This window comes from Pseudomonas sp. YuFO20, assembly GCF_035064975.1.
In the GTDB taxonomy this organism is placed as follows: domain Bacteria; phylum Pseudomonadota; class Gammaproteobacteria; order Pseudomonadales; family Pseudomonadaceae; genus Aquipseudomonas; species Aquipseudomonas putida_AE.
Map to the genome: position 1 here is coordinate 56,977 of NZ_JAXDEO010000024.1, position 45,888 is coordinate 102,864.

A 45,888-nucleotide genomic window follows, 5' to 3' on the forward strand; every position below is an offset into this window, starting at 1 on the left:
CCGTATCGCAGCATGGACGGTGCCTTGCGGGCGATTCGCTTTGCCCGTGAACAGCGGCGACCTTTCCTCGGCACCTGCGGCGGGTTTCAACATGCGGTGCTGGAATATGCGCGCAACGTGCTCGGCTGGGCGGATGCCGAACATGGCGAGACGGCTCCCGATGCATCGCGGGCATTGCTCACGCCGCTGGCGTGTTCACTGGTTGAGGCTGTCGACATTATTCATTTGCGGGAAGGCTCGCTGATCGCCAGGGCATATGAAACCTGTGAAATTCGTGAGGGCTATCGCTGCCGCTACGGAGTGAATCCCGAGTTCGAACGGGAACTGCTCAAGCACGCGCTTCATGCCGTCGGCCATGATGCCGAACACGGTTTGCGCGCGGTCGAGCTCAGCGGTCATCCGTTCTATGTCGCCACGCTGTTCCAGCCGGAACGCGCTGCCCTCGAGGGTACCCTGCCACCGCTGGTGCGGGCCTTGATCGCAGCGTGCGTGGAGCGGCGGTCATGATTGCTGCGCCCTATTACGCAGTGATCTTCACTTCGCTACGAACCGAGGGTGACCAGGGGTACGCCGAAGCGGCCGAACGGATGGTGGCGCTGGCGCGTGAGCAGCCGGGGTTCCTCGGTGTAGAGTCGGCGCGGGGCGATGATGGGCTGGGGATTACGGTGTCGTATTGGACCAGTGAGGCGGCGATCCTGGCGTGGAAGCAGCATCCCGAGCACCGGGCAATTAGTGAGCGCGGGCGATCGACCTGGTATGCGCAGTGTCATACCCGGGTTTGCCTTGTTGAGCGGGCTTATGAGTTCACCCCACCCCCTGCAGGAGCGGGCTTGCCAGCGATGACGGCCTGACAGCCAACTGGAATTTCGCGGCTGTACGCGATACCTGTGGGAGCGAGCTTGCTCGCGATGGAGGTCAACGATGACGCGGGGAGCCTGACACCCCACGGTGCTCTCAGGTTTTTCGCGAGCAAGCTCGCTCCTACAGGGGCCCGCCGCGCTGGACAGAACCGGAACGAAACCTCTCGATGGGACAAGAAAATCAAGATCAAAAGCCAAAGCAACAGCAACAGCGAGAAAGCCCACTAACCCCGCACCAGACTCCTCACCGCCGAAATCTCCGGCACTTCCCGCCTGTCCATGTACACCCGCAACGGCTCGGTGATGTTGATTCGCTCATCAATATTTTGATCCAGCAACAACTGGATCAACTCGCGCTTGAGCGTCATGGTCTGCTCCGGGCCAGGCACCCAGACGAATTCGCTGGTGGGGATGATGCCGTCGTCAGCCACGTCCATGCCGAACGAGTCTTCGCTGAAACGCACGATGTAGTGGCCAGTCTTGCGATTGAGGCCGACGAAGCCCTGGAGCTGGTCGGCGGCCTGGCAGATGAGCTGGGAAGTGATGCGCATGGAAACCTCACAGGAAGTGATCGATGGTTTACACGCATGGCCAGCGAATGGTTTTCCCTCTGCCGGGGAAGTTGCCGGGACGAAGAATAATGCAGACAAGAACACAAAAACGCTGACCGACATCAGCTTTCAACACGTTTATGTCGGTCTCGCGATAGCGCTGGCAACGCTCAGTTGTTAAAAGAGACCTCTTTGAAACCTGTCACGAAAGGATCTCGACCATGCCGGCCACCTTCACCCACAGCGCCCTGCTCCTGAGTTTGCTGCTTGGCCTCGGCCAGGCCCAGGCCGCCAGCGAGCCCGGCCCCGCCGCGCTGGCCACCCGAATGGGCATTCCGCACCCGGCGGTGATCGCCCACCGTGGCGCATCTTTCGATGCACCGGAATCCACCGCCGCCGCCTACAAACTGGCCCGCGACCTCGGCGCCGATTACCTGGAGCTGGACCTGCAGCGCAGCAAGGATGGCGTGCTGTTCGCCCTGCACGACAATAACCTGCAACGCACCACCGACGTCGCCAGCAAGTTCCCCGAGCGCAAGGACAGCCCGGCCAATGCCTTCACCATGGCCGAGCTGAAAACCCTGGATGCCGGCAGCTGGTTCAACGCGGCCTACCCGGATCGCGCGCGTCCTGCGTTTGCCGGCCTGAAAATCCTCTCCCTCGATGAAATCATCGACATCGCCCAGGGCAATCCGCTGCACAAGCCCGGCCTGTACATCGAGACCAAGGAGCCCAAGCAGTTTCCCGGAATCGAACGCGACCTCAAGGAAAAACTCCAGGATCGCGGCTGGCTGAGCCCCGCGGGGTCGAAACTGGCTAAAAGCGAGCTGTCCGTCGGCCAGGGTAAAGGCAAGGTGGTGCTGCAAACGTTCGAGAAGAGCAGCCTCGAATTGCTGCAAAAGGAAATGCCACAGGTGCCGAAGATCCTGTTGTTGTGGGTCGGTGAAGGCAGCATCGAGCCAAAATCGACAGTGACCTTTGCTCAATCCGGCGACAAGGACAAAGCCGCTTACTACGCAAAACAGCAACCCAAGGACAAAGCCGAGTACCAGCGCTGGGTCGACTACGCCAAGGCCCAGGGCGCGATCGGTACCGGCCCGTCCGCCGCGCTGACCCAGGGTGGCGATCAGAGCTACGCCGACCTGGTGCAACCGTGGATGAACCAGTACACCCACGATCAGGGCCTGCTGGTCCACGTCTACACCATCGATGAGGCGGTGGATTACCAGAAGGTCATGGCGGCTGGCGTCGACGGTATCTTCACCAACCGCGCCAGCGAGCTTCTGAAGTTCTATAAGCGCCCGGCGGCGGCGAGTGTGGCGCAGGTGATACGCAATAACGGCTATTGATTATTCGATTCAAGGGAATTTAAGTCTGAATTAAGTTGCCACAGTTATTCTGATCCCACTTAAACAGCTCATCCAAGGAAAGAAGCTTATGAAAACCCTGACTGCCCTGTTCGCCGCTGCAACCCTGACCCTCACCGCTGGCCTGGCCCAGGCTGATGTTCCCGTCGACCAGATCCCTCAGTTGGTCAAGGACGGCAAGATCAAGCCACTGGACGAACTGAACCAGATCGTGCTGAAGCTGCACCCGGGTGCCACGATTACCGACAGTGACCTGGACAACCACTTCAATAGCTACGAGTACGAAGTGGAACTGCGCGACGCCAGCAACGTTGAATGGGACGTGGACCTGAACGCCGCCACCGGCGAAGTCCTGAAGAACAAGAAAGACGACTGATGCACCCGAAAAAAAGCCGCACGATGCTCCCCATCGTGCGGCTTTTTTGCGTTTGGGTGACCGATCAGGCCGAGGTCACAAATCCGTCATCCAGCCTTGCGATGATGCGGCTCACGTGAACCTGTAAAACACGCGACAGGCGCCCCCCATGCGAGCCCTCATGAACCACAGCATCGATCACAGCCATCGCGATCCGGATCTGTTCGGCCTGCTTTACGGTTTCAGTTTTCGCCCCGGTGAGCGCGGCCAGGAAATCGATTCGGCCAGGGCCTTGCAGTACCTGCAACACCCGCAGGACGCCGAGCAATTTCTCTGGCTGCACCTGAACCTCGCCCATGCCGCGTGCGAGCGCTGGATGAAGAGCCACCTGGAACTGCCCGACGAGTTTTTCGAGGCCCTGCATGAAGGCTCACGGTCGACGCGCATCGAACATGTCGATTCGGCGTTGCTGGCGGTGGTCAACGACGTGGTGTTCAACCTCAGCAGCATGACCTCCTCCGATGTCTCGACCCTGTGGGTCTGTGCCCGCAGTCGACTGATCATCAGCGCGCGCCTGCAACCGCTGCATTCGGTGGACAAGCTGCGCTCATCGGTCAAGGCCGGTGAATGCTTCCGCTCGCCGCTGGAGTTGCTGGTGCATCTGCTGCGCGACCAGGGCGAAGTGCTGACCCAGATCGTGCGCAAGACCAGCCTGAGCGTGGATCAGATCGAAGATGAACTGCTGTCCTCGCGTCTGTCGACCAACCGCGCGGAACTGGGGGCCAATCGCCGGGTGCTGGTGCGCCTGCAACGCCTGCTGGCGCTGGAGCCAGGGTCGTTGCTGCGCCTGCTCAATCGCCCGCCACCCTGGCTGCAGAAGGAGGACGTCAAGGAACTGCGCAAGTCCACCGAGGAGTTTGCCTTGATCATCAACGACCTCACGGCGCTGGGGGAACGGATCAAGCTGTTGCAGGAGGAAATCGCCGCCAACCTCAACGAACAGAGCAACCGCACCCTGTTCACCCTGACGGTGGTGACGGTGCTGGCCCTGCCGATCAACATCATTGCCGGTTTCTTCGGCATGAACGTGGGTGGGGTGCCGCTGTCCCAGGACCCTGAAGGGTTCTGGATCCTGGTGGCGCTGGTGGCGACCTTTACCTTGATTGCGGGACGTTGGGCGTTTCGCAAGCGCCAGGATTATTAAGATCAAAAGATCGCAGCCCCTGTAGGAGCTGCCGCAGGCTGCGATCTTTCAAGAATCATACAAATCCAAACACTGACACAGGGCAGTCTCTCTGTAACATTTTGCAACGATCATCAACGACACTCCTTCCCTCCTCAGGAATGTCCGGCATGGCTACCCCCTCCTTTACCGCCGCCCCGGCGCCCGCCAGCAGCGCCAAACCGCAATTCGATAAAAAACCCGGTGTGCTCACCCTCGTGGTGTTTTTTGCAGTGCTGGGCATCGGGCTGCTGTTCACCGCCTACAGCCTGATGCACGACATGAAAGCACTCGGCACGGAGGTGACCACCTGGACGCCATTCATCCTGCTGGGCGTGGCCTTGCTGATTGCCTTGGGCTTCGAGTTCGTCAACGGTTTCCACGACACCGCCAACGCTGTCGCCACCGTGATCTACACACACTCGCTGCCACCGAATTTCGCGGTGGTCTGGTCCGGGTTCTTCAACTTCCTCGGGGTGCTGCTGTCCAGTGGCGCGGTGGCGTTCGGCATCATCGCGCTGCTGCCGGTGGAGTTGATCCTGCAAGTCGGTTCATCCGCCGGTTTCGCGATGATCTTCGCCCTGCTGATCGCCGCGATCCTGTGGAACCTCGGCACCTGGTGGCTGGGCCTGCCGGCCTCGTCGTCGCACACCCTGATCGGCTCGATCATCGGTGTCGGCGTGGCCAATGCGCTGATGCACGGGCGTGACGGCACCAGCGGCGTGGACTGGGCGCAGGCGACCAAGGTGGGATACGCCCTATTGCTCTCGCCGCTGGTCGGCTTCGGCTGCGCCGCGCTGTTGCTGTTGGCCCTGCGGGCCTTCGTCAAGAACCGCGCGCTGTACAAGGAGCCCAAGGGCAACACCCCGCCGCCATGGTGAATTCGCGGCATGTTGATCCTGACCTGCACCGGCGTGTCCTTCGCCCACGGTTCCAATGACGGTCAGAAAGGCATGGGGCTGATCATGCTGATCCTGGTCGGGACCTTGCCGATGGCCTATGCACTGAACCGCACCATGCCTGCAGACCAGGCGTTGCAGTTCGCCGCCGTGGCCGAAGTGACCCAACAGGCGCTGGTCAAGAGTGCGCCGTTGCCGGCACCGGCCGATCCGCGACCGATCCTCTCCGATTACGTGCGCAGCAAGGAAGTCACGCCGCAACTGATCCCCGCCCTCGCGGCACTGGCCGGCAACATCGGTAATGAAGTGAAGGGCTATGGTTCGCTGTCCAAAGTCCCGGCCGAAGCCATGGGCAACGTGCGCAACGACATGTACCTGACCAGCGAAACCATTCGCCTGATGGACAAGAACAAGGTGGGTAACTTCGACGCCGACACCAACGGCAAACTGCAGCTGTTCAAGCAGCAGATCGACAACGCCACGCGCTTCATTCCGTTGTGGGTGAAGATCGCCGTAGCAATTGCGCTGGGCCTGGGCACCATGGTCGGCTGGAAGCGCATCGTGGTAACCGTGGGCGAGAAAATCGGCAAGACCCACCTGACCTACGCCCAAGGCGCCTCGGCGGAAACCGTGGCCATGCTGACCATTGGCGCCGCCGACATGTTCGGCTTGCCGGTCTCGACCACCCACGTGTTGTCGTCAGGGGTGGCCGGGACCATGGTCGCCAATGGCGGCGGCTTGCAGATGAAGACCATCCGCAACCTGCTGATGGCCTGGGTGCTGACCTTGCCGGCGGCGATAGTGTTGTCGGGCAGTTTGTACTGGTTGTTCACCCAGATTTTCTGAATAAAGCAGCCCTTGCAGGAGCCCGGCTTGCCGGCGAAGGCGTCCGAAAGACCAACGCCATGTTGGAGGACGCCTTCGCCGGCAAGCCGGGCGCCTACAGGTTACGCGTTACAGGTAGAGCGAATGACCAACCGCTCCCGCACCACGTCATACACCCAGTGGTAAACGTAGGTGTACGGCAGGAAAAACAGCAGCACGCCGATATCCAGCAGGAACGCTTGCCACAGACTGACTTTCAGCCACCACGCAATCAACGGTACGCCTAGGGCGACCAGCCCGCCCTCGAACAACAGCGCGTGCACCACGCGGACCCAGGCGTTGTGCGCAATGGCGAAACGCTTGAGCACGCGGTCGAACAGACCGTTGAAGACCACGTTCCACGCCAGGGCCAACACGGCAATGACCACTGTGACAGCGCCCATTTCCAGCATCGGTTTGTCCATGATCCAGGCCAGCAACGGCGTACAGATCAGGATGGCCAGCAGCTCGAAACCGATGGCCTGGAAAATACGTTCGGTAATGGATTTATTGGCGCTCATGGCCGGACTCCTTGAGTGACGATGTTTGCCATCATCCATCTTCTTACCGATACTTCATAACCAATAACCATCGATCAAGGCGATAGTTCATGGCATCCCAGGAAGTGCTGCAGGCGTTCGTCCAGGCCGCGACCCAAGGCTCGTTTTCTGCGGCGGCACGCAAATTGGGCCGTAGCCAGTCGACCATCAGCGCCGCCGTGGCCAGCCTGGAAATCGATCTGAACCTGACCCTGTTTGACCGCAGCAGCCGCAAGCCCAGCCTGACCCCCGCCGGGCACGTCGTACTGCAACGGGCCGAAGAGATCCTGGCCGCCACCAGCCGGCTGGAGATGACCGCCAGCCAATTGTCCCAGGGCGTCGAGGCGAAGCTGACCGTGGCGCTTTCCGACACCTACCAGTCCGATCGTTTCGAAGTGGCACTCAGTGCCTTCGAGTCGCGTTATCCAGACCTGGAACTCGAATGCCTGATTGCCGAATGCGAGGACCTGGTGGCACTGGTGCAAAGCGGTCGGGCCCACGTCGCCTTCGCCGAAATGCAGGACAGCTACCCGCCTGACCTGGTCAGCTCGACCGTGGACGAACGCACGGAATTCGCCCTGTTCGTGTCGCGTAAACATCCACTGGCCAAGCAGAAAAATATTGACCAGGACACGCTGCAACAGCATCGCGAGCTGCGCCTGGCGACCATCGTCAATCCCTATGAAAGCCGCGCCAAGGGCCGGGTCTGGTCGGCACCGAGTTACCTGATGCTGCTGGAAATGGCCCAGGGCGGATTCGGCTGGGCGCCACTGCCACGCTGGTTGGTAGGGCGTTTTGGCGCGGGGACGTTGCAGGAGTTGGAAGTGCGCGGTTGGCCGAAAACGGTGTCGGTGGATGCCTTGTGGTCGCGCTTGCATCCGCCGGGGCCGGCGGGCAGCTGGTTGTTGGGCAAGATGCTGGAATAGGGGTGCGGCTACTGACCTCTTCGCGAGCAAGCCCGCTCCCACAGTGATCACTGCTGTACACAAAAATTGTGGTCGACTCATTACCCTGTGGGAGCGGGCTTGCTCGCGAAGGGGCCAGCAAACATCACATCACTCCAACGCCCGCAACCGAGCCTCGATAAACCGCCGCTCCGGCACCTGCTGCGTCAACTCCAGCGCCCGCTCATAGGCCGCCCGCGCCTGCTCCACCCTGCCCAACTGCCGACAGAACTCCGCCCGCGCCGAATGCGCCAGGTGGTAATCGAGCAGATCCCCCCGCGCCAGAATCGCCTCGACCAATGTCAGCCCTGCCAACGGGCCATCGCGTCTGGAGATCGCCGCCGCCCGGTTCAATTCGATCACCGGCGACGGCCACGCCCGCAGTAACACGTCATACAGCCCGACGATCTGCACCCAGTCGGTTTCCTCGATCGACGGCGCTTCGGCATGCACCGCGGCAATCGCCGCTTGCAGACAATACGGGCCGAATCGCCGAGTACCCAATGCCCGCTCCACCAGCGCACAGCCTTCGGCGATCATCTGCGCGTCCCACAACGAGCGGTCCTGGTCATCCAGCAAAATCAGGTCACCGTCCGCGCAGGTCCTGGCCAGGCGCCGGGACTCATGCAACAACATCAAAGCGAGCAAGCCCATGACCTCCGGCTCCGGCAGCAACTCCAGCAACAAACGCCCCAGGCGAATCGCTTCGCGGGTCAGGTCTTCGCGGGTCACTTGCGCGCCGCCGGACGCCGAATAGCCTTCGTTGAACACCAGGTAAATCACCCGCAGCACGCTGTCGAGGCGCTCGGGCAGTTCCGCCAGGGATGGCACCTGATAGGGGATTTTCGCATCACGGATTTTCGCCTTGGCGCGCACGATGCGCTGGGCGATGGTGGCGGGTGCCGAGAGAAAGGCCCGGGCGATTTCTTCCGTGGTCAGGTCGCAGACTTCGCGCAGGGTCAACGGCACCTGGGCGTCTGCCGCCAGTGCCGGGTGACAACAGGTGAAGATCAGGCGCAGGCGATCGTCTTCCACGTCTTCGTCACTCCAGTCGGCCTGCTCCAGCGCCTCCAGCTGCGCCTGTAACAATGGCCGCGAAGCATTGAACCGCGCGCGCCGGCGCAGCACATCAATGGCCTTGAAACGCCCGGTGGACACCAGCCAGGTACGCGGATTGTCCGGCACGCCGTCCTGCTGCCAACGTTCCACGGCAACGAAAAACGCTTCGTGCAAGGCCTCCTCGGCCAGGTCGAAATCGCCGAGCAGGCGAATCAGGGTCGCCAGGATCCGTCGCGACTCCTGGCGATAAACCTGCTCGACCCTGGCCTGTACCGGCAGCCCCGGCATCTTAAGGATTCAACTGCCGGACGGGGCGCACTTCGACACTGCCGACCCGTGCCGCCGGGATGTTCCCGGCGACCTGCAGGGCTTCGTTGAGGTCCTTGGCATCGATCAGGTAGAAGCCGGCCAACTGCTCCTTGGTTTCGGCGAACGGGCCATCGGTGATCGACAACTTGCCGTTGCGCATGCGCACCGTGGTGGCGGTCTGCACCGACTCCAGCGCCTCGGCGGCAACCATCCGGCCGCTGCCCTGGATTGCCTCGGCGTAGGCCATGCACTCCTCGTCCTTGGGACTTTCCGGCAGCGAATGCAGCAGGCGCTCATCGCTGTAGACCAGGCATAAATACTTCATCGCGCTCTCCCGATTGAACGGATCAACTATGGTCGCAGATGGGCCGTTTCGCACGGCTTGCCGACGATCAGGGTTCCAGGTTGAACAAGGTCGTGCCGCTCATCATGTCGAACGGGGCCGACCAGTGTTCGTGGACGATGCGCCATTGCCCGGCCTCGCACCGGTAGCAGGCGGTCACGCGCATCCAGCAGGCCTGGGTTTCGCCCTTCTCGTTGGTGCCGCCGCAATGGGCCAGCCAATGGGCGAAGGCGATGTGCTCGTCGGCCACGATGTTCATGTGGTCGAAATCAAACTTGTGCTGGCCCTGGCACATTTCCATGCATTCCAGCCAATGCGCGCGATAGGCCGCCTTGCCGCGAAATTGCAGGGCCTTGACGGCGTCGTAGGAGACGATGTCGTCGGCGTACAGGGCCATGATTTTATCGACGTCCTTCGAGATGACCGCCTCACGGTAATTGGCGATCAGGGTCTGGATTTCATTGGTATCACTCATGGTGGTTCTCCGTGGTTTTTCTTGGAAGACACCCTTAGTCGTCCGGCGATCCGCCAGATCGACAGTCGAAATAAAAATAATCCACGAGCGCAAACTCGCTAGAATCCGAGGCTCATTTCTATTGGAAAAAGGACACTCCAGTGACAGCCCGACTCGTGCCTTACGAAAGCCTGAATGCGCTGCAGCGCCAGCAGGTGGAGGCCATCGAAGTGCATCCGGAACAGATCAGGTTTTCCGGCGACATTCACGGTGCATTGCACACCCTGCTATCGAAGCCAGGCCCCGGCGTCAAAGGCTTTGCCTTGCTGGCTGATGCGGTGCCGGTTGCCTTTCTGCTGCTCAAACGCCCACCGGTGTTGCCAGCCTGGGCCGACGAACACAGCGCCACACTGCATGCGTTGCAGGTCGACCAGCGCGCCCAGGGCAAAGGTTATGGCAAGGCTTGCCTGCAAGCGCTACCCGAAGCGGCGCGCCTGGCGTGGCCGGAAATCCGCGGGCTGGAATTGTCGGTGGATGCCGATAACGATGCCGCCATTGCGCTGTATGCCAGGTATGGTTTCGTCGACAGTGGCGAGGCGTACAAGGGGCGGATCGGGTATGAGCGGCGGATGGGCCTCGTGTTCTGACTGACACACATGTCCCCTGTAGGAGCGAGCTTGCTCGCGAAGGTCGTCAACGATAACGCGTGCATTCTGGATAAACGCGGTGTGCCTGGGTTCTTCGCGAGCAAGCTCGCTCCTACACGGGGTCTGCGTCGGGTTCAGAGATTGAGCACCATCTCGTGCCACGCCATGCCGCCATGGTCGGACGCCGAGGGCTTGACGTAGGCAAAGCCAAAGCCTGCATACAACGGAATATGCCGCTCCTTGCACATCAGGTCGATGCTGGTCTTGCCCATCGCGCGCATGCGCTCGATGAACTCGCCCATCAAGTGCTTCGCCAGGCCCTGGCCCTGATAGTCCGGGTGCACCACCACCGACATGATCACCACGAGCGGTCCGGCCGGGTCGTGGCCGATCAGTTCCTTGAACGCCTCGTCGGACATTTCCACCTGGAACGCCGCGCCGGAATTGATGAAACCGGCGACCACGCCGTCCACTTCAGCAACGATGAAACCCTCGGGCCAAGTGGCGATGCGGGTGGCGATTTTCTCCCGGGTCGCGGCTTCGTCGCCTTCGTAGGCAAGGGTTTCGATGGCGTAGCAGCGGTCCAGGTCAGCAGGCGTGACGTGGCGGATGACAGTGTTCATGGCAGCTCGGAATCGGCGAGGGAAAGACCGGGGATGATAAATCAGCAACGGCGCAACATCGAGAGACGAACCGGCTGATCCGCCTCCCGAAGCACTTGTCACGCCTTGAGCGGTAGCCAGAGTTCCAGCGTGCCGGTATTGAGCCTGGGGTTGAAGTCTTCGCTGTAGCGTTCGAATTCCGGGGCGTTCAACAGCTCGCGCCCGGACTGCGGCAGCCAGGTGCCATGGATGTACTGGAAGGTCTGCGGCAAGGTGTCCAGCGAGCCTTTGTGTTCGAACACCACATACTGCTGAGGCTGAACTTCTACCCAGCGGTACTGTTCAGGCAAATCATCGAGCTTGCTGATCTCGACGCCAGCGATGTAATCAAAGCCGCCCTTGCCGTCGAAATTGCAGCAGACGCCGTAGGTCACTTCGCCTTTTTGCCCCGGAACATTGCCAACGTGGGGGATGAATTTTTCCCAGAGATCAGGAATGCCTTTTACGGTTTGCTGGGTAAATTGTCCGCCAAGCCCCGCAATCAGCAGGAAGTGACCGTGTTCGAAGCGTGGTTCCGTCACTTCGACGCGTGTTTGCTCATCCATGACTCGACTCCTGGAAGTAAAAGTGGATTCGGCTGGGAGTATAGAAGCCAAACCCGATTCGCCCAGTTACAGGGCGTGCAACTGCTCGACGGCGGCTGCACCGACAAACTCGTTGTAACCCGATAGGATCACGTACACCGCGAAATAGCAGAAGATCGCCGCCGATGCCATATAGGAATAGCGAAGCAACTTGTCACCGAGCAACTTGCCCCCGTGACTCGCCGCGAAGCACAGGCCAGCGGACCACAACAGCCCGGCGCAGAGGAATCCACCGAGGAACAAGGCCGAGCTGAGCGCACCGCCGCCACCGGAGCGGGCGATCAACGTGCCACCAACCGCGGCGAACCAGAGAATGGCGCTGGGCGACGACATGGCGAGAAAAATCCCACGGAAAAACTCCTTGCGATGGGAGTTGTGGCCGACCTCGGCGGTTTCGGCCAGCAGCGCCTCATGGTGGATCGCCGAGTAAATCATCTTCGCCGCGAAATACACCAACAGCGCCGAACCACCGATCCATAGCACCCAGCGCACCGTTTCGTATTGCAGTAACACGGTCATGCCGGCCAGCGCCAGCACGGCGTAGATCAGGTCGCCGACGCAGGTGCCCAGCCCCAGGGCGAAGCCTTGAAAGTATCCGCGTTGCATCGCCAGGGTGATCATCGCGATATTGGCCACGCCGATGTCCAGGCACAGCGACAGGCTCAACAAGAAGCCACTGGTAAACTCCATCTAACCCTTTCCTTCGCAAAATTTTGTTTACTTTGAGGCTGGACAGTCTGCCACAGCTGCCATTACATTCCGCCACAGGTCACCGCAGTGACCAGCGTCGCTCGGACGGTTCCGGGCGCTTACGTTATCCGAGGCAACAATGGCCGAACAAGGTTCGCCGCGCCGCTTTGCGCGCATAGATCGACTCCCCCCCTACGTTTTCAACATCACCGCCGAGCTGAAGATGGCCGCCCGTCGTCGTGGCGAAGACATCATCGACTTGAGCATGGGCAACCCCGACGGCGCCACGCCGCCGCACATCGTCGAAAAACTGGTGACCGTCGCCCAGCGCGAAGACACCCATGGCTACTCCACGTCCAAGGGCATTCCGCGCCTGCGCCGGGCCATTTCCAATTGGTACAAGCAACGCTACGAGGTCGACATCGACCCGGAAAGCGAAGCCATCGTCACCATCGGTTCCAAGGAAGGCCTGGCACACCTGATGCTGGCCACCCTCGACCAGGGCGACACCGTGCTGGTGCCCAACCCGAGCTACCCGATCCACATCTATGGTGCCGTGATTGCCGGCGCCCAGGTGCGTTCGGTGCCGCTGGTGCCGGGCGTGGACTTCTTCGCCGAACTGGAACGGGCCATTCGCGGTTCGATCCCGAAGCCAAAGATGATGATCCTCGGCTTCCCGTCCAACCCCACCGCCCAGTGCGTGGAACTGGACTTCTTCGAACGGGTGATCGCCCTCGCCAAGCAATACGACGTACTGGTGGTGCACGACCTGGCCTACGCCGACATCGTCTACGACGGCTGGAAAGCCCCGTCGATCATGCAGGTGCCCGGCGCCAAGGACATTGCGGTGGAGTTCTTCACCCTGTCCAAGAGCTACAACATGGCGGGCTGGCGTATTGGCTTCATGGTCGGCAACCCGGAACTGGTCAACGCCCTGGCGCGGATCAAGAGCTACCACGACTACGGCACCTTCACCCCGCTGCAAGTGGCGGCCATTGCTGCGCTGGAAGGCGATCAGCAATGCGTGCTCGACATCGCCGAGCAGTATCGCCAGCGGCGCAATGTGCTGGTCAAAGGCCTGCATGAACTGGGCTGGATGGTGGAAAACCCGAAAGCGTCGATGTACGTCTGGGCCAAGATTCCCGAGGCCTACGCGCACTTGGGCTCGCTGGAGTTCGCCAAGAAACTGCTGGCCGAAGCCAAGGTCTGCGTCTCGCCGGGTGTCGGTTTTGGTGAGTACGGCGATGATCACGTGCGCTTCGCCCTGATCGAGAACCAGGACCGGATTCGCCAGGCCGTGCGCGGGATTCGCGGAATGTTCCGGGCGGATGGGCTCGTCACCAAATCCAACGCCTGACACATAACAACTGTGGGAGCGGGCTTGCTCGCGAAAGCGGTGTATCAGTCAACATTGATGGTGTTTGACACACCGCATTCGCGAGCAAGCCCGCTCCCACATTTGGTTTTGCCCTGGTAGTTCTGTCAGTTACCGGCTCTGGAACAACCTGTAATGCTGAAGGCCTTTATTGACTCGTCGTCAAACAAAGAGGCTTCCCATGTCCCCATTCAATCCCGCCAATCACACATCCCGCCCCTGGCAACAAACCTTGCTGTTGGCGAGCGACTGCAAAAACTCTGTGCTCGCCGAAATGGATGGCGCCATCAATCGCATGGCGTACACCCCCTATGGTCAGCAATCCGCCCTGCGCAACGCCTGGACGCACCTGGGATTCAACGGTGAACTGCGCGAGGCGAGAACTGATTGGTATTTTTTGGGGAATGGTTATCGCACCTACAACCCGCGATTGATGCGCTTTCACAGCCCGGACAAATTGAGTCCGTTCGGAAAAGGTGGATTGAATGCTTATATGTATTGTGGGGGTGAGCCGGTGATGCGCGCGGATCCGACGGGACGATCCTTTTTCAATGCAGTCATCGGCAAAGTATTCAAGGTTTGGGATTTCTTTTCACTGAACAATAATTCCAGCGGTCCGCTACGAAATACGTTGCCAGTAACGGCGAGGTCGGGAAAAAACGGTTTTTTGGAGGTGGCGAGCGGCATTGTTGCAATGACCGAAAAGAATAGACGCCCCCCAATTATATCGACTGGGGGAAAAAGCCGACGACACGCCGCCCCCTCATGGAAGGGTATACAAGGCAGCCATCGCTCCAACACCCTACGCGTTCACTGGGCTGCGCAGACCGATAGCTTGGGAACCTCGAAGCACACCACGACAACGCCTGCTGCGCCAAGTGAGTCCAGTTCTCACAGACCCTCTATCAGCAGCAACTCCAGCTCTGCTTCCACTCCCAGCACTGTCAGCACCATTTCGAGCATAAGCCAATACAGTAATGATTCAGGTTATGCGAGCTCTAATCCAGGCTCCATCAGAAGTAATGGTTCTGCCGACAATCAACTCCAAGCGCGTCTTGATGACCTTCGAAAAAACTAGCCCCTGATGTAAAGCACTGTGGGAGCGAGCCTGCTCGCGAAGGGGGCGTGTCAGTCAACATGGATGCTGATTGACACACCGCTTTCGCCAGCAGGCTGGCTCCCACATTTGTCTTGCGGTGTTGCTTAGACGAACAGCGACAACAACAGGATAAAGCCCAGGCCGACTACGGAGAGGATGGTTTCCATCGCCGTCCAGGTCTTGAATGTTTCGGCCACGGTCATGTTGAAGTACTGCTTCACCAGCCAGAAACCAGCATCGTTAACGTGGGACAGGATCAACGAACCGGCACCGGTCGCCAACACCAGCAGCTCACGGTTCACGCCCGGAATCATCCCCACCACCGGCACCACGATGCCCGCGCCGGTAATGGTTGCCACGGTCGCCGAACCGGTCGCGATGCGGATCACCGCCGCCACCAGCCACGCCAGCAGGATCGGCGAGATCTGTGCGTTGACCGCCATGTGGCCGATCACGTCACCCACGCCGCTGGTCACCAGCATCTGCTTGAAGCCACCGCCGGCACCGATGATCAGGATGATCGCAGCGGTCGGCGCCAGGCTCGCATCCAGCCATTTCATCATTTGGCTGGAACCGATGCCCTGCTTGTAGCCGAAGGTGTACAGCGACAGCAGCAAGGCCAGCAGCAACGCCGAAATCGGGTGACCGATCAGGTCCATGAACGAACGGAAGATGTTGCCATCCGGCAGCGCCACGTCGGCAAAGGTCTTGAGCAGCATCAGGAATACCGGCAACAGCACGGTCACCAGAGTGATGCCGAAGCTCGGCAGTTCAGCCGAATCCGTTTCGCGGGCCAGTTGATCCACCAGCTCCTGGTTTGGATGACCGGGAATGTGCTTGGCAATGAACGTACCGAAGATCGGGCCAGCGATGATGGCGGTTGGCAGCGCAACGATCAGGCCGTACAGAATGGTCTTGCCGATGTCGGCACCGAATACGCCAATGGCCAGCAACGGACCCGGGTGCGGCGGCACCAGGCCGTGTACCGCGGACAGACCCGCCAGCAGCGGGATACCGATCTTGATGATCGACACGCCGGTGCGTCGGGCAACGATGAACACCAGTGGAATCAGCAGTACGAAGCCGATTTCGAAGAACAGCGGAATGCCGACCAGGAAGGCCGCGAACATCATTGCCCACTGCACTTTGTCCTTGCCGAAAGCGCGGATCAGGGTCTGGGCGATCTGGTCCGCCCCGCCCGACTCGGCCATCATTTTGCCGAGCATTGTGCCCAGCGCGAGAATGATGCCGACGAAACCGAGCACGCCACCGAAGCCGTCCTGGAACGCCTTGATGATGGTGCCGATCGGCATGCCGGAAGTCAGGCCGAGGAAGGCGGCGGCAATGATCAGGGCAAGAAAGGGGTGCAACTTGAACTTGGTAATCAGGACGATAAGCCCGATCACCGTAACCACTGCGTCGAGCAGCAGGAACGTCTCGTGGGACATGCCAAACATTAGGGGTGTCTCCTGGTTGTTGTTGTTATTAAAGCGGGTTAATCAGAAGTCGCGTGGACAGCGCTGTCTTTGCAAGCACGTTCATACCGCCTGCTTCAGGCCGTTGGCCTGCCACCAGGTGTGGGCCTGAACGGCCAGTTCTTCAACGCTGTGGATCGAGGCATTGAGCGCCAGTGTCAGCGGCTCGCCCTTGGGAGACTCGAGGGTGGCGAACTGACTTTCGATCAAGGTGGCCGGCATGAAATGACCCGGGCGATGGGAGACGCGTTCAGCGGCAACTTCCGGGGTCAACTCCAGGAACACGAAGCCCAGGCCCGGCAAGGCGCTGCGCAGACGTTCGCGGTAGATGTGCTTGAGCGCCGAGCAGGTCAGCACCGGGCGCTGGCCTTGGGCATCGATCCGGCGCAGTTCATCGCACAGGCTGTCGAGCCAGCCGGCACGGTCTTCATCGTTCAGGGGGATCCCCGCGCTCATCTTGTCGATATTGGCGGCAGGGTGGAAAGAGTCGCCTTCGATGGCAGTGGCGCCGCTCAATTGGCACAGGGCCTCGCTGACGCACGTCTTGCCGCAACCGGCAACGCCCATGATGACCAGGGCGGTGATGGGATGATTCATGTAACACCTCAGCGCGCAGACAGCGCTACCTTTGCCAGTTATGACACTAGACCAAAAGCAGAAGTTGCCGACGCCTTTCTTGTCATTTTGTGGGTTGCAGCATGTGTGTTCCCAACGCCAAAAAGCGAGGATCAGGCGAACCCCCGCTCACGCATTTGCAGCTGCATCGAGACAGCGCTACCTTAGTGCCTTGAATTTTGTTTGGCAAGCCATCGATGACTCCAACTAAAAACGATAAAAATACCCGCACCACTGGCCGCCCTACTCTCAATGAAGTGGCACACCTGGCCGGTGTCAGTCCGATTACCGCCTCCCGGGCCCTGCGCGGGGTCAGCACGGTGGCCACGGAACTCGTGGAAAAAGTCCAGAAAGCCGCGCTGGAACTCAACTACGTGGTCAACCCCGCGGCCCGTGCCCTGGCCTCGGCGCAGAGCCATTCGGTGGTGGTGTTGGTGCCGTCCTTGTCCAACCTGCTGTTCATCGACACCCTGGAAGCCATTCATCAGGTGTTGCGCCCCAAGGGCTTCGAAGTGCTGATCGGCAACTTCCATTACTCGCGCGACGAAGAAGAAAACCTGCTGCGCAACTACATGGCCTATCAGCCACGGGGCTTGCTGCTGACCGGATTCGACCGCACCGAAAGTTCGCGGCGGATGATCGAAGCCAGCAACATCCCCTGCGTGTACATGATGGAACTGGACAGCGCGGCCGGTCTTAATTGCGTTGGCTTTTCGCAACTGGCGGCCGGTGAAACGGCGGCCGAGCATCTGCTCTCACGCGGACGCAAGCGCCTGGCCTACATCGGCGCGCAACTGGATCAACGCACGCTGCTGCGCGGTGAAGGTTTCCGCAAGGCCCTGAAAAAGGCCGGCCTCTACGACCCGGACCTGGAAGTGCTGACCCCGCGCTCTTCGTCCGTCGGTCTGGGTGGCGAACTGTTCCTGCAACTGCTGGCCAGTCATCCGGACGTCGATGCGATCTTCTTCGGCAACGACGACCTGGCCCAGGGCGCCTTGCTTGAAGCCATGCGCTGCGGGATCAAGATCCCCGAACAGGTGGCGATCCTGGGCTTCAACGATTTGCCGATGTCAGAACACATGGTCCCGCGCCTGAGCAGCATCAACACCCCGCGTGAAGCCATTGGCCGCCGCGCGGCGGAGCAGATGCTGACGCTGATGGCCGGTAATACCGTGGCCAGACCGGTGCAGGACATGGGGTTTGAGTTGAAGGTGCGCGAAAGTACCTGATGCTATAACTCGCTTCCTGTAGGAGCTGCCGCAGGCTGCGATCTTTTGATCTTCGCTTTTAAAATCAAGATCAAAAGATCGCAGCCTGCGGCAGCTCCTACAATTGGATATACGCCTCTCGCTGGAGTAGTTCGATGGAACACACACTGAAGATTCTGGGAAAAGCCTCGTCGATCAACGTCCGAAAGGTCCTGTGGACCTGTGAGGAGCTGGGCCTTTCCTACGAACGCGAGGATTGGGGCAGCGGTTTTGCCTCGACTCACAGCCCCGAGTTTCTGCGGTACAACCCCAACGCACAGGTGCCGGTGATCATCGATGAGGCGGGAGTGCTGTGGGAATCCAACACCATCTGCCGCTACCTGAGCGCAAAACACCAGCACCACCACACGGAGCTGCTGCCCAGCGACCCGGCCGCGCGCGCCCGGGTGGAGCAGTGGATGGACTGGCAGGCTACCGATCTCAATTCGTCCTGGAGCTATGCGTTCATGGCGCTGGTGCGCAAGGATCCGGAGTACCAGGAAGCCCATCGCATCGAAGTCGGCGTGCGCGGCTGGAACCAGAAAATGGCCATCCTCGAACACCAGCTCGCGACCACCAAAGCCTATGTCGCCGGGGCAAAATTCACCGTGGCCGACATTGTCATTGGCCTCTCGGTCAACCGCTGGCTGATGACGCCCATGGAGCGTCCCGATTATTCGGCCGTCGACGAGTATTTCAAACGTCTGGCGCAACATCCGGGCTTCCTTAAACACTGCTGTAACGGCCTGCCTTGAGCGGTCGAGCGCTATAAATCAGCAAAATGTAACCATTCATTGCAATAATTTGGCGAATCTCGGTGTTCAGGCACCGGGATTCACAATCATTGATATCCGATAGCAGGCTAAGCTTCTCCATCATAAAATTGGACCAGCCCATGACTGCTCACGCCCCTGCTGCCCAGGCAGATGACATCGACCCACTGCGCGCCGCGCAGATTTCCGCCCGCATCGATCGCCTGCCCGCCGTCTCCACCCTCTGGCGCCTGGTGGCGCTACTATCAATCGGTGGGTTCTTTGAGCTCTACGACCTGTTCCAGACCGCCTACATCAGCCCCGGCCTGATCAGCGACGGCATCTTCGCCACCGGCAACCAGGGTGTGTTCGGTTTCTCCGATCAAGCCGCCTTCGCTTCGGCGACGTTTCTTGGCCTGTTCCTCGGCGCCAGCCTGTTGAGCCCTTTGGCCGACCGCTTCGGCCGACGCGCGATCTTCACCTTCGCGTTGATCTGGTACACGGTCGCCACCGTATTGATGGGTGTGCAGAGTTCGGCGTTGGGCATCATCTGCATGCGCTTCCTGGTGGGCATCGGCCTGGGCATCGAACTGGTGACCATTGATGCCTACCTCTCGGAGCTGGTGCCCAAGCGCATGCGCAGCTCGGCATTCGCCTTCGCTTTTTTCGTGCAATTCCTGTCGGTACCGGCAGTGGCGCTGATGTCATGGTGGCTGGTACCCCAGGCGCCGTTCGGTGTGTCGGGCTGGCGTTGGGTGGTTTTGGCCAGCGCGGTGTTTGCGTTGTTCATCTGGTGGTTGCGCTCACGCTTGCCGGAATCGCCGCGCTGGCTGGCGCAGCACGGACGGTTCGAGGAGGCCGACCAGATTCTCGCCCGCATCGAGGCACGCTGCGTGAAGGATCAGGGCAAACCGTTGGACGAGCCGGAACTGGCAGCGGTGGACATCCAGGGCAAGGGGCGTTTCGCCGATATCTGGCAGCCACCGTATCGCCGCCGGGCCTTGATGCTGATCGTGTTTCACGTGTTCCAGGCCATTGGTTTCTTCGGTTTCGGCAACTGGTTGCCAGCGTTGCTCAATGGCCAGGGTGTAAGCATCACGCATAGCTTGATGTATGCGTTCATCATCACCCTTGCCTATCCGCTGGGGCCGTTACTCTTCGTGAAATTTGCCAACCGTTTCGAGAACAAGTGGCAGATCGTCGGCTCGGCACTGGGTGCCATGACCTTCGGCACATTGTTCGCCCTGCAAACCAGCGCGTTCGGCCTGATCTTCTGCGGGGTGATGATCACCTTCTGCAACGCCTGGTTGAGCTTCAGCTATCACTCGTACCAAAGCGAGTTATTCCCTACCAACATCCGCGCCCGGGCGGTAGGGTTCTGCTATTCGTTCAGCCGTTTGTCGACTGTCTTCAGCAGTTTGTTGATCGGTATTTTCCTCGAACACTTCGGCACCCCGGGCGTACTGGCGTTCATCGTCAGCAGCATGTTGATCGTCATGTTGACCATCGGCATGTTTGGCCCGCGCACCCGCAACCTGGCACTGGAAAACATTGCCCATCGCTGAAGGCCTTGCGGTAACTGCAGGAGCCGGCTTGCAGGCTCCTGCAATTCGGTCAGTTCAACTGCAAGGTCGAGTTGAACTGGCTGATCGCGTCCACCACATGTCGCGAGCCCTGCTGGATCTCCAGGATCACCTCCCCCGCCTCGTTCGCCAGCTCCACACCCAGCCCGGTTCGACTCAGGCTCGACTGCATGCTCGACACCGCACTCAATGACAGGTCGTGGTTCTTGCGCACCACATCGACAATCTCCAGGGTGGCCTGGCTGGTGCGTGCGGCCAGGCTGCGCACTTCATCGGCCACCACGGCAAATCCGCGCCCGTGCTCGCCGGCGCGGGCCGCTTCGATGGCGGCGTTGAGCGCCAGCAGGTTGGTCTGATCGGCAATCCCGCGGATGGTCTGGACGATCGAGCCGATGATCTCGGACTGCTTGTTCACCGCATCGATGCTCAGCGCCGCCTGGTTCAAGTCCTTGGAGATGTCCTGGATGATCTGCACCGTCTGCTGCACGACCTCGGAGCCCTTGCGCGCGCAGGCGTCGTTTTGCACCGAGGTGCTGTGGGCCGAGTCCGCGGCGGATTGCAGGGTGGTCATCTGTTGGGTGATGTCGCTGGCGAACTTGACCACCTTGTACAGGCGGCCCTTGGCGTCGAACAACGGGTTGTAGGAGGCTTCCAGGAATATCGTCTGGCCCTGTTTGCTCTTGCGCTCGAATCGATGGGAGTGATATTCGCCACGGTTCAGCGAGGCCCAGAAGTTCTTGTAGCCCTGGGATTCCGCTTCGGCGCGATGGCAGAACATGCTGTGATGCTGACCGACGACTTCATTGAGCGAGTATTGCGTGGTTTTCAGGAAGTTGTCGTTCGCCGTGATCACACGGCCTTCGGGGGTGAACTCGATCACCGCCATGGAGCGGCCAATGGCGGCGAGCCTGCTCTGGTTTTCGTGGTCCTGGTTGACCCGGGCGGAAATGTCGGTAGCCACCTTGATCACGCTGCGCACCTGCCGATCGGGACCCAGCACCGGCATGTAGCTGGCTTCGAGCCAGGTCTCCTTGCCGCTCTTGTTCAAGCGCAGGAAAGTGCCGCTGATCGGTTCGCCCCGGGCGAGATCACGCCACAACCTGGCGTACTCCTCGCTGCGGTAAAACGCCTCTTCACAGAATATCCGGTGATGTTTGCCGCGTACTTCTTCGGCACTGTATCCCATGGCCTTGCAAAAATTCTCGTTGGCCTCAAGGACGACGCCATCGGGGGTGAATTCAATCATCGCCATTGACCGACTGACCGCAGCCAGCTTGGCGTTGGCTTCGGTCAGCGCGCAGCTGAAACGTTCGATTTCCAGCAGGTCAGCCTTGTGATGCAGGTTAAACATGGTCGTATCACCTTTGCGCGTTTATGAAAGTTGCCGGTCTTTCAAATCCACCACTACGTTCAACAGAACAGGCACACGCGTTCCTCCAAGGAGGAGGAACCCATCAGGTGATTGGTGATGTTCGATCGGAGGGGGTCCTTATAACGACACTCTCATCAAGACATCCTTCTCTTGATAGCCCGGGGTCGGGCCAGCCCTAACGTGCTCATAAGCGAACTCCATTTCCGGATAACGTCCTGCAAGTGTGTTGGTGCCTTGGGTTGCGCACTCTGACAGTCTGGTTCGAGGGACCACATCCGCCGATAACGGTCGACATGGTTAGTTACGCGTCAGCATAGACATCGGCCTTGGGCTTGCAAGGCCACTAGTCGGCCAGTATTGAGGACAAAATCGGTTCAGCGAGTGGATGGTTTGTCCGACTGCCTATTGCGCAAACAACATGGACATGGGGGCGAATGCGATGCTCACGATCCGAGCGTTATGCCCGGTCAGTCGGCGCTGGGCAGTGATCTCCGTCCAAGTGTCGATGATGCGGATATCTTCGGGAATACTGAACGGACAGCAGCCCTTGCCAAGGATCACCTCCCTGATATTGCTCATCACCATGTTGCCCCTGGCGCCAGGCCCATCCACGCCGAAGATCTTCACTGAATGGGCCTTGTTGTTGTGCTGCCAGGAGGCGACCTGGGCACTCATACCGTAGTCGGACAGATTGACCGGCCGGCTTTTCGAAGTGCTGAGCAACGACAATTTCCTGCCTGCGAAATCCGCAGCGCTCCACAGACACACGTAACCGTAATCACAGGCGCGATCTGACTGACCTTCGTCGCCGGGTACCGGAAAGGTCAGCACAACGGCACCGTTGTCGTAAATCACTTGAGTCGAACTGACTTGATGCCCTCCGGACTGACTAAGGAGTTGTCGGTCGATTTGCTGTTGCACCTCGGCTTTTTGCCCAACCGTCATGTGTGGCTCAAACAAGGCATAGGGGCTGCGCTCGACCGTCGCCTGCTTCGCCGAAAAGAACAGTGCGCCGACACCGAGGCAGAGTGCCACGAAGCTAACCAGCCATTTGCTGTTCATGCACAAACTCCGTCGCCTGGAACGCTGAACACCCTCAGCGTGAGCAGGAAACCAGAGTCCCTTCGGCACAATTGATTGTCTACTGTCAGAAATAACAGGCTCGACGGATGGCACCATCAGGCGGGTTGTTGAAATAACCCCGCGCCCCGCTTGCGCGGGCCCCTCCTGCTCACTAACGTAGCGCCTTTATTGCGCGCCGCCGCCTCTACCCCGCAGGAGCTTTGCCATGGCCTCGCCAGCCCTTTCACATTTTCTACCCCGGTTCGGCGTTGCCGCAGCAGTGGCGGGTATTTTAAGCCTGACCGGTTGTCAGAGCTTCAATGCCCAGGACACCCTCCCGCCCACCTCTGGCGTACAGCCGCTCAAAGGGCTGGCGCAGAACGTTTCGGTGCGGCGCAATGCCATGGGCATGCCGTTGATCGAAAGCAACAGTTTTCACGATGCGCTGTTCGCCCTCGGCTATGTGCACGCCAGTGACCGCATTACCCAGATGGTCACCCTGCGCTTGCTCGCCCAGGGTCGATTGGCCGAGATGCAGGGCTCGGACGTGCTGGACGCCGACCGCTATATGCGCGCGGTCAACCTGAAGAAAAACGCCGGCGAGTTGTACAAGGCCTCTTCTGCGCGCCTCAAGCGCTTCTTCGAAGTCTATGCCCGCGGGGTCAACGCCTATCTGTTCCGCTACCGCGACAAGCTGCCAGCCGACCTCGTCGCCACCGGGTACAAGCCCGAGTACTGGCAGCCGGAAGATTCGGCGCTGATTTTCTGCCTGTTCAACTTCAGCCAGTCCGCCAACCTGCCCGAGGAGATTGCCTCGCTGGTGCTGGCCCAGACCGTCACCACCGACAAACTGCCGTGGCTGACCCCTTCGGCCCCGGATGAAAAACTGCCCCTGGGCGAAAGTGAAAAGCTCCAGGGCATCAAGCTCAACGGCCAAGTACCGGGGCTGGCTGACATCAGCAAGGCCACCGACCAGCTGTCCGGGCTGAATCTGCTGGGCGCCACTTCATCGAACAACTGGGCCATTGCCCCGCAACGCAGCCGCAGCGGTAAAAGCCTGCTGGCCAGCGACAGCCATGGCCCGATGGGGGTGCCATCGCTGTTCAGTTACGTGCAGATCCGCGCACCGAAGTATCAGGCTTCCGGGGCGACCATCGCCGGCTTGCCGATGATATTGGACGGGTTCAACGGCAAAGTGGCCTGGAGCATGACGACCGTCATGGGCGATAACCAGGACCTGTTCCTGGAAAAAATCAAACGCCAGGGCAACGGGCTGTCCTACGAAACCGCTGGCAAGTGGCAGCCGGCGATCGTGCGCAACGAAACCTACTTCGTCAAAGGCCAGCGGCCGATTCGCGAAGCCGTGTTCGAAACCCGCCACGGTCCCCTGCTCAACAGTGCCCAGGGCCTGGCCCAGGGCAGCGGTTTCGGCCTGGCCTTGCAAACGCCAAGCTTTACCGACGACAAGAGCCTGGACGCCTTCTTTGACTTGTCCCGTGCGCAGAACGTCGAGAAAGCCTCGGACGCCAGCCGCGAAATTCGCGCCATTGCCCTGAACCTGGTGTTTGCCGATGCCAGCAACATTGGCTGGCAGGTCACCGGTCGTTATCCGAACCGCCGCGAAGGCGAAGGCCTGCTGCCCTCGCCGGGTTGGGAGGGGCGTTACGATTGGGACGGTTACGCCGACCCGATGCTGCACCCCTACGATCAGGACCCCGCCCAGGGCTGGCTCGGCACCGCCAACCAGCGGGTCATTCCCCATGGCTATGGCATGCAGCTGTCCAATTCCTGGTCGGCACCGGAACGTGGCGAACGCCTGGCCGAGCTGGCCGGCGTGGGCAAACATGACACCCGCAGCCTGATCGCCATGCAGTACGACCAGACCACCACCTTCGCCGCCAAGCTGAAGAAAATGTTCGAGGCACCGGGTATGTCCCAGCCGCTCAAGCAGGCCATCGAGGCTTTGCCAGTGGCCGATCGTGGCAAGGCTCGCGAGGCCTTGACCCGCCTGATGGCGTTTGACGGCAAACTCAGCCCGACTTCTGCCGACGCGGCGATCTACCAGCTGTTCCTGCAGGAAAGCACCCGGCAGATTTTCCTCGATGAATTGGGACCGCAAGGCAGCCCGGCTTGGCAAGCCTTCATCGCCAATGGCTCGTTGTCCTACGCGGCGCAGGCCGATCACTTGCTGGGGCGTGAAGACAGTCCGTTCTGGGACGATGTGCACACCGCGCAGAAAGAAGACAAACCGGCGATCCTCGCCCGCAGCCTCGCAGCAGCGATCAGCGCGGGCGACAGTCAGTTGGGCGGCGATCACAAAGCCTGGCAGTGGGGCAAACTTCACCGCTATGAGTGGAAGAACACCAGTGGCCAGACTGTGCGCGGGCCACAACCGGCTGGCGGCGACCAGACGACCCTCAACACGGCCGCGTATGCGGTAGGCCAGGACTTCAACACCACGCGGGCACCGGCCATGCGTCTGATCGTCGACTTCGGCCAGCCCGAACCGTTGATGGGCCAGATCGCCACCGGCCAGTCCGGCAACCCGGCCAGCCCGAACTACCTCAACGGCATCGAGCCGTGGCTGAAGGGGCAGTACCAGAGCTTGCCGATGCAGCCGGTGAATTTTGACCGGGTGTATGGGACCAAGCGGTTGACCCTGACACCTGGCAAATAACGCCTAGCCAAAATGTGGGAGCGGGCTTGCTCGCGAAGGCGGAGTACCAGTCAACATACATGTTGAATGTGAGGCCGCTTTCGCGAGCAAGCTCGCTCCTACAGAGGTAGGTGGTTTAACCGGGAAATCCCGATAGAACTTCTCCCTGCGCGCCAGCCTCCTAGCTAACAAGCCCCTCCACCTGGATAACAACGTGGACCTTGTCATCGCGCGCCCCGAAGGCTTGTACTGCCCTGCTGGCGATTTCTACATCGACCCGTGGCGGCCGGTCGAGCGTTCGGTCATCACCCACGCCCATGGCGACCACGCCCGTACTGGCAACCAGCATTACCTGGCGGCGGCACCCGGCGAGGGGATTCTGCGTGCGCGACTGGGCCAGGACATCGACCTGCAAACCCTGGCGTATGGCGAGCGGCTGCTGCATCACGGCGTCACCCTGGGTTTCCACCCCGCCGGCCACGTCCTCGGCTCGGCCCAGGTGCGCCTGGAATATGGCGGAGAAGTCTGGGTGGCGTCAGGCGACTACAAGATCGAACCCGATGGCACCTGCGCCGCCTTCGAGCCAGTGCGCTGCCACACCTTTATCACCGAGTCGACATTCGGCCTGCCGATCTACCGCTGGCAGCCCCAGGCGCAAGTGTTTGCCGAGATCAACCAGTGGTGGCAAGCCAACGCCGCGCAAGACAAAACCAGCGTGCTGTTCTGTTATTCCTTCGGCAAGGCCCAGCGCATCCTCCACGGCATCGATGCCAGCCTGGGGCCCATCCTGGCCCATGGCGCGGTCGAGCCGCTCAACCGTGTTTACCGCGAGAGTGGAATAAACCTGCCACCGACGCTCTATGCCGGCGACTTCCAGAAAAACGATCCAATCCTGCGTAAAGCGCTGGTCATCGCTCCACCCTCCGCCGGTGGCAGCACTTGGATGCGCCGCTTCGGTGACTTCAGCGACGGCTTCGCCAGCGGCTGGATGCGTTTGCGCGGGGCACGTCGGCGACGCGGTGTGGATCGCGGCTTCGTGCTGTCCGATCACGCTGACTGGCCCGGTTTGCTCTGGGCCATCGAACAGACGGGTGCGCAACGGGTGATGGTCACCCACGGTTCAGTCGCAGTACTGGTGCGCCACCTGCGTGAACAAGGCCTGGATGCCCAAGGCTTCAGTACCGAGTACGGCGACGAAGAGGAGGCATCGACAGCCGAAGCCATCGAGGCGTCGCCATGAAGGCGTTTGCCCAGTTGTACGCCGAGCTCGACGCCACGACGTCGAGCAACGCCAAGCTGGCGGCGATGCAGGATTACTTTGCCCAGGCTGCACCGGAAGATGCCGCGTGGGCGGTGTACTTTTTGTCCGGAGGTCGCCCCAGGCAGTTGGTGCCGGTGCGCGTGCTGCGGGAGTTGGCCGTCGCGTATTCCGGGCTTTCACCCTGGCTGTTCGAAGAGAGTTACCAGGCGGTCGGCGACATGGCGGAAACCATTTCCCTGGTGCTGCCGGAGATGCCCTACCGCTCCAACGACGGCCTGGCGGTGTGGATCGAAGAAAAACTGCTGCCATTGCGCGGCGAATCCCCGCAAGTGCTCGCCGAACGCCTGCCGGTGCTCTGGTCGCAACTGGACCGTCCCAGCCTGATGCTGTGCATCAAATTGATCACCGGCAGCTTTCGCGTCGGCGTCTCCAAGTTGCTGGTGACCCGGGCCCTGGCCGCCATGGCGCAGCTGGACAGCAAGCGCGTGGCCCAGCGCATGGTGGGCTACACCGACCTGTCCAACCGGCCGAGTGCCGCCAGCTACCTGAAGTTGATCGCCGCGCAATCGCCCGACGAGCATGCGCAACGCGGCGGTCAGCCGTATCCGTTTTTCCTCGCCCATGCCCTGGCGCAACCGGTCGAACAATTTGAAGCGCTGCTCGGTGCCGCCAGCCATTGGCAGGTGGAATGGAAGTGGGACGGCATCCGGGCGCAGATCGTCAAGCGCGATGGGCGCCTGTGGATCTGGTCGCGGGGTGAAGAGCTGGTCACCGATCGCTTTCCGGAATTCGACAGCCTGATCCACTGCCTGCCCGACGGCACCGTGATCGACGGGGAAATCGTTGCCTGGAAAACCACTCGATCGGCGACCGAAGATGCCTTCGATCCGCCACCGGACGCCCCCGCCGTGCAACCTTTCGCCCTGTTGCAGCAGCGGATCGGCCGTAAGAACCTCACCCGCAAGATTCTCAATGACGTGCCGGTAGTCATCCTCGCCTACGACTTGCTGGAATGGGAAGGCGCGGACTGGCGCAACCAACCGCAAAGCCGACGGCGCAGTCAGCTGGAGCAGGTGATCGCCCAGGCCAACAATCCACTGCTGCTCGCCTCGCCGCTGTTGACCGGAGAAGACTGGTTCGACCTCGCCCGGCAGCGGGAAGCATCGCGCAAGCTCGGGGTCGAAGGCATGATGCTCAAGGCTCGGGACGCGCTCTACGGCGTCGGTCGCACCAAGGACATGGGGGTCTGGTGGAAATGGAAAGTCGACCCCTTCAGTGTCGACGCAGTGCTGATTTATGCGCAGCGCGGTCATGGCCGCCGGGCCAGTCTCTACAGCGATTACACCTTCGCCGTCTGGGACGCGCCACCGGACGCCAGCGAGCGCGCGCTGGTGCCGTTCGCCAAGGCCTATTCGGGGTTGACCGATGAGCAGATGCGCCAGGTCGACAGCATCGTGCGCAGAACCACGGTGGAAAAATTCGGCCCGGTGATCAGCGTCAAGCCGAGCCTGGTGTTTGAACTGGGTTTCGAGGGCATTGCCTTGTCCAAACGCCACAAAAGCGGGATTGCCGTGCGGTTTCCACGGATGCTGCGCTGGCGCCAGGACAAGTCGGTCGAAGAAGCTGATCACCTGGGTACATTGCAGGATTTGCTCGGCTGAACCCAATCTTTGCGAGCACCGCGCAGAACCAAAAAAGTGCGGGCTTTTCATCACGCCCATTTTCGTGCACTAATCGCCTCCTGCAATTTCCCGAAAACCTTTTAAACGCTTGTTCGGCACTATGGTTCGGAAATTGCTACTTTCATCAGGGCTTACGCTTACCAGTAACAATAATTCTGCGCCACAAGCGCTCATATTGGTTCTTAGGGATTGAATAATGAAAAAAGCATTGCTGACCCTTTCTGCACTGGCGTTGTGCGTGGCAGCCGGTTCCGCGCTGGCAAAGGAATACAAGGAATTGCGTTTTGGTGTTGACCCTTCCTATGCACCGTTCGAGTCGAAAGCGGCCGACGGCAACCTGGTTGGTTTCGACATCGACCTGGGGAACGCGATCTGCGCCGAGCTGAAGGTCAAGTGCAAATGGGTCGAAAGCGATTTCGACGGCATGATTCCTGGCCTAAAAGCCAATAAATTCGACGGCGTGATCTCTTCGATGACCGTCACCCCAGCCCGCGAAAAAGTCATCGACTTCTCCAACGAGCTGTTCTCCGGTCCGACCGCCTACGTGTTCAAGAAAGGTTCTGGCCTGACCGAAGACGTCGCTTCGCTGAAAGGCAAGACCGTCGGCTACGAACAAGGCACCATCCAGGAAGCCTACGCCAAGGCCGTGCTGGACAAGGCAGGGGTGAAAACCCAGGCTTATCAGAACCAGGACCAGGTGTATTCCGACCTGACTTCCGGTCGTCTCGACGCCGCGATCCAGGACATGCTGCAAGCTGAACTCGGCTTCCTGAAGTCGCCAAAAGGCGAAGGCTACGAAATCAGCAAGCCAGTCGACAGCGAACTGCTGCCAGCCAAGACTGCAATCGGTATTAAGAAAGGTAACACCGAGCTGAAAGCCCTTTTGGATAAAGGTATCAAAGCGTTACACGATGATGGCACCTACGCCACCATTCAAAAGAAACACTTTGGCGACCTGAACCTGTACAGCGGCAAGTAATGCCCGGCGCCCATCTCGCGATGGGCGCTTTTTTCATCCGATCAGGTTGCTGATTTATGTTCGAAAACCTCTTACAAAACCTGGGGCTCTCCGCCTTCAGCCTCAAGGGCTTTGGCCCGCTGCTGATGGAAGGCACCTGGATGACCATCAAGTTATCGGCGATGTCGCTGCTGGTGGCCGTATTGCTCGGCCTGCTCGGCGCCAGTGCCAAGCTGTCAAAAGTCAAATTGCTGCGCCTGCTTGCCCAGTGCTACACCACACTGATTCGCGGAGTGCCGGACCTGGTGCTGATGCTGCTGATCTTCTACAGCCTGCAAACCTGGCTGACGTCGCTCACCGACTACATGGAATGGGAATACATCGAGATCAACCCGTTCAGCGCAGGCGTTCTGACCCTGGGCTTCATTTACGGTGCGTACTTCACCGAAACCTTCCGCGGCGCCATCCTCGCCGTGCCTCGCGGCCAGGTCGAAGCGGCCACTGCCTACGGGCTCAAGCGCGGCCAGCGTTTTCGCATCGTGGTGTTCCCGCAAATGATGCGCTATGCCCTGCCGGGTATCGGCAACAACTGGATGGTGATGCTCAAGGCCACTGCACTGGTGTCGATCATCGGCCTCGCCGACCTGGTCAAGGCTGCCCAGGATGCGGGTAAAAGCAGCTATCAACTGTTCTACTTCCTGGTACTCGCCGCCCTGATCTACCTGATGATCACCAGCGCCTCCAACTTCATTCTGCGCTGGCTCGAACGTCGCTACGCCGCCGGTACCCGGGAGGCCGTACGATGATCGAACTCCTGCAGGAATACTGGAAAGCCTTCCTCTACACCGACGGCCAGAACATCACTGGCCTGGCCATGACCCTGTGGTTACTCAGTGCGTCGATCTTCATCGGCTTCATCGTCTCGATTCCGCTGTCGATCGCCCGGGTTTCACCGCACGCCTACATCCGCTGGCCGGTGCAGTTCTATACCTACCTGTTCCGCGGCACGCCTTTGTATATCCAGTTGCTGATCTGCTACACCGGGATCTACAGCCTGGCCGCCGTGCGCGCGCAACCGGTGCTCGACAGTTTCTTCCGCGATGCGATGAACTGCACCATCCTGGCGTTTGCCCTGAACACCTGCGCCTACACCACGGAGATTTTCGCCGGGGCGATCCGCAGCATGGCCCATGGTGAAGTCGAAGCGGCCAAGGCCTACGGCCTGACAGGCTGGAAGCTGTATGCCTACGTGATCATGCCTTCGGCGCTGCGTCGCTCGTTGCCGTACTACAGCAACGAAGTGATCCTGATGCTGCACTCGACCACCGTGGCGTTCACCGCGACCATCCCGGACATCCTGAAAGTCGCGCGGGACGCCAACTCGGCGACCTTCCTGACCTTCCAGTCGTTTGGCATCGCCGCGCTGATCTACCTGACCGTCACCTTTGCGCTGGTCGGCCTGTTCCGCCTCGCCGAACGCCGCTGGCTGGCCTTCCTCGGGCCGACCCACTAGGACCCGCTTCGGGATACAAGAAAAATGCGCCACCAGATACACGACCTGCTGGCCCCCTTGCCGGGGACCGCACGACAGATCCACAGTTTTCACTTCGGCCCACAACCGGCCAAGGGCAAGATCTACATCCAGTCGTCCCTGCATGCCGATGAAATGCCCGGCATGCTGGTGGCCTGGCACCTCAAGCAACGCCTGGCGGAGCTGGAAGCCGCCGGCCGGCTGCGCAGCGAAATCGTCCTGGTACCCGTGGCCAACCCGGCCGGCCTGGAACAGGTGCTGATGGATGTACCGCTGGGCCGCTATGAGCTCGAAAGCGGGCAGAACTTCAACCGCTGGTTCGTTGATTTGAGCGAAGAGGTCGGCAACGCGATCGAAGGCCAACTCGGCGACGATCCGCAGCGCAACCTCGAACTGATCCGCGACAGCCTGCGCCATGCCTTGGCGCGCCAAACCGCCAGCACCCAATTGCAATCCCAGCGCCTGACCCTGCAACGGCTGGCTTGCGACGCCGACATGGTGTTGGACCTGCATTGCGATTTCGAGGCTGTCGCCCACCTGTACACCACGCCCGAGGCCTGGCCGCAGGTCGAGCCGCTGGCCCGCCACATTGGTGCGCAGGCCAGTCTTCTGGCGACCGATTCCGGCGGCCAGTCGTTCGATGAATGCTTCACCCTGCTCTGGTGGCAGCTGAAAGAGCGCTTCGGCGAACACTTCGACATTCCCCATGGCAGTTTTTCGGTCACCGTCGAACTGCGCGGCCAGGGCGACGTCAGTCACCCAATGGCCAGCCTCGACAGCCAGGCGCTGATCGATTACCTGATTCAATTTGGCGCGATTGCCGGAGAACCGGCGCCATTGCCCGACCTGCCATACCCGGCCACTCCCCTGGCCGGGGTAGAACCTGTGGCGACCCCGGTCGGCGGCTTGCTGGTGTTCAGTGCCCTGCCGGGGCAATACCTCGAAGCCGGGCAACTGATCGCCGAAATCATTGACCCGATCAGCGACCGCGTCACGCCTGTCCATTGCACCGCCGCCGGCTTGATGTACGCCCGTTCGCTGCGCCGCATGGCCACGGCCGGCATGGTGATCGCCCACGTCGCGGGCGCCGAAGCCTATCGCAGCGGCTACCTACTTTCGCCTTGAGGATGCATGCTCCATGTACAAACTGACCATTGAAGGCCTGCATAAAAGCTATGGCGATCATGAGGTGCTCAAGGGCGTTTCGCTCAAGGCCAACACGGGTGACGTCATCAGCCTGATCGGTGCCAGCGGCTCCGGGAAAAGTACCTTCCTGCGCTGCATCAACTTCCTCGAACAACCCAACGACGGCGCCATGAGCCTCGACGGCCAGGCCATCCGCATGATCAAGGATCGTCACGGCATGCACGTGGCCGATGCCGATGAACTGCAACGGATCCGCACCCGCCTGGCCATGGTGTTCCAGCATTTCAACCTGTGGAGCCACATGACGGTGCTGGAAAACATCACCATGGCCCCGCGCCGGGTGCTGGGCTGCAGCAAGCAGGAAGCCGAAGACCGTGCCCGGCGTTACCTCGACAAGGTCGGGCTGGCGGCGCGCGTAGCGGATCAGTACCCGGCGTTCCTCTCCGGCGGCCAGCAACAACGGGTGGCGATTGCCCGCGCGTTGGCGATGGAGCCGGAAGTGATGCTGTTCGATGAACCGACCTCGGCGCTGGACCCGGAACTGGTGGGCGAAGTGCTCAAGGTGATCCAGGGCCTGGCCGAAGAAGGCCGGACCATGATCATGGTCACCCACGAAATGAGCTTCGCGCGCAAAGTGTCGAGCCAGGTGCTGTTCCTGCACCAGGGCCTGGTGGAGGAAGAAGGCGCGCCGGAGGACGTGCTGGGCAACCCGAAGAGCGAACGCCTGAAACAGTTCCTCAGCGGCAACCTGAAGTAACGGTCGCCGATGAAAGGGAAGCACGGGCTTCCCTTTCATTTGAAACTCAGCCACTGGCGTGCTCGAGCCTGAAGCTGCCGTTCTCCACCTCGATACCTTCGGCGTCCAGGCCACGGAAACTTCCGGCAAACTGTGCGTCGCCCCCTACCATCAAATCAAGCGACCCTCGATACAACTCCGTTTCCGAGTCGCCCGTCACATGAATGATCATGGGCGAGCGCTCACACAGCCCCAGAGGAAATCCGCCACTCTCGATACCCTGCGGCAGATAGATGTAAAACGTTTTGTCCTTACCATTGCTCGCCCCAAGGCAGTGCAGGCCTGGCAACTCGAAGTATTCGAGCATTGGCGCTGCTCGAAACGCGAGATGCCTCCCACCCTCCGTGATCATATCGGCGTGCAAATGCCCCGTACGAACTGACTTCATCTGAATGTTCCTTTTCATGTTCATGGACAACAGCGCAGCGATAAAACCACGACCAATCGGCCAATAGGTTTCAACCAAACACACAGTTATTTCCGAATATGAGAAATTCTGAATCGCGTTCAGTCATTAAACCTTTCGCGCTGCGCCGTGGTCACTGAAGGAACACTCTCAGAGCGCACACCGCCGGCATGGGAACCACCACCGACTTCGCAAAACGCTGGTTTGCCGCGCGCGACTGGAAGCCGTTCGACTTTCAGAAACAGGTATGGGCCGCAGTAAAACAAGGACAGTCCGGTTTGTTGCACGCCAGCACCGGCGCCGGCAAAACCTACGCGGTCTGGTTTGGCGCGCTCAATCGCTTCGCCCACTCTTCGCCTGCGCTTGAAACACCTCGCAAACGCAAACCTGTGGCCGCTCCCCTGACCGTATTGTGGATAACCCCCATGCGCGCCTTGGCCGCCGACACGGCCCGCGCACTGGAGGCGCCGCTGCAGGATTCGCAGATTCCCTGGAGTGTCGGCCTGCGCACGGGCGATACCAGCAGCAGCGAACGGGCGCGCCAGAGCCGACGCCTGCCAACCGCGCTGATTACCACCCCGGAAAGCCTGACGTTGATGCTCGCCCGAGCCGACGCCCAAACAGCGCTCTCGACCTTGCGCATGGTGGTGGTCGACGAATGGCACGAATTGCTTGGCAACAAACGCGGCGTGCAACTGCAACTGGCCCTCGCTCGTCTGCGCCGCTGGCATCCGCAATTGATCGTGTGGGGCGTATCCGCGACCTTGGGTAATCAGTCCCACGCCGAACAGGTATTGATCCCACAGGGCGGCGGCATCAGCGTTCAAGGCCGCACGCCCAAGAAACTGCAGGTGGACACGCTGCTGCCGCCCGGGATCGAACGCTTCCCATGGGCCGGACATATCGGCCTGAAAATGTTGCCGCAGGTCGCCGCGCAACTGGATGCCAGCGCCAGCAGCCTGGTCTTCACCAATACGCGAGCGCAATCGGAAATCTGGTACCAGGCCTTGCTTGAGGCCCGGCCGGACTGGGCCGGGCTGATCGCACTGCATCACAGTTCGTTGTCCCGGGAAACCCGCGACTGGGTGGAACGCGCCCTCAAGGAAGGTCAACTCAAGGCGGTGGTCTGCACCTCCAGCCTGGATCTGGGAGTGGATTTCCTGCCGGTGGAACGGGTGCTGCAAATTGGCTCGGCCAAAGGCGTGGCGCGGCTGATGCAGCGTGCGGGGCGTTCGGGGCATGCGCCGGGGCGAATTTCACGGGTGACCCTGGTGCCGACCCACAGCCTGGAGCTGATCGAAGCCGCGGCGGCACAGGATGCAGTAGCGCAGCGCCGGATCGAACCGCGAAACTCCCCCCATAAACCCCTGGATGTGCTGGTCCAGCACCTGGTCAGCATGGCCCTGGGCGGTGGGTTTGTGCCCGATGAGTTGTTTGATGAGGTCCGCACAGCCTGGGCTTATCGCGATCTCAGCGTGGCGGACTGGACCTGGGCCCTGGCTTTCGTACGCCATGGCGGGTTTTCCCTGACAGCCTACCCGGATTACCGCCGGGTTGAACCGGATGATCAGGGCATCTGGCGTGTACCCGATGCGCGACTGGCCCGGCGCCACCGCATGAGCATCGGCACCATCGTCAGCGACGCGAGCATTCAATTGAAGTTCTGGAGCAAGGGCGGCGGTGGCAAGCAACTGGGCAGTGTAGAAGAGGGTTTCATCGCACGGCTCAAGCCGGGTGACGGTTTCCTGTTTGCCGGGCGCCTGCTGGAGTTGGTGCGCGTGGAAAACATGACCGCCTATGTCAAGCGCAGCACCGAGAAAAAAGCCGCGGTACCGCGCTGGAATGGCGGGCGCATGCCCCTTTCCAATGAACTGGCGCAAGCGGTGGTGGAGCGGTTCAGTGCGGCGGCGCGCGGCGAGTTCAGCGGCCCGGAAATGCAGGCATTGCGTCCACTGCTGGAGGTGCAGCAACGCTGGTCTGGCTTGCCGACGTCGCAATCGTTGCTGGCCGAAGCGCTGAAGTCCCGTGAGGGCTGGCACCTTTTCCTGTATCCCTTCGCCGGCCGCCAAGTGCACCTGGGCCTGGCGAGTTTGCTGGCGTGGCGAGTCAGCCAGCAGCAGGCTCTGACGTTTTCCATCGCGGTCAATGACTATGGGCTGGAACTGCTCAGCGCCACCCCTGTGGATTGGGTACAAGCACTGAACCCGGGGTTGTTGAGCCCAGAGCATTTGCTGGGGGACGTAGTCGCCAGCCTGAATGCCGGAGAGCTCGCCTTGCGGCGCTTTCGGGAAATCGCCCGGATCGCCGGGCTGGTGTTCGCCGGTTACCCCGGCGCACCGAAAAGCACACGGCAAGTTCAAGCCTCGAGCGGGTTGTTCTTCGAAGTGTTCAAACAGTACGACGCAGGCAATCTGCTATTGGCCCAGGCCGGCGAAGAAGTCCTACGGGAGGAACTGGATATTCATCGCCTGGAACAGACGTTGACGCACATCAGTTCACTCAGTCTCGACCTGCATCACGTCAAACGTCCTACGCCACTTGGGTTTCCACTGCTGGTGGAACGCATGCGCGAGAGCATGAGTTCAGAAAAACTCGCCGACCGCATCCGGCGCATGGTCAGCGACCTCGAGAAAACCGCCAGTACAGGGAAAGCCTGATGAGTACGCCCTACCCTGTGCAACTGGCCGGCGAGGAGCTCTGGCTGCTGCCGGAAAAAGCCCTCTACTGGCCCGCGCAACAAGCCCTGTTGATCGCCGACGTGCATTTCGGCAAGGCCGCCGCTTACCGCAGCCTTGGCCAACCGGTGCCCCAAGGCACCACCCGCCGCAATATCGCCGTGCTCGATGGACTACTGGCCACCCTGCCCTGCCGCCAGCTGATTTTCCTCGGGGACTTTCTTCACGGTCCGGGCTCCCATGCGAGCGCCACGCTGAAAGCCTTGGCTGACTGGAGAGCACGCAACGCCGAGCTGGCCATCACGCTGATTCGCGGCAACCACGACAAGCGCGCCGGGGATCCGCCGGCCTCGTTGAACATTCGCGTGGTGCCTGAGCCGTTGTTGCTGGGGCCATTCGCCTTGCAGCACGAACCCGAGCCGCATCCGCATCGGCATGTGCTTGCCGGTCACGTGCATCCGGTCTATCGGCTCCACGGTCGGGGTCGGCAGACCCTGCGGCTGGCCTGTTTCAGGCTTGGCGAGGAAATCAGCCTGCTACCGGCCTTCGGCGCGTTCACCGGTGGCTATCAAGTTGAAAGGGGTGACGACTGCAGAATTTTTGTCATCGGCGACAACGAAGTATGGCCGGTGTACTCGCCCCTGTAGGAGCGAGCTTGCTCGCGATGGACGTAAGGGCACCGCGTATTGTCAGGAAGCCCTCGTCATCGTTAACGACCTTCGCGAGCAAGCCCGCTCCCACAGGTACAGGAGAATATCTCAGGCGACCGGCGCAGGAGGCGGCTCGTCGGGCAGCGTCGGCTCACCAGGTTCGGTCGGTTGTTCGTTGGGGGTATCGGGATCAGGCTGGCCGGGGATGCCACCGGCCATGCTGATTGGCGGATGTGCCAACAAGGACCAGGCCAAAACGCCAACCTGATTGGGCTCAAGCCTTGCCAGTTCGGCACTGATACGGGGGTCGATCTTCATATAGCACTCCTGGGCGATGGCCCGACCCGCCTTGCGCAGATCGGAACAGTACACTCCATAGAGTGTACGCTCGCCCAGGAATTCCCACGGTTCGTCAGACGGCTGACTCAGGTGCGCGGCAGGGTGACGCCACGCTGGCCCTGGTACTTGCCGCCACGGTCCTTGTAAGACACTTCGCACTCTTCGTCCGACTCAAGGAACAGCATCTGCGCCACGCCTTCGTTGGCGTAGATTTTCGCCGGCAGGTTGGTGGTGTTGGAGAATTCCAGGGTCACGTGGCCTTCCCACTCAGGCTCGAGCGGCGTCACGTTGACGATGATGCCGCAGCGGGCGTAGGTGCTTTTACCCAGGCAGATGGTCAATACGTTACGCGGGATGCGGAAGTATTCGACGGTGCTGGCCAGGGCGAAGGAATTCGGTGGAATGATGCACACGTCGCTGTGGATGTCGACGAAGCTGCCCGCATCGAAGTTTTTCGGGTCGACGATCGCCGAATTGATGTTGGTGAACACCTTGAAGTGGTTGGTGCAACGCACATCGTAGCCGTAGCTGGACACGCCGTAGGAGATCACACGGCTATCGTCGCTGCCACGCACCTGGCGCTCGACGAAAGGGTCGATCATGCCGTGTTCCTGCGCCATGCGGCGAATCCACTTGTCCGATTTGATGCTCATGGCGGGTGTCCTGAATAGCGAGGTGGAAAAAATCTGTCCGGCATCTTACCGGGCGCGCCGCCGGGTTCAAAGTGCGCGCTGCAATTCTCGCCGGACATCCAGGAATTACCTGCGTTGGCGACGAACCGACACACCGTCGATCCTTAAAACAGAGAAACCTTCGCAAGAAGCATTGGCACGTTCCGGAAAAAGGGTTAAGGTGGCGTCACTGTGCTGCTTGTGTCACTGAGAATCTCTACACGATATGTTGAATTTCGATCCAACCATCTACAAGAATTTTTCCTGCTCTTTGCACTCAGTCTCGGCCAGGGTTTTTCCTGAGTCGCAGTTATCTTTGTTCAAGGAGTTACACCATGTCTAATCGCCAAACCGGTACCGTTAAGTGGTTCAACGATGAAAAAGGCTTCGGCTTCATCACTCCACAATCCGGTGACGACCTGTTCGTTCACTTCAAAGCTATCCAATCCGACGGCTTCAAAAGCCTGAAAGAAGGCCAACAGGTTTCTTTCATCGCTACCCGCGGTCAGAAAGGCATGCAAGCTGAAGAAGTTCAAGTTATCTAACTTGTACTTGCTTTAGTAAAAAGCCCCGCCCTCAACAGCGGGGCTTTTTTGTGCCTGCAGGTTTTTCACAGGCAAAAAAAGATCGCAGCCTTCGGCAACTCCTACATGGAGCTGCCGCAGACTGCGATCTTTTTGCGTCTTACCAGGTCACGCCAAACCCTGCCGTGTACCGGGTCTTGTCCAGGTCAGCATCATCAGTCCCGTCGATGATGTCTCGCTCGGCCTTGAGGTTCAGTGACGCCCAATCAGTCACCTTGTAACGCAGCCCCATCTCAGCATCCAGCGCATACTCGGCCACGCCCGACAGCGGCTTGCCCACCTCGCCATTGGTGAAGAACTCCACTTTCTTGCCAATCAGGTAGCGGTTGTAGTCCCACTTCATCGCGACAGAGTAGAAGTTCTCCTTGCTGCCATCGCTGAATTGGTAATCCGTGCGATTGACCAGCGAGCCCAGGGAGAATGCGCCCAGCTCGTCATCCCAGAACTGGTAACCAGGACCGGTACCGACGGTGCGCTGGCGGGAAAGGTCTTCGACCTTGTCACGCTTGTACACCAGGCGACCTTGCCAGAACCATTTATCCGTCAGGAAACGGTCGAGGGAGTACTCTCCCCGCCAATTGTCCGTGGTGGTCACGTCATCCTGATACTCGCGGTTGTACTCGCCTTCTGCGATGTGCCGCCAGCGGCCATGACGCGCAGTGGTCTTGAAGTCGATGTCGTAATCATCGGTATCTTTCTCGGCACGCTGGTAATCGAGGGCCGCATCGATATTGCCTTTCCACACCAGATCCTCCACCACCGGCTTGGGCTTGAGGATTTGCTGGACACTCGCCAGCTCAACCGTCTTGGGCCCATCACCGTTTTCCAAGGTCACCTTGCCGTCATCCGCCGCGTGCAGCGACTTGGCCTTCTCGCCGGTGTAGGCGTCCTGCTTGACCAGCAGTTGCTGATCACTTTCCAGGGTCTTGACCTGTTTCCAGTCGATCGGCACCGCGCCGGCATATTCGGTCTGGACCAGCAACTTGCCGCCATCGAACAGGATGATCTTGCCGCTCAGCTTGTCACCGTTCTTCAACCAGACGGTATCCGCGAGCAAGGGAGTGGAGGCAGTGACGACAGCGAGGCATAGCAAGGTTCTAGACAACATAAGCAAATAAAAGGCTCAGGTTCGCGAAAAAAAGTCGGCATTATCCGCAGGAATAAGACCCTAGCAAGGACTGACCCAACTATTTCTATTGAGTTCATTTCTCAATTGGCGATCCAGCATTTACCCTACAGACGGTACTGCGAACGACTTCAGGAACTGCGAACGTGATCGAGCCGACAGAACAACCCGACAGTCCCGCGCAAATCCGACGCACGGCGCTCTACCTGACGCTCGCGTCAGTACCCGAAGGCAAGGTCGTGAGTTATGGTCAACTCGCCGAACTGGCGGGACTGGGACGCGCCGCTCGCTGGGTCGGCAGGACACTGAGCCAACTGCCCGGCGACAGCAAATTACCCTGGCACCGCGTACTCGGTGCCGGCGGGCGCCTGAGCCTGCCCGCAGGCAGTCCCTCCGGGGACGAACAGCGCGCACGATTGCGCATGGAGGGCATCAGTATCCAGAACAATCGTGTTGATATTCAGCGTCATGGGTGGCGCCCGGTAGAGCACAGCGGTTAGAGTGCGCGCTTTGTTTCCGTATTTCTTGAGGCAGACTCCAGCCCATGCCCCGTAAAACCTGGCGCGCCGCGCTTGCTGCCTATGCCAGCCCTTCGACGCTTGTACTGTTATTGCTGGGTTTCGCCGCCGGCTTGCCCTACATGCTGGTGTTCTCGACGCTTTCGGTCTGGTTGCGTGAAGCCGGTGTGGCGCGCGAAACCATCGGCTACGCGAGCCTGATCGGCCTGGCGTATGCCTTCAAATGGGTCTGGTCGCCCCTGCTCGACCAATGGCGCCTGCCGTTGCTCGGCAAACTCGGCCGACGCCGTTCCTGGCTGGTGTTGTCGCAAGGGCTGGTGATTCTCGGCCTGGTCGGGATGGGCTTCTGTGACCCGCAAAAGCATTTGTCCTGGCTGATCGCCATCGCGGTGGTCGTCGCCTTCGCCTCGGCCACGCAAGACATTGCAGTGGATGCCTACCGCCTGGAAATCGCCGACGACAGTCGCCAGGCGGCGCTCGCCGCCAGCTACATGTCCGGTTATCGCATCGCGGCGCTGCTGGCCACGGCCGGCGCCCTGTTCTTCGCCGAAGGCTTCGGCTCCACCGGCTTCAACTACAAGCATTCGGCCTGGGCCGGCACTTACCTGCTGTTCGGCGCCTTGATGGTCCCGGCACTGCTCACCTCGTTGTTCATGCGCGAACCTGCCGTACCGCTGCGTACGCAACTGCAAGCCGGGCGCTACAGCTTCGTCCATCAACTGGCCTCGGTGTTCGTCCTGATCGTGCTGCTGGTGTCCGTGCCAGCCATGTTTACCCAGCTGTACAACACCGACTTTGCCAGCGTGCTGTTCGAAGGCGTGAGCCTGCTCGACCTGCTGCTCGAAGACCGCGCGTTCCTGCGCGCCATCCTCTACACCACGCTCACCGCCCTGTGCCTGTCGGCCATGGGTCGCCGGGGCCTGGCGCCGGTGCTGACGCCGGTCAACGACTTCATCCTGCGTTATCGCTGGCAAGCGCTGCTGCTGCTGGGGCTGATCGCCACCTATCGGATGTCCGATACGGTGATGGGCGTGATGGCCAACGTGTTCTACATCGACATGGGTTTCACCAAGGACCAGATCGCCAGCGTCAGCAAGATCTTCGGCCTGATCATGACCCTGGTGGGCGCCGGCATGGGCGGCCTGCTGATCGTGCGCTTTGGCATCCTGCCGATCCTGTTCATCGGCGGTGTCGCGTCGGCGGGCACCAATATATTGTTCCTGATGCTCGCCGACATGGGCGCCGACCTGAACATGCTGATCCTGACCATTTCCCTGGACAACTTCAGCTCGGGCCTGGCGACCTCGGCGTTCGTCGCCTACCTGTCGAGCCTGACCAACCTCAAGTTCTCCGCCACCCAGTACGCCCTGCTCAGTTCGATCATGCTCTTGTTGCCGCGCCTGATCGGTGGTTATTCGGGGGTCATGGTAGAGAAGTTTGGCTATCACAATTTCTTCCTGATCACCGCCCTGTTGGGCGTTCCGACGCTGCTGCTGATCGCCCTGCACTGGTTCCAGGAGAACCGTCGCGCCGGTCCGACACCAACGCCTGAACCGGTTCCGACCCAGGTCGTTGAAGAATCCTAGGAAACACCCGCAGAATTCCTACAGAGGACGGAGTCAATTCCGTCCTGCTGCCACCGCACCGACCGCACGCCTGTACGCCAGCGGAACTCGCCCGTACAATGCTCCGTCATTTCTCGTCATCAGCAATCGATAACGGCCAACCATGCGCACCAGTCAATTTTTGCTTGCCACACAGAAAGAAACGCCTTCCGACGCGGTCGTGATCAGCCATCAGCTGATGCTGCGCGCCGGCATGATCCGCAAACTCGCCTCGGGCCTGTACACCTGGCTGCCGATGGGCTTGCGAGTGATGCGCAAGGTCGAAGCCGTCGTTCGCGAAGAAATGAACGCCGCCGGCTCGCTCGAAGTGTTGATGCCGAGCACTCAACCGGCTGAGCTGTGGCAGGAATCCGGGCGCTGGGAAGAGTACGGCCCTGAATTGCTGCGCTTCAAGGATCGCCACGGTCGCGATTTCTGCGCAGGCCCGACCCATGAAGAAGTCATCACCGACCTGATGCGCAACGAGTTGAGCAGCTACAAGCAGCTGCCGATCAACCTGTATCAGATCCAGACCAAATTCCGTGATGAGATCCGTCCACGCTTCGGTTTGATGCGCGGCCGCGAATTCATCATGAAGGACGCCTATTCGTTCCACGCTGACCAGCCTTCGCTGCAGGTTACGTACGACCGCATGCACCAGGCGTACTGCAACGTGTTCACCCGCCTGGGCCTGAAGTTCCGCCCTGTGGAAGCCGACAACGGCTCCATCGGCGGCGCCGGTTCCCACGAGTTCCACGTGCTGGCCGAGTCCGGCGAAGACGATATCGTCTTCAGCAACGGTTCCGACTACGCGGCGAACATCGAGAAGGCCGAAGCCGTGCCACGCGAATCCTCGCGCGCCGCTGCGACCGAAGAACTGCGCCTGGTCGACACGCCGGACACCAAGACCATTGCCGCGCTGGTGGAAAAATTCAATCTGCCGATTGAGAAGACCATCAAGACCCTGATCGTGCATGCCGAGGAAGAAGGCAAGCTGATTGCCCTGATCATCCGTGGCGATCACGAACTTAACGAAATCAAGGCGGCGAACCAGCCAGGCGTGGCCAGCCCGCTGGTCATGGCCAGCGATGCCGAACTGCGTGACGCCATTGGCGCCGGCGCCGGTTCCCTGGGCCCGTTGAACCTGCCGCTGCCAATCATCATCGACCGCTCCGTCGAGCTGATGAGCGATTTCGGCATCGGTGCCAACATCGACGACAAGCACTACTTCGGCGTGAACTGGGAACGCGACCTGCCAGTACCGACCGTGGCCGACCTGCGTAACGTGGTCAGCGGCGACCCAAGCCCGGATGGCAAGGGCACCCTGGAAATCAAGCGCGGCATCGAAGTCGGGCACATCTTCCAGCTGGGCAACAAGTACAGCAAGGCGATGAAGTGCGAAGTGCTGGGCGAAAACGGCAAGCCGGTCACCCTGGAAATGGGTTGCTACGGCATCGGCGTGTCCCGCGTGGTCGCGGCTGCCATCGAGCAGAACAACGACGACAAGGGCATCATCTGGAGCGACACCCTGGCGCCCTTCCAGGTTGCCCTGGTGCCACTGCGCTACGAAACCGAACTGGTTCGCGAAGCCACCGACAAGCTGTATGCAGAACTGACTGCCGCCGGCTTCGAAGTGCTGCTGGACGACCGCGACAAGAAAACCAGCCCGGGCATCAAGTTCGCGGACATGGAGCTGATCGGCATTCCTCACCGGATCGTGGTCAGCGACCGCGGTCTTGCCGAAGGCAACCTGGAGTACAAGAGCCGTACCGAGGCCGAGCCGCAAGCGCTGCCGGTCGCCGACGTGCTGCCTTTCCTTCAGGCCCGTATCCGCCGCTGAAACCAGATAGAGACGTCATGTTCAAGCGAAACACCTTAGGCCTCGGTGGTGCCGCCCTGTGCGGCGCCCTGCTGGTCAGCGGCTGTGCCAATCACATGTCACAACGCAGCGAGCACGAGGAACGCGTCGAGCGCAAACTGCTCGATCACAGCCTGCAGATCGATGTTGGCGAGCCCAAGGTGCTTGAGCTGCCGCAACGCCGGGTGAAAATCCACGAGCAGAAGACTTTTGAAGTCACCGAGTTCGAGGTCACCCGCCATTACGATCGCTACACCCCGTACCAACCCTGGCGGGAGGTCTATGAGATCCCGCTGGGCGCGGTCGCGGTGGTGGCCGGTGTCGGCGCCAATGTGGCCAACGTGTTCGCCCTGGGCAATCTGCCAGACAGCATGACCCGGGACTGGTTCAGCTACGGCTTCGCCGGGCTCAACCCGTTCATGAACGTGCAGTCCCACGGACGCGCCCAGCAGAACCTGGCCGGCATCGACGAAGTCCAGCTCGACAAGCGCACGGAGTATTCGAGCCTGCCCTGGAGCGAGCGTCCGGTCGAAGTCAAGGCCGGCAAGGAAACCTTCGAGATGAGCACCGACAAGAATGGCGTATTGCGCCTGAACCTGTTGGACAGCCCGTTCGCCGAACATGACCTCAACCACCTGAGCAAGCTGCAGATCAACGTCCAGGACGCCAAGGACGATGTGCACAGCGATTCGTCGCTGGCCGTCAGCAGCACCTTGCGCGGCAAGTTGCTCGAAGCCCACGGGTTGATTTACGACGACCTTGAAGACGACGAAGTGAGCCAGTGGGTGCACCGGGTCAAGCGCCTGTCGGAGCTGGGCCTGGAAGAAGAAGCCACCGAGCTGGAACAAAGCCTGATCGAGCTGACCCGCAACGATCCGGAGTTGCAGACCGAATTCCTCAAGTCCCTGACCAAGGATGCCGGGCGACTGGTGGCGGCGGATCCGCGACCGAACTGAGGCGCCTGTTAAAAGATCGCAGCCTTCGGCAGCGCCTACAGGGGGTCACATTCCCCTGTAGGAGCTGCCGCAGGCTGCGATCTTTTGATTTTTAACGCTCAAACAACTCCATTTGCTCGAACCCACCCCGCAGATCCTCCAGCCTCACCCCCACCCCCAACAACCGCACCGGTTTACCTCCACGGTTGAACGCCTGGGTCAGCAACAACTGATAACTGCCCAGATCCCGCCCTGCCCCGGCCTGCTCCAGCGTGGTCTGGGTGAAATCATGGAACTTCACTTTGACGAAGGGTTTGCCCGGCCGATAGCTGCTGTCGATTCGCGCCATGCGCGATGCGAGGGTTTCCAGCAGTTCCGGCAGTTTGTCCAGGCAGCTGCGCAGGTCCGGCAAGTCGACGTCGTAGGTGTTTTCGACACTGATGGACTGGCGGCGACTGTCGTTATGCACCAGGCGATCATCGATCCCACGGGCCAGGCTCCAGAGTCGCTCGCCAAAACTGCCGAATTCGCGCACCAGCGCCAACTTGTTCCACTCGCGCAGTTGCGAGCAGTCGACGATGCCGAGCTTGCCCAGCCTGTCGGCGGTGACTTTACCCACCCCGTGCAACTTACTCACCGGCAAGCCGCTGACAAACGCCTCGACCTGATCCGGGGTGATGACAAACAAGCCGTTGGGCTTTTTCCAGTCGCTGGCGATCTTGGCCAGGAACTTGTTGGGCGCCACCCCGGCAGAGACGGTGATGTGCAACTGATTGGAGACGCGCCGGCGAATGTCCTGGGCAATGCGCGTCGCACTGCCGCCAAAATGCGCGCTGTCCGACACATCGAGGTAGGCCTCATCCAGGGAAAGCGGCTCGATGATCTCGGTGTAATCGCGAAAGATCGTGTGAATTTCCCTGGACGCTTCTCTATAAGCTTCCATGCGCGGCTTCACGATCGTCAGGTCCGGGCACAGCTTCAAAGCATGCCCGGAGGACATGGCCGAGCGCACGCCATAGGCCCGCGCTTCATAGTTGCAGGTGGCAATCACCCCGCGCCGGTCCGCCGACCCGCCTACCGCCAGGGGTTTTCCAGCCAGGCGCGGGTCGTCCCGCATCTCGATGGCGGCGTAGAAACAGTCACAATCGACGTGGATGATCTTTCGCTGGGTCATTTCAACGCGGTGTTCATGAAGTAGAAATAGCGTCACGCGGTGTAGGAAAAACAGTATCTCACTGATAACTGTATATAGCACCAGTACCCGGACGGATCTTTTTCATTCGTTGGAACCGGCCAGAAATTTATTTTCTCAATCGAGAAGTTCACTCCAATAGAGCCGCAGCCCTTGCCATGCCTGCCTCTCAGGCCTCCAGAGTGCGGCAATTTACAGCTAAGCGATTGAACAGGAACAGGTTTTATCAAAATAGCAGGTTGACACACCCGCGTATTTCTATAGAATGGCCAACACAGACGCGGGATGGAGCAGTCTGGTAGCTCGTCGGGCTCATAACCCGAAGGTCGTCGGTTCAAATCCGGCTCCCGCAACCAAACATCAAAAAAGGC

45 protein-coding genes, 1 tRNA gene and 2 pseudogenes (1 of these 48 only partly in view) are annotated in these 45,888 nt (G+C 60.4%); 30 read left to right on the top strand and 18 right to left on the bottom strand.

The features are described from left to right. Window positions 1–507, top strand: the 3' portion of a protein-coding gene (locus SOP85_RS15405) for a CTP synthase C-terminal region-related (seleno)protein (protein ID WP_323627407.1). The gene continues 201 nt to the left of window position 1, outside the view; the window shows 507 of its 708 coding nt (coding positions 202–708); its start codon lies off the left edge, out of view; it ends in the stop codon at window positions 505–507. Continuing rightward, window positions 504–851, top strand: coding sequence for an antibiotic biosynthesis monooxygenase family protein (locus tag SOP85_RS15410; protein ID WP_323627408.1), 348 nt, complete (start codon window positions 504–506; stop codon window positions 849–851). Before SOP85_RS15405 ends, SOP85_RS15410 begins: the two co-directional genes overlap by 4 nt. 233 nt (window positions 852–1,084) lie before the next feature. Here SOP85_RS15410 and SOP85_RS15415 read toward each other — a convergent pair whose 3' ends face one another. Beyond that, window positions 1,085–1,411 (bottom strand): DUF2025 family protein, encoded by a 327-nt coding sequence (locus tag SOP85_RS15415; RefSeq protein WP_323627409.1) that lies wholly within the window; start codon window positions 1,409–1,411, stop codon window positions 1,085–1,087. Here SOP85_RS15415 and SOP85_RS15420 point away from each other — a divergent pair. From SOP85_RS15420 to SOP85_RS15440, 5 genes and pseudogenes are all read left to right on the top strand, one after another. Then, entirely contained in the window at window positions 1,410–1,592 is a 183-nt protein-coding gene (locus SOP85_RS15420; RefSeq protein WP_274073359.1) for a hypothetical protein, read from the top strand. The two genes, SOP85_RS15415 and SOP85_RS15420, sit on opposite strands and share 2 nt — an antisense overlap. Window positions 1,593–1,632: 40 nt before the next feature. Beyond that, window positions 1,633–2,760: a glycerophosphodiester phosphodiesterase gene (locus tag SOP85_RS15425; protein WP_323627410.1), complete on the top strand. Its 1,128-nt coding sequence runs from the start codon at window positions 1,633–1,635 to the stop codon at window positions 2,758–2,760. An 88-nt stretch (window positions 2,761–2,848) separates the two neighbouring features. Then, complete coding sequence (locus SOP85_RS15430; RefSeq protein WP_323627411.1) at window positions 2,849–3,154, top strand: PepSY domain-containing protein; 306 nt, start codon at window positions 2,849–2,851, stop codon at window positions 3,152–3,154. Between the two features lie 160 nt (window positions 3,155–3,314). Then, a complete protein-coding gene (locus SOP85_RS15435; protein ID WP_274073598.1) occupies window positions 3,315–4,337 on the top strand; it encodes a transporter in 1,023 nt (340 codons plus the stop codon). Between the two features lie 149 nt (window positions 4,338–4,486). Then, a pseudogene (locus tag SOP85_RS15440) lies at window positions 4,487–6,100 on the top strand (inorganic phosphate transporter). Window positions 6,101–6,201: 101 nt separating this feature from the next. Here the strand turns inward: SOP85_RS15440 and SOP85_RS15445 are convergent. After that, on the bottom strand, window positions 6,202–6,639 hold the full coding sequence (locus tag SOP85_RS15445; protein WP_274073355.1) for a multidrug/biocide efflux PACE transporter: 438 nt from the start codon (window positions 6,637–6,639) through the stop codon (window positions 6,202–6,204). 89 nt (window positions 6,640–6,728) lie between these two features. On the opposite strand from SOP85_RS15445, the gene SOP85_RS15450 reads away from it, so the two are divergent. Next, window positions 6,729–7,583, top strand: coding sequence for a LysR family transcriptional regulator (locus SOP85_RS15450; protein WP_274073354.1), 855 nt, complete (start codon window positions 6,729–6,731; stop codon window positions 7,581–7,583). 129 nt (window positions 7,584–7,712) lie between these two features. Here SOP85_RS15450 and SOP85_RS15455 read toward each other — a convergent pair whose 3' ends face one another. The 3 genes from SOP85_RS15455 to SOP85_RS15465 form a co-directional block, all read right to left on the bottom strand. Then, the gene (locus SOP85_RS15455; RefSeq protein WP_323627413.1) at window positions 7,713–8,948 is read right to left on the bottom strand and encodes an RNA polymerase sigma factor; all 1,236 of its coding nucleotides are present in this window, start codon (window positions 8,946–8,948) and stop codon (window positions 7,713–7,715) included. A 1-nt stretch (window position 8,949) separates the two neighbouring features. Next, window positions 8,950–9,294, bottom strand: coding sequence for a YciI family protein (locus SOP85_RS15460; protein WP_323627414.1), 345 nt, complete (start codon window positions 9,292–9,294; stop codon window positions 8,950–8,952). A gap of 67 nt (window positions 9,295–9,361) precedes the next feature. Then, complete coding sequence (locus SOP85_RS15465; RefSeq protein WP_323627415.1) at window positions 9,362–9,787, bottom strand: YybH family protein; 426 nt, start codon at window positions 9,785–9,787, stop codon at window positions 9,362–9,364. A gap of 140 nt (window positions 9,788–9,927) precedes the next feature. On the opposite strand from SOP85_RS15465, the gene SOP85_RS15470 reads away from it, so the two are divergent. Next, entirely contained in the window at window positions 9,928–10,413 is a 486-nt protein-coding gene (locus SOP85_RS15470; protein ID WP_323607268.1) for a GNAT family N-acetyltransferase, read from the top strand. A gap of 134 nt (window positions 10,414–10,547) precedes the next feature. Here SOP85_RS15470 and SOP85_RS15475 read toward each other — a convergent pair whose 3' ends face one another. The 3 genes from SOP85_RS15475 to SOP85_RS15485 all read right to left on the bottom strand — a co-directional run bounded on the left by SOP85_RS15475 (window position 10,548) and on the right by SOP85_RS15485 (window position 12,349). Continuing rightward, window positions 10,548–11,036, bottom strand: a complete 489-nt coding sequence (locus SOP85_RS15475; protein WP_323627417.1) for a GNAT family N-acetyltransferase — start codon at window positions 11,034–11,036, stop codon at window positions 10,548–10,550. A gap of 98 nt (window positions 11,037–11,134) precedes the next feature. Then, window positions 11,135–11,620, bottom strand: a complete 486-nt coding sequence (locus tag SOP85_RS15480; protein WP_323627418.1) for a GyrI-like domain-containing protein — start codon at window positions 11,618–11,620, stop codon at window positions 11,135–11,137. 66 nt (window positions 11,621–11,686) lie between these two features. Beyond that, a complete protein-coding gene (locus SOP85_RS15485; RefSeq protein WP_274073347.1) occupies window positions 11,687–12,349 on the bottom strand; it encodes a LysE family translocator in 663 nt (220 codons plus the stop codon). Window positions 12,350–12,488: 139 nt separating this feature from the next. Here SOP85_RS15485 and alaC point away from each other — a divergent pair, with 139 nt between their 5' ends. Further along, window positions 12,489–13,706, top strand: a complete 1,218-nt coding sequence (gene alaC, locus SOP85_RS15490; protein WP_274073346.1) for an alanine transaminase — start codon at window positions 12,489–12,491, stop codon at window positions 13,704–13,706. 199 nt (window positions 13,707–13,905) lie between these two features. Then, on the top strand, window positions 13,906–14,802 hold the full coding sequence (locus SOP85_RS15495) for an RHS repeat-associated core domain-containing protein (RefSeq protein ID WP_323627420.1): 897 nt from the start codon (window positions 13,906–13,908) through the stop codon (window positions 14,800–14,802). Between the two features lie 125 nt (window positions 14,803–14,927). On the opposite strand, the gene SOP85_RS15500 is transcribed toward SOP85_RS15495, so the two are convergent. Both SOP85_RS15500 and SOP85_RS15505 read right to left on the bottom strand, forming a co-directional pair. Then, on the bottom strand, window positions 14,928–16,280 hold the full coding sequence (locus SOP85_RS15500) for a GntP family permease (protein ID WP_274073344.1): 1,353 nt from the start codon (window positions 16,278–16,280) through the stop codon (window positions 14,928–14,930). A gap of 81 nt (window positions 16,281–16,361) precedes the next feature. Beyond that, window positions 16,362–16,895, bottom strand: coding sequence for a gluconokinase (locus SOP85_RS15505; protein WP_274073343.1), 534 nt, complete (start codon window positions 16,893–16,895; stop codon window positions 16,362–16,364). A gap of 215 nt (window positions 16,896–17,110) precedes the next feature. Between SOP85_RS15505 and SOP85_RS15510 the strand changes: the two genes are divergently transcribed. The 3 genes from SOP85_RS15510 to SOP85_RS15520 all read left to right on the top strand — a co-directional run bounded on the left by SOP85_RS15510 (window position 17,111) and on the right by SOP85_RS15520 (window position 20,477). Beyond that, window positions 17,111–18,142 carry a LacI family DNA-binding transcriptional regulator gene (locus tag SOP85_RS15510; protein WP_323627422.1) on the top strand — a complete coding sequence of 344 codons (1,032 nt, stop codon included), beginning with the start codon at window positions 17,111–17,113 and terminating at the stop codon, window positions 18,140–18,142. 134 nt (window positions 18,143–18,276) lie between these two features. Continuing rightward, window positions 18,277–18,915: a glutathione S-transferase family protein gene (locus SOP85_RS15515; protein ID WP_323627424.1), complete on the top strand. Its 639-nt coding sequence runs from the start codon at window positions 18,277–18,279 to the stop codon at window positions 18,913–18,915. A gap of 140 nt (window positions 18,916–19,055) precedes the next feature. Further along, on the top strand, window positions 19,056–20,477 hold the full coding sequence (locus tag SOP85_RS15520) for an MFS transporter (RefSeq protein WP_274073340.1): 1,422 nt from the start codon (window positions 19,056–19,058) through the stop codon (window positions 20,475–20,477). 49 nt (window positions 20,478–20,526) lie between these two features. Here SOP85_RS15520 and SOP85_RS31390 read toward each other — a convergent pair whose 3' ends face one another. The 3 genes and pseudogenes from SOP85_RS31390 to SOP85_RS15530 all read right to left on the bottom strand — a co-directional run bounded on the left by SOP85_RS31390 (window position 20,527) and on the right by SOP85_RS15530 (window position 22,929). Further along, on the bottom strand, window positions 20,527–21,066 hold the full coding sequence (locus tag SOP85_RS31390) for a methyl-accepting chemotaxis protein (RefSeq protein WP_442967739.1): 540 nt from the start codon (window positions 21,064–21,066) through the stop codon (window positions 20,527–20,529). Between the two features lie 6 nt (window positions 21,067–21,072). Next, window positions 21,073–21,846: pseudogene (locus SOP85_RS31395) on the bottom strand (PAS domain-containing protein); the annotation flags it as partial. A 423-nt stretch (window positions 21,847–22,269) separates the two neighbouring features. Then, window positions 22,270–22,929 (bottom strand): peptidase inhibitor family I36 protein, encoded by a 660-nt coding sequence (locus tag SOP85_RS15530; protein ID WP_323627427.1) that lies wholly within the window; start codon window positions 22,927–22,929, stop codon window positions 22,270–22,272. Between the two features lie 226 nt (window positions 22,930–23,155). On the opposite strand from SOP85_RS15530, the gene SOP85_RS15535 reads away from it, so the two are divergent. The 8 genes from SOP85_RS15535 (at window position 23,156) to SOP85_RS15570 (ending at window position 32,920) form a co-directional block, all read left to right on the top strand. After that, window positions 23,156–25,606 carry a penicillin acylase family protein gene (locus SOP85_RS15535; RefSeq protein WP_323627429.1) on the top strand — a complete coding sequence of 817 codons (2,451 nt, stop codon included), beginning with the start codon at window positions 23,156–23,158 and terminating at the stop codon, window positions 25,604–25,606. Between the two features lie 193 nt (window positions 25,607–25,799). Beyond that, window positions 25,800–26,825, top strand: a complete 1,026-nt coding sequence (locus SOP85_RS15540) for a ligase-associated DNA damage response exonuclease (RefSeq protein WP_323627430.1) — start codon at window positions 25,800–25,802, stop codon at window positions 26,823–26,825. Continuing rightward, on the top strand, window positions 26,822–28,507 hold the full coding sequence (locus SOP85_RS15545) for an ATP-dependent DNA ligase (RefSeq protein WP_323627431.1): 1,686 nt from the start codon (window positions 26,822–26,824) through the stop codon (window positions 28,505–28,507). Before SOP85_RS15540 ends, SOP85_RS15545 begins: the two co-directional genes overlap by 4 nt. Before the next feature lie 217 nt (window positions 28,508–28,724). Further along, complete coding sequence (locus SOP85_RS15550) at window positions 28,725–29,507, top strand: transporter substrate-binding domain-containing protein (protein ID WP_274073334.1); 783 nt, start codon at window positions 28,725–28,727, stop codon at window positions 29,505–29,507. A 56-nt stretch (window positions 29,508–29,563) separates the two neighbouring features. Further along, window positions 29,564–30,292, top strand: a complete 729-nt coding sequence (locus tag SOP85_RS15555) for an ABC transporter permease (RefSeq protein ID WP_274073333.1) — start codon at window positions 29,564–29,566, stop codon at window positions 30,290–30,292. Next, window positions 30,289–30,999 (top strand): ABC transporter permease, encoded by a 711-nt coding sequence (locus SOP85_RS15560; protein WP_274073332.1) that lies wholly within the window; start codon window positions 30,289–30,291, stop codon window positions 30,997–30,999. The genes SOP85_RS15555 and SOP85_RS15560 overlap by 4 nt, the downstream gene beginning before the upstream one ends. Before the next feature lie 24 nt (window positions 31,000–31,023). Further along, window positions 31,024–32,142 (top strand): succinylglutamate desuccinylase/aspartoacylase family protein, encoded by a 1,119-nt coding sequence (locus SOP85_RS15565; RefSeq protein ID WP_323627432.1) that lies wholly within the window; start codon window positions 31,024–31,026, stop codon window positions 32,140–32,142. A 13-nt stretch (window positions 32,143–32,155) separates the two neighbouring features. After that, a complete protein-coding gene (locus tag SOP85_RS15570) occupies window positions 32,156–32,920 on the top strand; it encodes an ABC transporter ATP-binding protein (RefSeq protein WP_020797089.1) in 765 nt (254 codons plus the stop codon). 46 nt (window positions 32,921–32,966) lie between these two features. Here SOP85_RS15570 and SOP85_RS15575 read toward each other — a convergent pair whose 3' ends face one another. Beyond that, window positions 32,967–33,347: a hypothetical protein gene (locus tag SOP85_RS15575; protein WP_323627433.1), complete on the bottom strand. Its 381-nt coding sequence runs from the start codon at window positions 33,345–33,347 to the stop codon at window positions 32,967–32,969. 188 nt (window positions 33,348–33,535) lie between these two features. Between SOP85_RS15575 and SOP85_RS15580 the strand changes: the two genes are divergently transcribed. Further along, a complete protein-coding gene (locus SOP85_RS15580) occupies window positions 33,536–36,022 on the top strand; it encodes a ligase-associated DNA damage response DEXH box helicase (RefSeq protein ID WP_323627434.1) in 2,487 nt (828 codons plus the stop codon). After that, window positions 36,022–36,687 (top strand): ligase-associated DNA damage response endonuclease PdeM, encoded by a 666-nt coding sequence (pdeM, locus tag SOP85_RS15585; protein WP_323627435.1) that lies wholly within the window; start codon window positions 36,022–36,024, stop codon window positions 36,685–36,687. The genes SOP85_RS15580 and pdeM overlap by 1 nt, the downstream gene beginning before the upstream one ends. 111 nt (window positions 36,688–36,798) lie before the next feature. Here the strand turns inward: pdeM and SOP85_RS15595 are convergent, their stop codons facing one another. Next, entirely contained in the window at window positions 36,799–37,008 is a 210-nt protein-coding gene (locus SOP85_RS15595; RefSeq protein WP_017336784.1) for a hypothetical protein, read from the bottom strand. A 107-nt stretch (window positions 37,009–37,115) separates the two neighbouring features. Further along, window positions 37,116–37,682, bottom strand: a complete 567-nt coding sequence (gene dcd, locus SOP85_RS15600; RefSeq protein WP_046816561.1) for a dCTP deaminase — start codon at window positions 37,680–37,682, stop codon at window positions 37,116–37,118. Between the two features lie 353 nt (window positions 37,683–38,035). Between dcd and SOP85_RS15605 the strand changes: the two genes are divergently transcribed. After that, entirely contained in the window at window positions 38,036–38,245 is a 210-nt protein-coding gene (locus tag SOP85_RS15605; RefSeq protein WP_002554837.1) for a cold-shock protein, read from the top strand. A gap of 139 nt (window positions 38,246–38,384) precedes the next feature. On the opposite strand, the gene SOP85_RS15610 is transcribed toward SOP85_RS15605, so the two are convergent. Continuing rightward, the gene (locus SOP85_RS15610) at window positions 38,385–39,392 is read right to left on the bottom strand and encodes a DUF481 domain-containing protein (protein WP_274073327.1); all 1,008 of its coding nucleotides are present in this window, start codon (window positions 39,390–39,392) and stop codon (window positions 38,385–38,387) included. Window positions 39,393–39,529: 137 nt separating this feature from the next. Here SOP85_RS15610 and SOP85_RS15615 point away from each other — a divergent pair, with 137 nt between their 5' ends. The 4 genes from SOP85_RS15615 (at window position 39,530) to SOP85_RS15630 (ending at window position 44,346) form a co-directional block, all read left to right on the top strand. Beyond that, window positions 39,530–39,910, top strand: a complete 381-nt coding sequence (locus SOP85_RS15615) for an MGMT family protein (protein ID WP_408601062.1) — start codon at window positions 39,530–39,532, stop codon at window positions 39,908–39,910. A gap of 44 nt (window positions 39,911–39,954) precedes the next feature. Next, complete coding sequence (locus SOP85_RS15620; protein ID WP_274073325.1) at window positions 39,955–41,514, top strand: AmpG family muropeptide MFS transporter; 1,560 nt, start codon at window positions 39,955–39,957, stop codon at window positions 41,512–41,514. A 142-nt stretch (window positions 41,515–41,656) separates the two neighbouring features. After that, on the top strand, window positions 41,657–43,372 hold the full coding sequence (locus SOP85_RS15625; protein ID WP_274073324.1) for a proline--tRNA ligase: 1,716 nt from the start codon (window positions 41,657–41,659) through the stop codon (window positions 43,370–43,372). 17 nt (window positions 43,373–43,389) lie between these two features. Continuing rightward, entirely contained in the window at window positions 43,390–44,346 is a 957-nt protein-coding gene (locus tag SOP85_RS15630) for a hypothetical protein (protein ID WP_274073323.1), read from the top strand. Window positions 44,347–44,437: 91 nt separating this feature from the next. On the opposite strand, the gene dinB is transcribed toward SOP85_RS15630, so the two are convergent. Continuing rightward, window positions 44,438–45,499, bottom strand: coding sequence for a DNA polymerase IV (gene dinB, locus SOP85_RS15635; protein ID WP_274073322.1), 1,062 nt, complete (start codon window positions 45,497–45,499; stop codon window positions 44,438–44,440). A 297-nt stretch (window positions 45,500–45,796) separates the two neighbouring features. On the opposite strand from dinB, the gene SOP85_RS15640 reads away from it, so the two are divergent. Then, window positions 45,797–45,873 (top strand) — tRNA-Met (locus SOP85_RS15640). The last annotated feature ends 15 nt before the right edge of the window (window positions 45,874–45,888 follow it).

Coding starts and splice junctions, on each gene's coding strand:
- SOP85_RS15410 (WP_323627408.1), top strand. CDS start 504: ATGATTGCTGCGCCCTATTACGCAGTGATCTTCACTTCGCTACGAACC.
- SOP85_RS15420 (WP_274073359.1), top strand. CDS start 1,410: ATGGAAACCTCACAGGAAGTGATCGATGGTTTACACGCATGGCCAGCG.
- SOP85_RS15415 (WP_323627409.1), bottom strand. CDS start 1,411: ATGCGCATCACTTCCCAGCTCATCTGCCAGGCCGCCGACCAGCTCCAG.
- SOP85_RS15425 (WP_323627410.1), top strand. CDS start 1,633: ATGCCGGCCACCTTCACCCACAGCGCCCTGCTCCTGAGTTTGCTGCTT.
- SOP85_RS15430 (WP_323627411.1), top strand. CDS start 2,849: ATGAAAACCCTGACTGCCCTGTTCGCCGCTGCAACCCTGACCCTCACC.
- SOP85_RS15435 (WP_274073598.1), top strand. CDS start 3,315: ATGAACCACAGCATCGATCACAGCCATCGCGATCCGGATCTGTTCGGC.
- SOP85_RS15445 (WP_274073355.1), bottom strand. CDS start 6,639: ATGAGCGCCAATAAATCCATTACCGAACGTATTTTCCAGGCCATCGGT.
- SOP85_RS15450 (WP_274073354.1), top strand. CDS start 6,729: ATGGCATCCCAGGAAGTGCTGCAGGCGTTCGTCCAGGCCGCGACCCAA.
- SOP85_RS15455 (WP_323627413.1), bottom strand. CDS start 8,948: ATGCCGGGGCTGCCGGTACAGGCCAGGGTCGAGCAGGTTTATCGCCAG.
- SOP85_RS15460 (WP_323627414.1), bottom strand. CDS start 9,294: ATGAAGTATTTATGCCTGGTCTACAGCGATGAGCGCCTGCTGCATTCG.
- SOP85_RS15465 (WP_323627415.1), bottom strand. CDS start 9,787: ATGAGTGATACCAATGAAATCCAGACCCTGATCGCCAATTACCGTGAG.
- SOP85_RS15475 (WP_323627417.1), bottom strand. CDS start 11,036: ATGAACACTGTCATCCGCCACGTCACGCCTGCTGACCTGGACCGCTGC.
- SOP85_RS15480 (WP_323627418.1), bottom strand. CDS start 11,620: ATGGATGAGCAAACACGCGTCGAAGTGACGGAACCACGCTTCGAACAC.
- SOP85_RS15485 (WP_274073347.1), bottom strand. CDS start 12,349: ATGGAGTTTACCAGTGGCTTCTTGTTGAGCCTGTCGCTGTGCCTGGAC.
- alaC (WP_274073346.1), top strand. CDS start 12,489: ATGGCCGAACAAGGTTCGCCGCGCCGCTTTGCGCGCATAGATCGACTC.
- SOP85_RS15495 (WP_323627420.1), top strand. CDS start 13,906: ATGTCCCCATTCAATCCCGCCAATCACACATCCCGCCCCTGGCAACAA.
- SOP85_RS15500 (WP_274073344.1), bottom strand. CDS start 16,280: ATGTTTGGCATGTCCCACGAGACGTTCCTGCTGCTCGACGCAGTGGTT.
- SOP85_RS15505 (WP_274073343.1), bottom strand. CDS start 16,895: ATGAATCATCCCATCACCGCCCTGGTCATCATGGGCGTTGCCGGTTGC.
- SOP85_RS15510 (WP_323627422.1), top strand. CDS start 17,111: ATGACTCCAACTAAAAACGATAAAAATACCCGCACCACTGGCCGCCCT.
- SOP85_RS15515 (WP_323627424.1), top strand. CDS start 18,277: ATGGAACACACACTGAAGATTCTGGGAAAAGCCTCGTCGATCAACGTC.
- SOP85_RS15520 (WP_274073340.1), top strand. CDS start 19,056: ATGACTGCTCACGCCCCTGCTGCCCAGGCAGATGACATCGACCCACTG.
- SOP85_RS31390 (WP_442967739.1), bottom strand. CDS start 21,066: ATGACCACCCTGCAATCCGCCGCGGACTCGGCCCACAGCACCTCGGTG.
- SOP85_RS15530 (WP_323627427.1), bottom strand. CDS start 22,929: ATGAACAGCAAATGGCTGGTTAGCTTCGTGGCACTCTGCCTCGGTGTC.
- SOP85_RS15535 (WP_323627429.1), top strand. CDS start 23,156: ATGGCCTCGCCAGCCCTTTCACATTTTCTACCCCGGTTCGGCGTTGCC.
- SOP85_RS15545 (WP_323627431.1), top strand. CDS start 26,822: ATGAAGGCGTTTGCCCAGTTGTACGCCGAGCTCGACGCCACGACGTCG.
- SOP85_RS15550 (WP_274073334.1), top strand. CDS start 28,725: ATGAAAAAAGCATTGCTGACCCTTTCTGCACTGGCGTTGTGCGTGGCA.
- SOP85_RS15555 (WP_274073333.1), top strand. CDS start 29,564: ATGTTCGAAAACCTCTTACAAAACCTGGGGCTCTCCGCCTTCAGCCTC.
- SOP85_RS15560 (WP_274073332.1), top strand. CDS start 30,289: ATGATCGAACTCCTGCAGGAATACTGGAAAGCCTTCCTCTACACCGAC.
- SOP85_RS15565 (WP_323627432.1), top strand. CDS start 31,024: ATGCGCCACCAGATACACGACCTGCTGGCCCCCTTGCCGGGGACCGCA.
- SOP85_RS15570 (WP_020797089.1), top strand. CDS start 32,156: ATGTACAAACTGACCATTGAAGGCCTGCATAAAAGCTATGGCGATCAT.
- SOP85_RS15575 (WP_323627433.1), bottom strand. CDS start 33,347: ATGAAGTCAGTTCGTACGGGGCATTTGCACGCCGATATGATCACGGAG.
- SOP85_RS15580 (WP_323627434.1), top strand. CDS start 33,536: ATGGGAACCACCACCGACTTCGCAAAACGCTGGTTTGCCGCGCGCGAC.
- pdeM (WP_323627435.1), top strand. CDS start 36,022: ATGAGTACGCCCTACCCTGTGCAACTGGCCGGCGAGGAGCTCTGGCTG.
- SOP85_RS15595 (WP_017336784.1), bottom strand. CDS start 37,008: ATGAAGATCGACCCCCGTATCAGTGCCGAACTGGCAAGGCTTGAGCCC.
- dcd (WP_046816561.1), bottom strand. CDS start 37,682: ATGAGCATCAAATCGGACAAGTGGATTCGCCGCATGGCGCAGGAACAC.
- SOP85_RS15605 (WP_002554837.1), top strand. CDS start 38,036: ATGTCTAATCGCCAAACCGGTACCGTTAAGTGGTTCAACGATGAAAAA.
- SOP85_RS15610 (WP_274073327.1), bottom strand. CDS start 39,392: ATGTTGTCTAGAACCTTGCTATGCCTCGCTGTCGTCACTGCCTCCACT.
- SOP85_RS15620 (WP_274073325.1), top strand. CDS start 39,955: ATGCCCCGTAAAACCTGGCGCGCCGCGCTTGCTGCCTATGCCAGCCCT.
- SOP85_RS15625 (WP_274073324.1), top strand. CDS start 41,657: ATGCGCACCAGTCAATTTTTGCTTGCCACACAGAAAGAAACGCCTTCC.
- SOP85_RS15630 (WP_274073323.1), top strand. CDS start 43,390: ATGTTCAAGCGAAACACCTTAGGCCTCGGTGGTGCCGCCCTGTGCGGC.
- dinB (WP_274073322.1), bottom strand. CDS start 45,499: ATGACCCAGCGAAAGATCATCCACGTCGATTGTGACTGTTTCTACGCC.